Origin of the sequence: Mesorhizobium sp. M0664, from assembly GCF_040320565.1 — a bacterium.
In the GTDB taxonomy this organism is placed as follows: domain Bacteria; phylum Pseudomonadota; class Alphaproteobacteria; order Rhizobiales; family Rhizobiaceae; genus Mesorhizobium.
Window position 1 is genome coordinate 54,061 of the sequence record NZ_JAMYPW010000011.1, and the last position, 55,002, is coordinate 109,062.

General features: G+C 63.8%; 58 protein-coding genes (2 of these 58 cut by a window edge). 43 read left to right on the forward strand and 15 right to left on the reverse strand.

What is annotated here, in order from left to right; translation table 11 throughout:
• The 10 genes from sucC to lpdA all read left to right on the forward strand — a co-directional run.
• A protein-coding gene (sucC, locus tag NKI39_RS13830) for an ADP-forming succinate--CoA ligase subunit beta (protein ID WP_352832374.1) crosses the window boundary here: on the forward strand, positions 1-592 show its end. The gene continues 602 nt to the left of window position 1, outside the view; only the last 592 of its 1,194 coding nucleotides appear in the window; its start codon lies beyond the left edge, outside the window; its stop codon occupies positions 590-592.
• Between the two features lie 261 nt (positions 593-853).
• On the forward strand, positions 854-1,225 hold the full coding sequence (locus NKI39_RS13835; RefSeq protein WP_352540826.1) for a cupin domain-containing protein: 372 nt from the start codon (positions 854-856) through the stop codon (positions 1,223-1,225).
• Between the two features lie 2 nt (positions 1,226-1,227).
• Positions 1,228-1,725 carry a DUF1579 family protein gene (locus NKI39_RS13840; protein ID WP_352832376.1) on the forward strand — a complete coding sequence of 166 codons (498 nt, stop codon included), beginning with the start codon at positions 1,228-1,230 and terminating at the stop codon, positions 1,723-1,725.
• A gap of 12 nt (positions 1,726-1,737) precedes the next feature.
• Positions 1,738-2,640 (forward strand): succinate--CoA ligase subunit alpha, encoded by a 903-nt coding sequence (sucD, locus tag NKI39_RS13845; RefSeq protein ID WP_352832377.1) that lies wholly within the window; start codon positions 1,738-1,740, stop codon positions 2,638-2,640.
• Positions 2,641-2,765: 125 nt separating this feature from the next.
• Positions 2,766-5,753, forward strand: coding sequence for a 2-oxoglutarate dehydrogenase E1 component (locus tag NKI39_RS13850; RefSeq protein ID WP_352615459.1), 2,988 nt, complete (start codon positions 2,766-2,768; stop codon positions 5,751-5,753).
• Positions 5,754-5,782: 29 nt separating this feature from the next.
• Complete coding sequence (gene odhB, locus NKI39_RS13855; protein WP_352470805.1) at positions 5,783-7,084, forward strand: 2-oxoglutarate dehydrogenase complex dihydrolipoyllysine-residue succinyltransferase; 1,302 nt, start codon at positions 5,783-5,785, stop codon at positions 7,082-7,084.
• A 9-nt stretch (positions 7,085-7,093) separates the two neighbouring features.
• Positions 7,094-7,675: a hypothetical protein gene (locus NKI39_RS13860; RefSeq protein ID WP_352832380.1), complete on the forward strand. Its 582-nt coding sequence runs from the start codon at positions 7,094-7,096 to the stop codon at positions 7,673-7,675.
• Positions 7,676-7,740: 65 nt separating this feature from the next.
• Entirely contained in the window at positions 7,741-8,193 is a 453-nt protein-coding gene (locus NKI39_RS13865; RefSeq protein WP_352832430.1) for a hypothetical protein, read from the forward strand.
• Entirely contained in the window at positions 8,190-8,945 is a 756-nt protein-coding gene (locus NKI39_RS13870) for an SDR family oxidoreductase (RefSeq protein WP_352470803.1), read from the forward strand. Before NKI39_RS13865 ends, NKI39_RS13870 begins: the two co-directional genes overlap by 4 nt.
• Before the next feature lie 19 nt (positions 8,946-8,964).
• A complete protein-coding gene (gene lpdA, locus NKI39_RS13875; RefSeq protein ID WP_352832383.1) occupies positions 8,965-10,371 on the forward strand; it encodes a dihydrolipoyl dehydrogenase in 1,407 nt (468 codons plus the stop codon).
• Between the two features lie 915 nt (positions 10,372-11,286).
• On the opposite strand, the gene NKI39_RS13880 is transcribed toward lpdA, so the two are convergent.
• Entirely contained in the window at positions 11,287-12,354 is a 1,068-nt protein-coding gene (locus tag NKI39_RS13880) for a TraB/GumN family protein (RefSeq protein WP_352832385.1), read from the reverse strand.
• Between the two features lie 85 nt (positions 12,355-12,439).
• On the reverse strand, positions 12,440-13,378 hold the full coding sequence (locus tag NKI39_RS13885; RefSeq protein ID WP_352540833.1) for a tyrosine recombinase XerC: 939 nt from the start codon (positions 13,376-13,378) through the stop codon (positions 12,440-12,442).
• Between the two features lie 115 nt (positions 13,379-13,493).
• Between NKI39_RS13885 and rimM the strand changes: the two genes are divergently transcribed.
• Both rimM and trmD read left to right on the forward strand, forming a co-directional pair.
• Positions 13,494-14,093, forward strand: a complete 600-nt coding sequence (gene rimM / locus NKI39_RS13890) for a ribosome maturation factor RimM (protein ID WP_352540834.1) — start codon at positions 13,494-13,496, stop codon at positions 14,091-14,093.
• Positions 14,090-14,788 (forward strand): tRNA (guanosine(37)-N1)-methyltransferase TrmD, encoded by a 699-nt coding sequence (gene trmD, locus NKI39_RS13895; RefSeq protein WP_352540835.1) that lies wholly within the window; start codon positions 14,090-14,092, stop codon positions 14,786-14,788. Before rimM ends, trmD begins: the two co-directional genes overlap by 4 nt.
• On the opposite strand, the gene NKI39_RS13900 is transcribed toward trmD, so the two are convergent.
• Positions 14,770-15,522, reverse strand: coding sequence for a sulfite exporter TauE/SafE family protein (locus NKI39_RS13900; RefSeq protein ID WP_023679781.1), 753 nt, complete (start codon positions 15,520-15,522; stop codon positions 14,770-14,772). The genes trmD and NKI39_RS13900 overlap by 19 nt on opposite strands.
• A 366-nt stretch (positions 15,523-15,888) precedes the next feature.
• On the opposite strand from NKI39_RS13900, the gene rplS reads away from it, so the two are divergent.
• From rplS to leuC, 5 genes are all read left to right on the forward strand, one after another.
• Positions 15,889-16,428 carry a 50S ribosomal protein L19 gene (rplS, locus tag NKI39_RS13905; protein WP_254817835.1) on the forward strand — a complete coding sequence of 180 codons (540 nt, stop codon included), beginning with the start codon at positions 15,889-15,891 and terminating at the stop codon, positions 16,426-16,428.
• Positions 16,429-16,690: 262 nt separating this feature from the next.
• Positions 16,691-17,488, forward strand: a complete 798-nt coding sequence (locus tag NKI39_RS13910; protein WP_031212709.1) for a transporter substrate-binding domain-containing protein — start codon at positions 16,691-16,693, stop codon at positions 17,486-17,488.
• A 266-nt stretch (positions 17,489-17,754) separates the two neighbouring features.
• Positions 17,755-18,570 (forward strand): amino acid ABC transporter permease, encoded by an 816-nt coding sequence (locus NKI39_RS13915; protein WP_352540836.1) that lies wholly within the window; start codon positions 17,755-17,757, stop codon positions 18,568-18,570.
• A 52-nt stretch (positions 18,571-18,622) separates the two neighbouring features.
• Positions 18,623-19,258, forward strand: a complete 636-nt coding sequence (locus NKI39_RS13920) for a class I SAM-dependent DNA methyltransferase (protein WP_352817296.1) — start codon at positions 18,623-18,625, stop codon at positions 19,256-19,258.
• A gap of 249 nt (positions 19,259-19,507) precedes the next feature.
• On the forward strand, positions 19,508-20,917 hold the full coding sequence (gene leuC / locus NKI39_RS13925; protein WP_352470795.1) for a 3-isopropylmalate dehydratase large subunit: 1,410 nt from the start codon (positions 19,508-19,510) through the stop codon (positions 20,915-20,917).
• A gap of 58 nt (positions 20,918-20,975) precedes the next feature.
• Here leuC and NKI39_RS13930 read toward each other — a convergent pair whose 3' ends face one another.
• Positions 20,976-21,287, reverse strand: coding sequence for a hypothetical protein (locus NKI39_RS13930; protein ID WP_023679773.1), 312 nt, complete (start codon positions 21,285-21,287; stop codon positions 20,976-20,978).
• Positions 21,288-21,448: 161 nt separating this feature from the next.
• Between NKI39_RS13930 and NKI39_RS13935 the strand changes: the two genes are divergently transcribed.
• On the forward strand, positions 21,449-22,645 hold the full coding sequence (locus NKI39_RS13935) for a GGDEF domain-containing protein (protein WP_352832390.1): 1,197 nt from the start codon (positions 21,449-21,451) through the stop codon (positions 22,643-22,645).
• 75 nt (positions 22,646-22,720) lie between these two features.
• Positions 22,721-23,941 (forward strand): GGDEF domain-containing protein, encoded by a 1,221-nt coding sequence (locus tag NKI39_RS13940; protein WP_352832393.1) that lies wholly within the window; start codon positions 22,721-22,723, stop codon positions 23,939-23,941.
• Here the strand turns inward: NKI39_RS13940 and NKI39_RS13945 are convergent.
• Positions 23,925-24,284: a hypothetical protein gene (locus NKI39_RS13945; protein ID WP_352450158.1), complete on the reverse strand. Its 360-nt coding sequence runs from the start codon at positions 24,282-24,284 to the stop codon at positions 23,925-23,927. The two genes, NKI39_RS13940 and NKI39_RS13945, sit on opposite strands and share 17 nt — an antisense overlap.
• Positions 24,285-24,540: 256 nt before the next feature.
• Here NKI39_RS13945 and NKI39_RS13950 point away from each other — a divergent pair, with 256 nt between their 5' ends.
• From NKI39_RS13950 to NKI39_RS13980, 7 genes are all read left to right on the forward strand, one after another.
• The gene (locus tag NKI39_RS13950; protein ID WP_352470792.1) at positions 24,541-24,921 is read left to right on the forward strand and encodes a hypothetical protein; all 381 of its coding nucleotides are present in this window, start codon (positions 24,541-24,543) and stop codon (positions 24,919-24,921) included.
• A 242-nt stretch (positions 24,922-25,163) separates the two neighbouring features.
• A complete protein-coding gene (sdhC, locus tag NKI39_RS13955; RefSeq protein WP_292663224.1) occupies positions 25,164-25,583 on the forward strand; it encodes a succinate dehydrogenase, cytochrome b556 subunit in 420 nt (139 codons plus the stop codon).
• Between the two features lies 1 nt (position 25,584).
• A complete protein-coding gene (gene sdhD / locus NKI39_RS13960; protein WP_292663226.1) occupies positions 25,585-25,980 on the forward strand; it encodes a succinate dehydrogenase, hydrophobic membrane anchor protein in 396 nt (131 codons plus the stop codon).
• A gap of 4 nt (positions 25,981-25,984) precedes the next feature.
• A complete protein-coding gene (gene sdhA / locus NKI39_RS13965) occupies positions 25,985-27,823 on the forward strand; it encodes a succinate dehydrogenase flavoprotein subunit (protein ID WP_352832396.1) in 1,839 nt (612 codons plus the stop codon).
• Position 27,824: 1 nt separating this feature from the next.
• Positions 27,825-28,265 (forward strand): DUF3052 family protein, encoded by a 441-nt coding sequence (locus NKI39_RS13970; protein ID WP_352470790.1) that lies wholly within the window; start codon positions 27,825-27,827, stop codon positions 28,263-28,265.
• A complete protein-coding gene (locus tag NKI39_RS13975) occupies positions 28,265-29,044 on the forward strand; it encodes a succinate dehydrogenase iron-sulfur subunit (protein WP_292663232.1) in 780 nt (259 codons plus the stop codon). Before NKI39_RS13970 ends, NKI39_RS13975 begins: the two co-directional genes overlap by 1 nt.
• Positions 29,045-29,295: 251 nt before the next feature.
• A complete protein-coding gene (locus NKI39_RS13980) occupies positions 29,296-29,937 on the forward strand; it encodes a YceH family protein (protein ID WP_352470789.1) in 642 nt (213 codons plus the stop codon).
• Between the two features lie 47 nt (positions 29,938-29,984).
• Here NKI39_RS13980 and NKI39_RS13985 read toward each other — a convergent pair whose 3' ends face one another.
• Positions 29,985-30,410 (reverse strand): OsmC family protein, encoded by a 426-nt coding sequence (locus NKI39_RS13985; protein ID WP_352470788.1) that lies wholly within the window; start codon positions 30,408-30,410, stop codon positions 29,985-29,987.
• A gap of 102 nt (positions 30,411-30,512) precedes the next feature.
• Between NKI39_RS13985 and NKI39_RS13990 the strand changes: the two genes are divergently transcribed.
• From NKI39_RS13990 to NKI39_RS14000, 3 genes are all read left to right on the forward strand, one after another.
• Complete coding sequence (locus NKI39_RS13990; RefSeq protein ID WP_352832399.1) at positions 30,513-30,872, forward strand: hypothetical protein; 360 nt, start codon at positions 30,513-30,515, stop codon at positions 30,870-30,872.
• 2 nt (positions 30,873-30,874) lie between these two features.
• A complete protein-coding gene (locus tag NKI39_RS13995) occupies positions 30,875-31,231 on the forward strand; it encodes a YciI family protein (RefSeq protein ID WP_352470787.1) in 357 nt (118 codons plus the stop codon).
• Between the two features lie 143 nt (positions 31,232-31,374).
• Positions 31,375-31,902: a hypothetical protein gene (locus tag NKI39_RS14000; protein WP_352818400.1), complete on the forward strand. Its 528-nt coding sequence runs from the start codon at positions 31,375-31,377 to the stop codon at positions 31,900-31,902.
• Positions 31,903-32,038: 136 nt separating this feature from the next.
• Here the strand turns inward: NKI39_RS14000 and NKI39_RS14005 are convergent, their stop codons facing one another.
• Complete coding sequence (locus tag NKI39_RS14005) at positions 32,039-33,283, reverse strand: ubiquinone biosynthesis hydroxylase (protein ID WP_352818429.1); 1,245 nt, start codon at positions 33,281-33,283, stop codon at positions 32,039-32,041.
• 100 nt (positions 33,284-33,383) lie between these two features.
• On the opposite strand from NKI39_RS14005, the gene tesB reads away from it, so the two are divergent.
• The 6 genes from tesB to NKI39_RS14035 all read left to right on the forward strand — a co-directional run bounded on the left by tesB (position 33,384) and on the right by NKI39_RS14035 (position 40,938).
• Positions 33,384-34,259 (forward strand): acyl-CoA thioesterase II, encoded by an 876-nt coding sequence (gene tesB, locus NKI39_RS14010; RefSeq protein WP_031212697.1) that lies wholly within the window; start codon positions 33,384-33,386, stop codon positions 34,257-34,259.
• Between the two features lie 219 nt (positions 34,260-34,478).
• Positions 34,479-34,817: a P-II family nitrogen regulator gene (locus NKI39_RS14015; RefSeq protein WP_023679755.1), complete on the forward strand. Its 339-nt coding sequence runs from the start codon at positions 34,479-34,481 to the stop codon at positions 34,815-34,817.
• A gap of 49 nt (positions 34,818-34,866) precedes the next feature.
• Complete coding sequence (locus tag NKI39_RS14020) at positions 34,867-36,180, forward strand: ammonium transporter (RefSeq protein ID WP_502898570.1); 1,314 nt, start codon at positions 34,867-34,869, stop codon at positions 36,178-36,180.
• A gap of 343 nt (positions 36,181-36,523) precedes the next feature.
• The gene (locus NKI39_RS14025; RefSeq protein ID WP_352540844.1) at positions 36,524-39,181 is read left to right on the forward strand and encodes an FtsK/SpoIIIE family DNA translocase; all 2,658 of its coding nucleotides are present in this window, start codon (positions 36,524-36,526) and stop codon (positions 39,179-39,181) included.
• A 132-nt stretch (positions 39,182-39,313) separates the two neighbouring features.
• On the forward strand, positions 39,314-39,997 hold the full coding sequence (locus tag NKI39_RS14030) for an outer membrane lipoprotein carrier protein LolA (protein WP_031213172.1): 684 nt from the start codon (positions 39,314-39,316) through the stop codon (positions 39,995-39,997).
• A gap of 134 nt (positions 39,998-40,131) precedes the next feature.
• Positions 40,132-40,938: an exodeoxyribonuclease III gene (locus NKI39_RS14035; RefSeq protein ID WP_352450145.1), complete on the forward strand. Its 807-nt coding sequence runs from the start codon at positions 40,132-40,134 to the stop codon at positions 40,936-40,938.
• Between the two features lie 12 nt (positions 40,939-40,950).
• Here the strand turns inward: NKI39_RS14035 and NKI39_RS14040 are convergent, their stop codons facing one another.
• From NKI39_RS14040 to NKI39_RS14050, 3 genes are read right to left on the reverse strand one after another with little or no spacing between them, the layout of a single operon-like run.
• Positions 40,951-41,802: a TIGR01459 family HAD-type hydrolase gene (locus NKI39_RS14040; protein ID WP_352540845.1), complete on the reverse strand. Its 852-nt coding sequence runs from the start codon at positions 41,800-41,802 to the stop codon at positions 40,951-40,953.
• Entirely contained in the window at positions 41,799-43,085 is a 1,287-nt protein-coding gene (locus NKI39_RS14045; RefSeq protein WP_352832405.1) for an FGGY-family carbohydrate kinase, read from the reverse strand. The genes NKI39_RS14040 and NKI39_RS14045 overlap by 4 nt, the downstream gene beginning before the upstream one ends.
• A gap of 1 nt (position 43,086) precedes the next feature.
• Positions 43,087-44,130, reverse strand: coding sequence for a class II aldolase/adducin family protein (locus NKI39_RS14050; RefSeq protein ID WP_352615432.1), 1,044 nt, complete (start codon positions 44,128-44,130; stop codon positions 43,087-43,089).
• Positions 44,131-44,358: 228 nt separating this feature from the next.
• On the opposite strand from NKI39_RS14050, the gene NKI39_RS14055 reads away from it, so the two are divergent.
• The 6 genes from NKI39_RS14055 (at position 44,359) to NKI39_RS14080 (ending at position 51,085) form a co-directional block, all read left to right on the forward strand.
• On the forward strand, positions 44,359-45,141 hold the full coding sequence (locus NKI39_RS14055) for a DeoR/GlpR family DNA-binding transcription regulator (RefSeq protein WP_023680486.1): 783 nt from the start codon (positions 44,359-44,361) through the stop codon (positions 45,139-45,141).
• Positions 45,138-46,517, forward strand: coding sequence for an FGGY-family carbohydrate kinase (locus NKI39_RS14060; protein ID WP_352832408.1), 1,380 nt, complete (start codon positions 45,138-45,140; stop codon positions 46,515-46,517). Before NKI39_RS14055 ends, NKI39_RS14060 begins: the two co-directional genes overlap by 4 nt.
• Positions 46,514-48,058 (forward strand): sugar ABC transporter ATP-binding protein, encoded by a 1,545-nt coding sequence (locus NKI39_RS14065; protein WP_352832411.1) that lies wholly within the window; start codon positions 46,514-46,516, stop codon positions 48,056-48,058. Before NKI39_RS14060 ends, NKI39_RS14065 begins: the two co-directional genes overlap by 4 nt.
• Before the next feature lie 20 nt (positions 48,059-48,078).
• Complete coding sequence (locus tag NKI39_RS14070; protein WP_502894527.1) at positions 48,079-49,056, forward strand: ABC transporter permease subunit; 978 nt, start codon at positions 48,079-48,081, stop codon at positions 49,054-49,056.
• A gap of 86 nt (positions 49,057-49,142) precedes the next feature.
• Positions 49,143-50,081, forward strand: a complete 939-nt coding sequence (locus NKI39_RS14075) for an ABC transporter substrate-binding protein (RefSeq protein WP_352470775.1) — start codon at positions 49,143-49,145, stop codon at positions 50,079-50,081.
• A 110-nt stretch (positions 50,082-50,191) separates the two neighbouring features.
• On the forward strand, positions 50,192-51,085 hold the full coding sequence (locus NKI39_RS14080) for a sugar phosphate isomerase/epimerase family protein (RefSeq protein ID WP_352540852.1): 894 nt from the start codon (positions 50,192-50,194) through the stop codon (positions 51,083-51,085).
• A 46-nt stretch (positions 51,086-51,131) separates the two neighbouring features.
• On the opposite strand, the gene NKI39_RS14085 is transcribed toward NKI39_RS14080, so the two are convergent.
• Together NKI39_RS14085 and NKI39_RS14090 are read right to left on the reverse strand one after the other, a co-directional pair.
• Positions 51,132-51,587: a Crp/Fnr family transcriptional regulator gene (locus tag NKI39_RS14085; protein WP_352470773.1), complete on the reverse strand. Its 456-nt coding sequence runs from the start codon at positions 51,585-51,587 to the stop codon at positions 51,132-51,134.
• 125 nt (positions 51,588-51,712) lie between these two features.
• Positions 51,713-52,396 carry a response regulator transcription factor gene (locus tag NKI39_RS14090; RefSeq protein WP_023680479.1) on the reverse strand — a complete coding sequence of 228 codons (684 nt, stop codon included), beginning with the start codon at positions 52,394-52,396 and terminating at the stop codon, positions 51,713-51,715.
• Positions 52,397-52,540: 144 nt separating this feature from the next.
• Between NKI39_RS14090 and NKI39_RS14095 the strand changes: the two genes are divergently transcribed.
• A complete protein-coding gene (locus NKI39_RS14095; RefSeq protein WP_245274862.1) occupies positions 52,541-53,077 on the forward strand; it encodes a L,D-transpeptidase family protein in 537 nt (178 codons plus the stop codon).
• Positions 53,078-53,177: 100 nt separating this feature from the next.
• Here the strand turns inward: NKI39_RS14095 and NKI39_RS14100 are convergent, their stop codons facing one another.
• Positions 53,178-53,423 (reverse strand): hypothetical protein, encoded by a 246-nt coding sequence (locus NKI39_RS14100; protein WP_352451326.1) that lies wholly within the window; start codon positions 53,421-53,423, stop codon positions 53,178-53,180.
• A 174-nt stretch (positions 53,424-53,597) separates the two neighbouring features.
• On the opposite strand from NKI39_RS14100, the gene gcvA reads away from it, so the two are divergent.
• Positions 53,598-54,518 carry a transcriptional regulator GcvA gene (gene gcvA, locus NKI39_RS14105; protein ID WP_352767415.1) on the forward strand — a complete coding sequence of 307 codons (921 nt, stop codon included), beginning with the start codon at positions 53,598-53,600 and terminating at the stop codon, positions 54,516-54,518.
• A 3-nt stretch (positions 54,519-54,521) separates the two neighbouring features.
• On the opposite strand, the gene NKI39_RS14110 is transcribed toward gcvA, so the two are convergent.
• Both NKI39_RS14110 and NKI39_RS14115 read right to left on the reverse strand, forming a co-directional pair.
• The gene (locus NKI39_RS14110) at positions 54,522-54,938 is read right to left on the reverse strand and encodes a DUF1761 domain-containing protein (protein ID WP_023680475.1); all 417 of its coding nucleotides are present in this window, start codon (positions 54,936-54,938) and stop codon (positions 54,522-54,524) included.
• Between the two features lie 48 nt (positions 54,939-54,986).
• Positions 54,987-55,002 carry the end of a class I SAM-dependent methyltransferase gene (locus tag NKI39_RS14115; protein ID WP_352832432.1) on the reverse strand. Its footprint extends 641 nt past the window's final position, so the window shows 16 of its 657 coding nt (coding positions 642-657); its start codon lies beyond the right edge, outside the window; the stop codon is at positions 54,987-54,989.

The window sequence follows — 55,002 nt, forward strand, 5'->3', positions numbered from 1 at the left end:
GGACATGAGCCTGCTCGAGGTCAACCCTTTGATCGTCATGAAGAACGGCCGGCTGCGCGTGCTCGACGCCAAAGTGTCGTTCGACAACAATGCGCTGTTCCGCCACCCCGACGTGCTCGAATTGCGCGACACCACCGAAGAGGACGAGAAGGAGATCGAGGCGTCGAAATACGACCTCGCCTATGTCGCGCTCGACGGCAATATCGGCTGCATGGTCAACGGCGCCGGCCTTGCCATGGCAACGATGGACATCATCAAGCTCTATGGCGCCGAGCCGGCCAACTTCCTCGATGTCGGCGGCGGCGCGTCGAAAGAAAAGGTGACGGCGGCGTTCAAGATCATCACCAAGGATCCGGCGGTCAAAGGCATCCTGATCAACATCTTCGGCGGCATCATGAAGTGCGACATCATCGCCGAGGGCGTCATCGCCGCGGTCAAGGAGGTCGGCCTGCAAGTGCCGCTGGTGGTGCGGCTGGAAGGCACCAATGCCGAGCTCGGCAAGAAGATCATCAACGACAGCGGGCTGAACGTGGTGTCGGCCGATGACCTCGATGACGCAGCCAAGAAGATTGTCGCGGCGGTGAAGGGCTGAGCATTTGGAAAACGCTCCGTTTGCCCATCCAATATGGTCAATATTTATGATTGCCATGGGTATCGGCGGACTGTGGGCCTTTCCCGAGCGGAGAAAGATGTCGGAAAAGATGCGCCGCCACACCTCGTTCAGAATTGTTCTTCCAAGATCGCTTGACCTTGGGGTGCATCTTGGCGTGAGCGTCATGCTCTTCTTGGTGGGCCTCCTGTTGCTGTTTCGGATTATCCAGTGAGAACAGAGCGAGTCAGAGGTCGATAGGCGATGCCTCCGCACAAGATAAACCTCGTCGAGGCGGCGGATCAGAAGATCAAGAAGGTCTTCGATCCGCATATCGCCGGCGACGTGAACGACAGCCAGGTCAAGATCGCCAAGTTCGGCGATGTCTTCGACTGGCACGCGCATGACAATGAAGACGAAGCATTCCTGGTGCTGCGCGGCCGCATCGCCATCGATTTCCGCGACGGCACGGTTGAGCTTGGCAGCGGCGAGTTCATCGTTGTGCCGCGCGCCGTCGAGCACCGTCCGCGCTCACTGAGCGAGGAGCCTGTCGTGCTGATGTTCGAGCCGGCGACGACGCTCAACACCGGCAACGCTAAGAGCGACCTCACCGTCGCCGATCTCAAGCGGCTCTGACCATGAACGCTGCGCCCTTCTCCTCACTCTCGGCCGATCACCAGCGCCTGCGGGCGCTGGTCGGAGCGTGGCGCGGCGAGGAAGAGGTGTCGGCCACGAAATGGGCCGATGGCGGAACAGCGAGTTCGGAAATACTGGCAGAGGCACAGTTCGGCGGCCTGTTCGTAGTGCAGCGCTATCGCCAGCGCCGCGACGGCACGGTTTCGTTCGGCGCGTACAGCGTGTTCGGCTTCGACCAGCAAAACAAAATCGTCACCATGCACCAGTTCGATTCGATGGGTTTCGTGCCGATGTCGCCGGCCAAAGGCAGCTGGAACGGCACGGAGCTGGCTCTGGAGCGGTCGTCGCAGCGCGGCTCCGCGCGTGTGACTTATATTTTCGACAATGCCGATGCCTTCCGCATGCGACTGCATTTCAAACCTGCCGGCGGCGATGGCTGGCAAGACATGGTGAGCGGCGTCTATCGGCGCGTCTCGCCTTCCTCGATCAACGGTTTTTAGAAAAGGGCTCCGATGTCCATTCTCGTCGACAAGAACACCAAGGTGCTGGTGCAGGGCCTGACCGGCAAGACCGGCACGTTCCATACCGAACAGGCGCTCGCCTATCACGGCACAAAGATGGTCGGCGGCATCCACCCCAAGAAGGGCGGCGAAACCTGGACCGGCGCCAAAGGCGAGGCGCTTCCGATCTTCGCCACCGTAGCCGAAGGCAAGGCCAGGACCGGCGCCAACGCTTCGGTCGTCTACGTGCCGCCGGCGGGTGCTGCCGAAGCGATCCTGGAAGCGATCGAGGCCGAGATCCCGCTGATCGTCTGCATCACCGAGGGCATACCGGTGATGGACATGATCAAGGTCAAGGCGAGGCTCGACCGTTCGACGTCGCGGCTGATCGGGCCGAACTGCCCCGGCGTGCTGACCCCCGACGAATGCAAGATAGGCATCATGCCCGGCAGCATCTTCCGCAAGGGCTCGGTCGGCGTTGTTTCCCGCTCGGGAACGCTTACCTATGAGGCGGTGTTCCAGACCACGAATGTCGGCCTCGGCCAGACCACCGCTGTCGGCATCGGCGGCGACCCGGTCAAAGGCACGGAGTTCATCGATGTGCTGGAGATGTTCCTCGCCGACGACGAGACCAAGTCGATCATCATGATCGGTGAAATCGGCGGTTCGGCCGAGGAAGACGCCGCGCAATTCCTCAAGGACGAGGCAAAGCGCGGCCGCAGCAAGCCGATGGCCGGCTTCATCGCCGGGCGCACCGCACCGGCGGGCCGCACTATGGGCCATGCGGGCGCGGTCATCTCCGGCGGCAAGGGCGGCGCGGAAGACAAGATCGCGGCGATGGAATCGGCCGGCATCAAGGTTTCGCCATCGCCGGCCCGGCTCGGCACGACGCTGGTCGAGGCGATCAAGGGTTAGGGGAGTAAGGGAGTACGGGAATAGGGGAGTAGGGAACAAGACGAGGGCATTGCCCTACTCCCTTACTCCCCTATTCCCTTACTCCCCTCCAACAAAGGAGACGAAGCAAAGGCTTCGACAGTGACATGGCAAGACAAGATCAGGCCAACGACCAGTTTTCGCTTACCTCTTTCCTCTATGGCGGCAATGCCGATTATATCGACGCGCTCTATGCCGCCTATGAGGACGATCCCGCGTCGGTCGATCCCGAATGGCAGGACTTCTTCGCGGCGCTGAAGGATGACGCCGGCGACGTGCGCAGGAACGCCAAGGGCGCCTCTTGGGCCAAGCCCTCCTGGCCGATGCAGGCCAATGGCGAGCTGGTCTCGGCGCTGGACGGCAATTGGGGCCTGGTCGAAAAGCACATCGAAAAGAAGGTCAAGGACAGGGCGGTCGGCAACGGCGCAGCGCTTTCCGACGCCGACGTGCATCAGGCGACGCGCGATTCCGTCCGCGCCATCATGATGATCCGCGCCTTCCGCATGCGCGGCCATTTGCACGCCAATCTCGATCCGCTGGGCATTGCCAAGCCGCTCGAGGATTATAACGAGCTGTCGCCGGAGAATTACGGCTTCACCGAAGCCGATTACGACCGGCCGATCTTCCTCGACAATGTGCTCGGGCTGGAATTCGGCACCATCCGGCAGATGCTCGATATCCTGACCCGGACCTATTGCTCGACGCTCGGCGTCGAATTCATGCATATTTCCGATCCCGAGGAGAAGGCCTGGATCCAGGCGCGCATCGAGGGCACCGACAAGGAGATCTCCTTCACCGCCGCCGGCAAGAAGGCGATCCTGCAGAAGCTTGTCGAGGCGGAAGGCTTCGAGCAATTCATCGATGTCAAGTACAAGGGCACCAAGCGCTTCGGCCTCGATGGCGGCGAGTCGCTGATCCCGGCGCTGGAGCAGATCATCAAGCGCGGCGGCCAGCTCGGCATGAAGGAGATCGTGCTCGGCATGGCGCATCGCGGCCGGCTGAACGTGCTGTCGCAGGTGATGGCCAAGCCGCACCGCGCCATTTTCCATGAGTTCAAGGGCGGCTCGGCTGCGCCCGACGAGGTCGAGGGCTCGGGCGATGTGAAGTACCATCTCGGTGCCTCGTCGGATCGCGAGTTCGACGGCAACAAGGTGCATCTGTCGCTGACCGCCAATCCCTCGCATCTGGAAATCGTCGACCCGGTGGTGATGGGCAAGGCGCGCGCCAAGCAGGACTATCTGTTCGGCCGCAGCCGCGAGGAGATCGTGCCGCTGGAAGAGCGCGCCAAGGTGCTGCCGCTGCTGTTGCATGGCGACGCCGCCTTTGCCGGTCAGGGCGTGATTGCCGAAATCCTCGGCCTGTCGGGCCTGCGCGGCCACCGCGTCGCCGGCACGCTGCATTTCATCATCAACAACCAGATCGGCTTCACCACCAACCCGCGCTTCTCGCGCTCGTCGCCCTATCCGTCCGACGTGGCCAAGATGATCGAGGCGCCGATCTTCCACGTCAATGGCGACGATCCGGAAGCCGTGGTCCATGCCACCAAGGTGGCGATCGAATTCCGCATGAAGTTCCACAAGCCTGTCGTGGTGGACATGTTCTGCTACCGCCGCTTCGGCCACAATGAGGGCGACGAGCCCGCCTTCACCCAACCGATCATGTATCGCAAGATCCGCAACCAGAAGACGACGGTGCAGATCTATGCCGACCGGCTGATTTCCGAAGGCCACATCACCCAGGCCGAGTTCGAAAAGATGAAGGCCGATTGGCGGGCGCATCTCGAGCAGGAATTCGAGGTGGGCCAGCATTACAAGCCGAACAAGGCGGACTGGCTGGACGGCGCGTGGTCCGGCCTGCGCTCGGCCGACAACCAGGACGAACAGCGGCGCGGCAAGACCGCCGTGCCGGTCAAGATGCTGAAGGAGATCGGCAAGAAACTGACCGAGGTGCCGAAGGATTTCGAGGCGCACAGGACGATCATCCGCTTCCTCGACAACCGCCGCCAGGCGATCGAGTCCGGCGAAGGCATCGACTGGTCGACGGCCGAGGCGCTGGCCTTCGGCGCCATCCTGCTCGACGGCAATCCGATCCGGCTGTCCGGACAGGATTCGGAGCGCGGCACCTTCTCGCAGCGCCATTCCGTGCTCTACGACCAGCGCGACGAGACACGCTACATTCCGCTCAACAATCTGTCGGCGGCGCAGGCCGGCTTCGAGGTCATCAACTCGATGCTGTCGGAAGAGGCCGTGCTCGGCTTTGAATATGGCTACTCGCTGGCCGAGCCGAAGGCGCTGACGCTGTGGGAAGCGCAGTTCGGCGACTTCGCCAACGGCGCCCAGGTGGTGTTCGACCAGTTCATCTCGTCGGGCGAGCGCAAATGGCTCAGAATGTCGGGCCTCGTCTGCCTGCTGCCGCATGGCTATGAAGGCCAGGGGCCGGAGCACTCGTCGGCCCGGCTCGAGCGCTTCCTGCAGCTTTGCGCCGAAGACAATATGCAGGTCGCCAACGTCACGACGCCGGCCAATTACTTCCACATCTTGCGCCGGCAATTGAAGCGGGACTTCCGTAAGCCGCTGATCCTGATGACGCCGAAGTCGCTGCTGCGCCACAAGCGGGCGGTATCGACGCTGCCGGAAATGTCGGGCGAAAGCGCCTTTCACCGGCTGTTGTGGGACGATGCCCAGCTGCTGTCAGGCCAGGCCATCAAGCTCACCAAGGATTCGAAAATCCGCCGTGTCGTGCTCTGTTCGGGCAAGGTCTATTACGACCTCTACGAAGAGCGCGAGAAGCGCGGCATCAACGACATCTATTTGCTGCGCGTCGAGCAGCTCTATCCGTTCCCGGCCAAGGCGCTGATCACCGAACTGTCGCGCTTTCGCAATGCCGAGATGGTGTGGTGCCAGGAGGAGCCCAAGAACATGGGCGCATGGTCGTTCATCGACCCGTATCTCGAATGGGTGCTGGCGCATATCGACGCCAAGCATCAGCGGGTGCGCTATACAGGCCGGCCAGCCGCCGCCTCGCCGGCGACCGGATTGATGTCGAAGCATCTCGCCCAGCTTGCCGCCTTGCTCGACGACGCGCTTGGTGAATAGAACAGAACCGAAAGAAACGGACAGGCACAATGGCAACCGAAATCCGCGTCCCGACACTTGGTGAATCCGTCACCGAGGCGACCATCGGCAAATGGTTCAAGAAGGTCGGCGACGCGATCGCCGCCGATGAGCCGCTGGTTGAGCTCGAAACCGACAAGGTGACGGTGGAAGTGCCGGCCGCCGCCGCGGGCACGCTCGCCGAGATCGCCGTCAAGGAAGGCGAGACGGTCGGCGTCGGCGCACTGCTCGGCACGATTTCGGCGGGCGCCGGCGCGGCAGCCAATGCCGCCGCCGCTCCGGCGGACAAACAGGATGCGGTATCGCAGGCTTCGGCTCCCACCGCAGCCTCGAGCGTCAAGCAGGCCGCTGCCGAGACGGCCAAGATCGCCGGCGACGCCGGCGCGATCGAGACGCGCACAATGCCGCCGGCGCCGTCGGCGGCAAAGCTGCTGGCCGAGCACAATCTCGCGGTCGACCAGGTGTCGGGCTCGGGCAAGCGCGGCCAGGTGCTGAAAGGCGACGTGCTCGACCTTATCGCCAGGGGCGCGCCGTCGCAGCCGGCCGAAATGCCGAAGGCAGCGCCTGTACCGGCACCCGTTGCCGCGCGCGCGCCGTCCCCGGCCGACGATGCGTCGCGCGAGGAGCGCGTGCGCATGACCAAGCTGCGCCAGACGATCGCGCGCCGCCTCAAGGAAGCGCAATCGACCGCCGCCATGCTGACCACCTTCAACGAGGTCGACATGAGCGCGGTGATGGCGCTGAGGGGCAAATACAAGGACGTGTTCGAGAAGAAGCACGGCGTGAAGCTCGGCTTCATGGGCTTCTTCACCAAGGCCGTCACCCATGCGCTGAAGGAGATCCCGTCGGTCAATGCCGAGATCGACGGCACCGACATCATCTTCAAGAACTACGCTCATATCGGCGTTGCCGTCGGTACAGAGAAAGGCCTTGTCGTGCCGGTTGTGCGCAATGCCGACCAGATGTCCATCGCCGAAATCGAGAAGGACATCGGCAGGCTGGGGCTTGCGGCGCGCGACGGCAAGCTCTCCGTCGCCGATATGCAAGGCGGCACGTTCACGATTTCCAACGGTGGCGTTTACGGGTCGCTGATGTCGACGCCGATCCTCAATGCGCCGCAGTCGGGCATTTTGGGCATGCACAAGATCCAGGAGCGGCCGGTGGTGGTCGGCGGCCAGATCGTGATCCGGCCGATGATGTATCTGGCGCTGTCCTACGACCACCGCATCGTCGACGGCAAGGAAGCGGTGACTTTCCTGGTCCGGGTCAAGGAAAGCCTGGAGGATCCCGAGCGGCTGGTGCTCGACCTCTAGGGGGCTCCGGTGGCTGAGCCGATCGACCCGATAGATCTGTTCGAACTATTGTCGACAGGCCGTGCTGGCCCAATCGAGCTCGGCAAGAGCGACCGCGAGACGGTTCGCAGCTTGATAGATCCGGAGGATCTGCGGGCGGACAATCATTATCGCCACGGGGACGCCGGATCGGCGTGGTGCATCTATGGTGCCAATTGCGAGTTCTTCTTCAGTCCCGATTTTCGTCTGAGGTCGATTAGTGTCGAGCCTGTCTTCGGAAGACTGGAATCGGGTGGAACGATGGCGACTTGGTACGGCCATCTTAACGTCGATGTGGGCCGGCATCCCGTGACTTTTGCAGGCACAAAACCGATTGCCATACATACCTTGCCCAAGGCACTGCAGTTCCTGAACAAGAGCGAGTTCAAGTGGGCAATCGGCGGCGGTCGTGAGCGCGACGTCTATATTGAGCTGGCGGAGAGTTCTCGCATCTTGACCCTCAAATACGAGGTGAACGCGGTTCCGGTCGACAGGAATGAAAACGTAGCGTTTGAGATAGACTATTTTCTTTCGACGGTCTTCATCCTCGATCAAGCTGTTCAAGGCGGATAGCAGTGACGATCCGTTCTTTCTTGTCCGAAAGCCTGTCGACCGCATCGATAGCGGTCGGCGCGGCGATGATCCCGGCGGTCGCGCACGCCGCCTGCCCGCTCGAGCTCGCCGTCTATGGCGATCCTGAAAACGCCGCCGAGATCGATTTCAGGCCGACCGGCGAGTCGGCCGCCGTCACCAACAGCTTCAAGATGGTGCTCGACAAGGGCGTCGTGCTCGACGGCATCGTCATGTGGACCGAGAGCGCGGCGCGGCCGCATGGCTCGCTGATGTACAAATGCCCGGCCGGCGACGTCACCGGCGACGAGCTCGCCGCCTGCACCGTGTGGGAGGGCGTCATCTACACTGCCGACGACCAGGGCAATATCGCGTTGCTGCCGGGCGAAGGAAAGGATGCGCCGAAGAAGCTGATCCTGCCCGATCTGGGAGCGTCGTTGCAGATGTCGGCGGCCTACGGCGCCAACGGCTTTTCCAAGGTGCCCTGGGACGTCTTTGCCCTGAAAGGATGTCAGGAATGAGCGCGAGCGGAAAGATCCTGCTGGTGACCGGCGGCAGCCGCGGCATCGGCGCCGCTACATGCAGGCTTGCCGCCAGGGCCGGCTATCGTATTGCGGTCAATTACATGTCGAATGCAAAAGCCGCCGAAACGGTGGTCGCCGACATCGAGGCTGCTGGCGGAGAAGCCTTTGCGGTCAAGGGCGATGTCGGCAGCGAGACGGACGTGTTGGCCATGTTCGAGGCTGTCGATGCCCGTTTCGGTCGGCTCGACGCGCTCGTCAACAATGCCGGCGTGGTCGACCAGAGCGCGCGCGTCGACGAGCTGAGCGCTGCGAGGCTGGAGCGCATGATGCGCATCAATGTGATCGCGCCGATGCTTTGCGCCCGCGAGGCGGTGAAGCGGATGTCGACCAGGCATGGCGGCAAGGGCGGTGCCATCGCCAATGTTTCTTCGATCGCGGCAAGGCTTGGCGGGCCGGGTCAATATGTCGACTACGCCGCCTCCAAGGGCGCGGTCGATTCCTTCACCGTCGGGCTTGCCCGCGAAGTGGCCGGCGAAGGCATTCGTGTCAACGCGGTCAGCCCGGGCATCATCGACACCGAAATTCATGCCTCCGGCGGTCAGCCGGATCGGGCCGAGAGAATGCGCAAGGTGGTGCCTATGCAGCGCGTCGGCACCGCCGAGGAAGTCGCAGCCGCAATTCTCTGGCTGCTGTCGGACGAGGCGTCCTACACAACCGGCGCCAATCTGGAAATCGGCGGCGGCCGCTAAAGCAAAAGGGGACAGTATCATGGCCTATGACGTCGTTATCATCGGATCGGGACCAGGCGGCTATGTCTGCGCCGTCAAGGCGGCGCAGCTCGGTCTGAAGACGGCGGTGGTCGAAAAGAACCCGACCTTCGGCGGCACCTGCCTCAACATCGGCTGCATCCCGTCAAAGGCGCTGCTGCATGCGTCCGAGATGTTTGCCGAGGCCGGCCATTCCTTCGAGGCGCTCGGCGTCGAGATCGGCGCGCCCAAGCTCAACCTTGGGAAGATGATGGCACACAAGGATGCGACGGTGACGGCCAACGTCAATGGCGTCGCCTTCCTGTTCAAGAAGAACAAGATCGACAGTTTTCGTGGCACCGGCAAGGTGGTTGCGGCCGGCAAGGTGTCGGTGACCTCCGATGACGGCAAGGTCGAGGAGATCGAGACCAAGAACATCGTCATCGCCACCGGCTCCGACGTCGCCGGCATTCCCGGCGTCGAGGTCGATTTCGATGAGAAGGTGATCGTCTCGTCGACCGGCGCGCTGTCGCTGGACAAGGTGCCGGGCCATCTGGTGGTGGTCGGCGGTGGTGTCATCGGTCTGGAGCTCGGCTCGGTATGGGCGCGGCTCGGCGCCAAGGTCACCGTGGTCGAGTTCCTCGATACCATCCTGGGCGGCATGGATGGCGAGGTCTCCAAGCAGTTCCAGCGCCTGCTGTCGAAGCAGGGCTTTGAATTCAGGCTGGGCGCCAAGGTGACCGGCGTCGCCAAGGCCAAGAAGGGGGCGACGGTTACCTTCGAGCCGGTCAAGGGCGGTGCGGCCGAGACGATCGAGGCGGACGCGGTGCTGATTGCGACGGGACGACGGGCCTATTCGGACGCTCTCGGGCTGAAGGAGGCCGGCGTCGACGTCGACGAGCGCGGCCGGGTCAAGACCGACGGCCATCTCAGGACCAACGTGCCCGGCATCTACGCCATCGGCGATGTCATCGCCGGGCCGATGCTTGCCCACAAGGCCGAAGACGAGGGCGTGGCGGTGGCCGAGACCATCGCCGGCCAGGCCGGTCATGTGAACTATGACGTGATTCCGAGCGTCGTCTACACCACGCCGGAAATCGCCACGATCGGCAAGACCGAAGAAGAATTGAAGAAGGCCGGCATCGACTACAAGGCCGGAAAATTCCCGTTCAGCGCCAATGGCCGCGCGCGCGCCATGCTGCACACCGACGGCTTTGTGAAAATCCTGGCCGACAAGGCCAGCGACCGTGTACTCGGCGTCCACATCGTCGGCTTCGGCGCCGGCGAGATGATCCACGAGGCGGCCGTGCTGATGGAATTTGGCGGCTCGTCGGAAGACCTAGCCCGCACCTGTCACGCCCATCCGACAATGTCGGAAGCGGTAAAGGACGCGGCATTGGCGACGTTCTTCAAGCCGATCCATATCTGAGCGGTTGAATCGCAGGCGACGGTGGCGATTGGCGAAATAGCCAATCTCCCCCAAGTGGCCCCAAGTGGGGAGATGTCCGGCAGGACAGAGAGGGGCGCGAAGGATCACCACAGACGGCTTCCATTCTCAACCGCAGATGGATTCCAGGGTCTCCGCGATGTCGCTTCGCTCCTGCTCCGCGCTGGATGACGAAGATGAAGTTGGCCCATGGCTAATCGCAGCTCAGAGCATCGACGGCTGCTCCCCAAAAAAACGGCCCGCCTTTCAGCGGACCGTTCATATATTAAATCAGCAGTCTGATTACTGAGCCGGTGCCGGCGCTGGTGCTGGGGCTGGCGCAGGGGCCGGAGCCGGAGCCGGTGTTGCCGGGGCCGGAGCCGGAGCGGGTGTTGCCGGAGCTGGCGCAGGAGCCGGTTCGGCTGGTTTCATCGGCTCGGCCGGCGCTGGGGCCGGAGCTGGTGTGCTGGCTGCGGGCGGTTCGGCAGGCGCAGGTGCCTCGCTACGTCTTCCAAAAACATAATAGGCGACAATTGCCAGGATAACGACGACCAGGGCAATCAGCCAGCCGCTGCCGCCGCCGCTTGGCCGTGCGGAGCCCGGCGAGGTGAATGGGTCGTTCGGATTGGGTGTGTTCGCCATAAAAGTGTCCTCCGTGGATGAAAAACATCAAGTAATAGCCATCAACGTACAATCGTTGAATCGGTTTCACATTAGGCGTTGAAAACGCCGAAAACAGGGCAATTCTGATCCGGAATCGCTCGCAGGCATGCATTTCCACCGCAAAATGGGTTCGATCGAGCCAAACCGAACCTTTTTCGGTTTCTTGGTACGAAGCGCGGCTGGTCCGCCGTCGCGCCACGCGTAAGGGCTGGTCCCGCCTCGGCAATGATTCGGTGCGCAACTCCGCCGTGTCGTTCAGTTGACGGCGGTCACCGTATAGCCGGTCTTGCGGAAACCCTCGACCAAGCCTTGCGCTCCGGGAAGGTGCATGGCGCCGACCGCCATGAAGACATTGCCGTGGGCGAGGATCGGCGCTGCACGATCGACCATCACCTTGTTGCGGCTGGTGATCATGGTCTGCTCGAATTCGGCGTAACCCGATTGGTCGTCTACCTGTTCGGGGACGATAGCCCGAAACAGCGGTACATACATGCCAGTGTCGCCACGCCGGTAAAGCACGATCATGGTTTCGTTGACGTCGTTCACCTTGTCGCCAAGCTTCAGCGTATCGACCAGTCCCTTCAGGTGAAAGGCGATCGGCAGCGAAGCCATGGCGCGCAGCTGGTCGGCGATTGTCTCCAGCCCCTCGACCGATTTGCCCGAAGCCTCGGCGTCCTTGGCAAGCTTGACGTCGAGCACTGGCGCACCGCCAGCCTGGCGGGCGACTTCGCATGCAGGTAGCGCCACCATCGCCGACAGCAACCAAGGTTTCATCTTGGCGACGGTCGCTGGCGGGATGCCACGCGCATCGAGCGCCTTGTTGACCACCGCCGCATCCTCCGGCGACAGCAGCGACGAAAGCGTCGTCTTGTCGGTGAACATCATCAGATCCGGCTCTTTCAGCATTGCTGCCATCATCTTCTGCTTGTCGAGCACTTCGGTGGTCTCGATGATGACGGTGCCAGCCGCATCGAATGCCTTCTGTGCGGCGGGTGGCAGCGTGGTGACGCGCGGGTCGGTAACGTGCATGGTGCCGAACAGGAAGGACGGTTTTTCGCCCGATTTTTCGAGCTTCCACAGCAGGCCCTTGCCGTTCGGCGTCGCTGCCGCCTCCGCCTCGATCTTGCGGTAGGCAGCCGGGTCGTCCTTTTGCAGCGCGCTCAGCATATCGCTACCGGTGCAGGCCGAAGTCTCGGCGCGTGCCTTGCCCGCCGCGAGCAGCGCGACGATGAGGAAAGAGAGGAAAAACAGGGCGTTCAGCGCGACGAGCAGCTTCAGCGACACATGGGTCGCGCGGTCGGCGATGGCGATGAGGCGTTTCATGCTGCGGTTCTAGGCGCAAAAAGCGGCAAAACGGTTAACCGGCGCATCAAAATTGTTGCGAGATGGCCACCGACACATGCATCGATCACGCACGAGGATGAGCTGCTTCGTAAATCTCGAGCAGCCTGGCGGTGTCGACGCCGGTGTATATCTGGGTTGTCGACAGGCTGGCGTGGCCGAGCAACTCCTGGATGGTGCGCAGGTCGCCGCCGCGCCCTAGCAGATGCGTGGCGAAGGAATGGCGCAGCGCATGCGGCGTCGCCGTGTCGGGCAGGTTGAGCGCCGAGCGCAGCTTGGCCATGTCGCGCTGGACGATCGCCGGGTTGAGCGGGCCGCCGCGGGCACCGCGAAACAGCAGGCCCTTGGGATCGAGATACCAGGGGCAGAGGCGGCGGTATTCAGCAATCGCCCGCAGCGCCACCGGCAGAACCGGCACCAGCCGGGTCTTGCCACCCTTGCCGGTGACGCGCAGCACGGTATCACCAGGCGAGGACAGATCGGCGCTCGACAGGCCGAGCGCCTCGGAAATGCGCAGGCCCGAACCGTAAAGCAATGTCAGCACGGCAGCGTTGCGGGCGGCAATCCACGGCTCCTCCGCCACCTGGCCTTCCACCGAGACGACGTGTTTTGCATCGCTTGCCGTCAGCGGCTTGGGCAGTGATTTCGGCTGCCGCGGCGCCCGCAAGGCCGCCGCACCCGCCGCATTGGCGAGGCCGCGCCGTTCCAGGAAACGCAGCAGCGAGCGGATGCCGGCCAGCCCCCGCCCGAGCGTACGCGGGCCGGCGCCTCCGGCACGGCGAGCAGCGAGAAAGCCGCGCAGATCGGCGGGGCGCAGATCGGCGATGTCGGAAATGCCGGGCGAGCCGCCGCAATGGCCGGTGAGGAAATGCAGGAACTGGCGCGTGTCGCGCTCATAGGCCTCGACGGTTTCGGGCGACAGCCGGCGTTCTCGCGCCAGCATCTTCAGCCAGGCCTCGCGCGCCGCCTGAAGGTCGGGTTTTGCCGGGATGAGGAATTCCTGCATTGCGCTCTTCCAATTCCCTACCATCTTCCGGCACTCGGGTTAGGAAGCGGTGAAGAGCGGCGTCATTGAAATGACGACGGGCTGGGGTTAGAGCAAGGCAAAGGATTTTCCGCAGATGAGCAAGCCGCAAAACCCCGTCCAGATGGCCGTGATCGGTGCCGCGCATGGCATCAAGGGCGAGTTGCGCGTCAAGAGCTTTACCGGCGATCCGCTGGCGCTGGCCGATTACGGTCCGCTCTATGCCAGGGACGGCCGCGCCTTCCAGATCGTCGACATCAGGCCCGCCAACACCGTGGTGGTGGTGCGCTTCAAAGGCATCAGCGATCGTAATGCCGCCGAGGCGCTCGCCGGCACCGAATTGTTCGTCGACCGTTCGGTGTTGCCGGACGAGGGCGAAGAGAACGAATTCTATCATGCCGACCTCGTCGGGCTGGAGGTCAGGGATGACACGGGTGCCGCCATCGGCGAGGTCGTCGCCGTGCACAATTTCGGCGGCGGCGACATTCTCGACGTGACGCTGGCGGGGCGCAAAGGCGTGCTTATTCCGTTTACGCAGGCCGCCGTTCCGGAAGTGTCGATCGCCAGTGGCTTTGTCCGCGTCGATCCGGCCGCGGCAGGGCTGGTCGAGGACGACGACGGAGCGTCTGCCGACCGCGACAGCTTCGACCCCAAGGGCAGGCCGCGCGGGCCGAAGGACGCCGGAGGCAACCGGTGAGCTTTTCCGCTTCGGTGCTGACGCTCTATCCCGAGATGTTTCCCGGCGTGCTTGGGCTGTCGCTGGCCGGACGCGCGCTGGAGACCGGCATCTGGTCGCTCGAAGCAATCCAGATCCGCGACTTCGCCAGCGATCGCCATCGTACCGTCGACGACACGCCGGCCGGCGGCGGCGCCGGCATGGTGATGCGGGCGGACGTGCTGGCCAGCGCCATCGACCATGCCTCGCCGCCGGGCGATCGGCGTCCAAAACTGCTAATGAGTCCGCGTGGAAAACCGCTGACACAGGCGCGAGTGCGCGAGCTCGCCGCTGGGCCGGGTGCGGTGATCGTCTGCGGTCGCTTCGAAGGCGTCGACCAGCGGGTCATCGAAGCGCGGGGGCTCGAAGAAGTGTCGATCGGCGACTTCATCCTGTCCGGCGGCGAGCCGGCAGCACTTGTGCTGCTCGATGCGGTGGTGCGGCTGTTGCCCGGCGTCATGGGCAATGCGGAATCGGGCGAGGAAGAGAGCTTTGAAAACGGCCTGCTCGAACATCCGCATTACACACGGCCGCAGGAATTCGAGGGGCGGCCGATCCCCGAAGTGCTGATTTCGGGCAATCACAGGAAGATCGCGGCGTGGCGGCGGGCCGAAGCGGAGAGGCTGACGAAGGAGCGACGCCCGGATCTGTCAGCCGCTCAGCCCTTATCGAAATAGTAGAAAGCCAGGAACAGGCCGACGGCGATGACGAAGCCGCGCACCGCGTTCTGCGGCACGCGCCTGGCGATCCAGACGCCGGCATAGCCACCCAGCGCGCCACCCGGGATCATGATGATCGCCTGCAGCCAGGCAATGACGCCGCCCGAGACGAAGACGAGGATGGCAACCGCAGCAATGACCACGGCCAGCATGTTCTTCAATGCGTTCAGCCGGTGATAGTCGCCGGACTGGGTGAGACCGAGCGTCGCCAGCATCATGACGCCCATGCCGGCGCCGAAGAAGCCGCCATAGACGGCGGTGGCGAACTGCGCCAGCGACCCGACCAGCGAACCTACCGCGGCCTCATGCTCCGGCTTGGGCGCCGGCTTCAGCCATGGCCCGGCAGCGAACAATGCGGTTGCCGCCAGCAGCAGCCACGGCACCAAGGCGCGGAACGACGGGTTGTCGAGCCCTAGAAGGATGAGCGCGCCAGACAGCGCACCCAGAGCCGAAATGAGGCTGAGCAGCAGTGCGCCACGCCAGAAATGCTTGATGTCGTGCCAATAGGCGAGCGTCGAGGTGATGTAGCCAGGAAATTGCGTCACCGACGATGTCGCATTGGCGACGATCGGCGGCAGGCCGGCCAGGGTCATGGCGCCAAAGGTTATGAACGTGCCGCCGCCGGCAACGGCATTGACCGCGCCTGATAGAAAGCCGGCGAGAAAGAGCAGGACCGCGTCCAAGATTGGCATGAGGGTGTCGTCGCTGGAGGAAAATGCTTATCTTCCGGCTTAGGAAGCTTGACGCGCGGGCGCAACCCCCTGGACCACAAGCGATCACGGGATTGCCACAGCGGCCTCAGCCAAAAAGAAACAGCGCCAAAAAAGAAACAGCGAAGGCGTGACAAAGCGCCGAAATAGCTGTATGTGCGCGCCGAACCGGAAGAAAATATGCCAAGAGCGATCTTCTGGCCCGTCAACAATGACGGTGTAGTCGCCCCTGCCCGATGTTCTCGAACAGAAGTTCTCGAACGAAGGGCATAGCCGAGCGGTCGATGCGACTGCAAGGCGAGTGTCGGACGCTCTGACTGTCGGAAGAACAAGAAGTGGATTATTGAGATGGACATCCTCCGTCAGCTCGAGGCCGAGCAGGCCGCCAAGATCGAAGCCAAGCGCAAGCTCCCCGAATTCCAGCCCGGCGATACCGTGCGCGTCCAGGTCCGTGTGACCGAAGGCACCCGCACCCGCGTCCAGGCCTATGAGGGCGTCGTCATCGCCCGCGCCGGCGCCGGCTTCCAGGAAAACTTCACCGTCCGCAAGATCTCCTACGGCGAAGGCGTGGAGCGGGTGTTCCCGGTCTATTCACCGATGGTCGAAGGCGTCGAGATCGTGCGCCGCGGCAAGGTGCGTCGCGCCAAGCTGTACTATTTGCGTGACCGTCGCGGCAAATCGGCCCGCATTTCGGAAAACACCGGCGTGCGCGCCCGCAAGCTGAACGACGAAGAGCGCGATGCGCTGAACGCCGAGAAGGCGCGCATCGAGGCCGAGAAAGTGGCCGCCGCCCAGGCGCTGGCCGCCGAGAAGGCCGCGCAGGACGCCGCCGAGAAGAAGGCCGCCGACGAGGCCGCCAAGGCCGCGGAAGCAGCTGCCGCCGAATAAGGCTCTTCAAGAACGTATTTTCGGAAAGGCGGCTTCGGCCGCCTTTTTGTTTCGCGAGGCGGATTCTATTTTGCCGGGCTGCATCGGCCGCAATCGATACGGATCGTTCCGTAATGCCGCCGATGAAAGCATTGAAATCCATTTTCGTGCCGAACGCCGCATCGGAGCGGCTTGCAAGGCGCCGGCGGAAAGCTAAAGTCGGCGCCGGATTTCCTGCATGCCTCGGCCGATCGAGGCGGTTCAGTTCCTGGGGAGCATCGTCATGATCAATTCGAAACTGCTGCTGGCCGGCCTGCTGGCTTGCCTTCTCGTGCCTGTCGCGGCTCTGGCGCAGGCGCTGCCCGACCTCGGCGGCAAGAAAGTGGTGGTGGTGACCGAAAACGCCTATCCGCCGCTGCAGTTCATCGATGCCAAGACCGGCAAGCAGATCGGTTGGGAATATGACGCGATGAACGAGATCGCCAAACGGCTGAATTTCAAGGTCGAATACCAGAATACCTCCTGGGACGCGATGATCCAGGCGGTTTCCGACAATCAGTACAACATCGGCATGACCGGCATCACCATCAAGGACGACCGCAAGCAGAAGGTCGATTTCTCCGATCCGTATATGCGCTCGGAACAGTTCATGCTGGTGCGCGGCGACGAGAAGCGCTTCACCGATGCAAAGACGTTCGCCGCCTTCAAGGACGGGCTGATCGGCGCGCAGGCCGGCACCACGCCCTTCTACACCGCCGTCTACAGCGTGCTCGACGGCAACGAGCAGAACCCGCGCATCAAGCTGTTCGAGACATTCGGCGCGACGGTGCAGGCGCTGAAGGCCGGCGACGTCGACGTCGTGCTCACCGACGGCACTGCCGGCAAGGGCTATGTCGATGCGTCCAATGGCGGCCTTAAGCTGATCGGCGGCCCACTCGGCACCGAGGATTTCGGCTTCATCTTCCCCAAGGGCTCCGACCTGGTGAAGCCGGTCAACGCGGCAATCGCTGCGCTCAAGGCCGACGGTACGCTCGACGCGCTCAACAAGAAGTGGTTCCTTGATTACAAGATGGGGCAGTAGGCCCGCTTGTTGCGCGCATTTCATGACGATTGTGCGCGGGAACTCGCGCTGACTCTGCGCTCGTACACCCCCCTCTGTCCTGCCGGACATCTCCCCCTCAAGGGGGGAGATCGGCTTTCGCATCGGCTTTCGCCAATTTTCAGTGTTGCAGAACGGGCCGCGAGGTCAAAGCTGCCGATCTCCCCCCTTGAGGGGGAGATGGCCGGCAGGCCAGAGGGGGGTGTGACAGAACGCTGCCTTCGTGACTCTGTTATCGGTACCGCTTGATGCCGTCGGCGCCTCTCGCCTCAGCCAAATCCGACTTCCCGTGGTGGCTTGCCGTGGCCGTGGCGATCGCCTTGGCCGCCGCCATCTTCATCGCTGCCAGCGACGTCTATGCCCAGGTCTTCGCAACCGTCGCCAAGGGCATCGGCGTCACCATCTTCGTCACGGTGGTCGCCTTCGCGCTGGCTTGCGCGATCGGCCTCGGCGTCGCGCTGATGGGCCTGTCGGGCTCACGCTGGCTCAGCCAGATCGCCCGCTTGTACGTCGAGATCATCCGCGGCGTGCCGATGCTGGTGCTGTTGTTCTGGATCGCCTTTGCCGGCGCGCCGGCCTTCGTCGCGGCATGGAACGCGCTGACGGCGCCGCTGCAAAGCGCCGGCCTCTTCGGTGAGCTGCTGGTACGCGACGTGTCGTTGCTTTGGCGCGCCGTCATGGCGCTGACCATCGGCTATTCCGCCTTCATTTCGGAGGTGTTCCGCGCCGGCATCCAGGCGGTCGAGAAGGGGCAGATCGAGGCGGCCAAGGCGCTCGGGCTGACGCGCACCCAGCGCTTCCGGCTGGTCATCTTTCCGCAGGCGATCCGCACCATCCTGCCGCCGCTCGGCAATGATTTCGTCGCCATGGTCAAGGATTCCTCGCTGGTCTCGGTGCTCGGCGTCGCCGACATCACCCAGATGGGCAAGATCTACGCCGCCGGCTCGTTCCGCTTCTTCGAAACCTATTCGATCGTCGCCTATATCTATCTCATCCTGACCGTCGGCCTGTCGTTGGCCTTGCGGGCGCTGGAGAAGCGGCTGCGCCACCAGCATGGGGAATAGAAGGCAGGCGAAAACGGCGCTACCATCGAGCGGACGCGACCGGGAAGGACCCATGATCATCGACAAGGCCAATGCGGCGCTGGAAGCGGTCTATACGGCCGACACGCCTGAGACGCTCGCCAAGGCCTATGCGCAATGGGCCGCGACCTATGACGGCGAAACCGCGGCGCTCGGCTATCTCCTGCCGTTCCTGATCACCGCCTGGGTGGCGCGCCATGTGCCGCCGGGCGAAGGGCCGCTGCTCGACGCCGGTTGCGGCACCGGCCTGTCGGGGCCGTCGCTCAAGGCACTCGGCTACCACGATATTGCCGGGCTCGACCTGTCGCAGGACATGCTGAAAATCGCCGGCAGCCGGCAGGCCTACAGCGAGCTGAAACAGGCGATGCTCGGCGGGCCATTGCCTTGGGCGGACGGGTATTTCCGCGCCTTTTTCTCGACCGGCGTGTTCACCATCAGCCACGCACCGGCGTCGGGCCTGCATGAACTGGTACGCATCACCAGGACGGGCGGCCACGCCATCTTCACGGTCCGCGACCAGGTTTTTGAAAGCGGCGGGTTTCAAGCCGTGTTTGGCGAACTGGAGCAGGCGAAAAAATGGCGGCCGGTCGAGGAGAGCCCGTGGTTCCGCTGCTACGCAATCGCCGAGCCCGACGCGCTGGTGAAGACGTTTGTGTTCGAGGTGCTGTGAAGCGCCTGCGAAGGCCGCCACGATTGCTGAAAAGCCAAAACATTGATATGAGCAGCGCCATGGAAGAGCTTTTTGGCGATCCGGCCTATAAGGGTTTCGTGCTGCAGGACAGAAAACGCCTGCCGTCGCGATTTTCCGCGCGCGTCTGCGGGGCGCTGACCAGCCGACTTAGCTAGGGCAGACTCGCCAGGCTGTTTCGCCGGTCCGACCGGCGTCGTTTTCCCTTTTTAAATCGACGGATTTAAGCAAATGAGCGCACCGCGCACCCTCTACGACAAGATTTTCGACGACCATGTCGTCGACCGCCAGGACGACGGCACCTGCCTGCTCTATATCGACCGCCATCTGGTCCACGAAGTCACCAGCCCGCAGGCTTTCGAAGGCCTGCGCATGACCGGCCGCAAGGTTCGGCATCCGGAAAAGACGCTGGCCGTGGTCGACCACAATGTGTCGACCTCGCCCGAGCGCAAGTTCGGCATCAAGAACGAGGAAAGCCGCATCCAGGTCGAGGCGCTGGCCAAGAACGCCAAGGATTTCGGTATCGAATATTATTCCGAGAAGGATATCCGCCAGGGCATCGTCCACATCATCGGTCCCGAGCAAGGCTTTACGCTGCCCGGCATGACCATCGTCTGCGGCGACAGTCACACCTCGACGCATGGCGCGTTCGGGGCGCTGGCGCATGGCATCGGCACCTCGGAAGTCGAGCATGTGCTGGCGACGCAGACGCTGATCCAGCGCAAGGCCAAGAACATGCTGGTGCGCGTCGACGGCGCACTGCCGGAAGGCGTCACCGCCAAGGACATCATCCTCGCCATCATCGGCGAGATCGGCACGGCCGGCGGCACCGGCTATGTCATCGAATATGCGGGCGAGGCAATCCGTGCGCTGTCGATGGAAGGCCGCATGACGATCTGCAACATGTCGATCGAAGCCGGCGCGCGCGCCGGCCTGATCGCGCCCGACGAGACCACCTTCGCCTATGTCAAGGACAAGCCGCGCGCCCCCAAGGGCGAAGCCTGGGACGCCGCGCTCGCCTACTGGAAGACGCTGCAGTCCGACGAAGGCGCGCATTTCAACAAGGTGGTCGTGCTCGACGCGGCAAAGCTGCCGCCGATCGTCTCCTGGGGCTCCTCGCCCGAGGACGTGGTCTCGGTGCAAGGCATCGTGCCGAACCCGGACGACATCACTGATGAGAACAAGCGCACCTCCAAGCAGCGCGCACTCGACTATATGGGCCTGAAGCCGGGCACCAAGATCACCGATATCGAACTCGATCGCGTCTTCATCGGCTCCTGCACCAATGGCCGCATCGAGGATCTGCGCGCCGCCGCCAAGGTGATCGAGGGCAGACAAGTCAATCCGCGGGTCAGTGCGATGATCGTGCCGGGCTCCGGCCTGGTCAAGGAACAGGCAGAGGCCGAAGGCCTCGACAAGATCTTTGTCGCCGCCGGCTTTGACTGGCGTGAGCCGGGCTGCTCGATGTGCCTTGCCATGAACGACGACCGGCTGAAGCCGCATGAGCGCTGCGCCTCGACCTCGAACCGCAATTTCGAAGGGCGCCAAGGCTTCAAGGGCCGGACGCATCTGGTGTCGCCGGCAATGGCCGCGGCGGCGGCGATCGCCGGCCATTTCGTCGACATCCGCGAGTGGAAATAGGGCAGGCGCGCGCAGTCGGATATGAGGAGCCCGAGCCGCAATGCGGTTCGGGCATTCTTCAGTCGGGCCGCCTGACGAATTCGTGGAATCCCTCACGACGGCCGGGTTGGTCCTTTGCGACGACCAGCGCCAGTTGGCGCTCGTCGAAGAGTTTGAACCATTCATCCCATTCGACCAGTTCGTAGCCGCCGGCATTGACCGGACGTTCGGCCTCATCCTGGTCCTGATAGGCATGCTGGCCGAAGACCAGCCTCAGCATGGGCTGCGTTCCGGCTTCGGGCGACACGTCGACGATCGCCGGAAAGCCGGCGCGTGCCGCGGCCCATGAGCGAATTGCATCGTGATCGGTCAGCATGATCGTGTCGGCCATCGGAGCGTCTCCTGGTTGCCGTCGTGAAACGCCGCTCGCCGTTCGCGGTTCCGCCCAGCGGCTTTGTCGACGCACCTGTCGTATATTCGCTTTCGCTTAACCGCTTGTTTGGGCTTCCGCTCTAAGGTCCTCCAAGGGGAAGCGAGGGGAAATTACAGCGCTTGGACACCGGCCTGCTCATAGCGCTGCTCAATCCAGGCATCGCCCTCACACTCGGCGCGGCATTTCTCGTGCTGTGGTTCTATCAGCGCCACCGTCCCTATCTGGCTGTGCTGGCGGCGGGCTACTCGGCCTCGGCCGCAGGCTTCCTGCTCCAGTATTTCACGCTGCCGGTCGGCATGGCGCCGACCAAGCTCATCTCGATCCTGTGCTTCACCTTCGCCACCTGCTGTCTCGCCGGCGCGGTCATTGCGCGCTATGGGCGGCGCGTGCCTTACCCGGCGGTCGGCATTCTGGCCTGCGGCGGCCTGGCCGCGTTCTCGTGGTTTCTTTTTGCCCGGCCGGATCTCACCTGGCGCATCCTTGCCATCAATTTCAGCTTCGGCGGCATCAGCCTGGCTGTCGCCGCCGAGTTGCGCGTGGTGCGCAACAACGGCCCGACGGAAATGATCCTGTTCGTGCTGTCGCTGCTTTCCGGCCTGAACTTCCTGGGGCGGACGCTTGCCGTCGTCATCGCGCATGGGCCGTTCACCAGCTATGAAGGGCTTTACTCCTCGTCCTACTGGACGACGGCTCTGCTGTCGCATGCATTGCTGTCGCTGCTTATTGCGCTTTGCCTGTTCGGCGCCGCCGCGCTCGATGTGATGAAGGCCCTGAAGACCGAAACCCTGACAGACCCGCTGTCGGGCCTGCTCAACCGCCGCGGCTTCGAGGAGCGCGCCATGCTTGTCCTGCAGCACTGTGCCACGGCGCAATTGCCGGTTGCTCTGGTGCTTGCCGATCTCGATCATTTCAAGGCGCTCAACGATCAACATGGCCACGCGGCCGGCGATCGCGTCATCGCCGACTTCGCTGCCAAGCTTCTGTCGGCTGCAGGTACGCGCGGCGTTGCCGGCCGCATCGGCGGCGAAGAGTTCGCCGTGCTTTTGCCGCTCAGCGACCTTGGCGCGGCAAGACTGTTTGCCGAAACCATTCGCACGCTCTATTCGGCGGACAGAATCGACGGGCTTCCGCCCGAGACAAGAGTGACCGCCAGCTTCGGCGTGGCCGCCCGCGCCAGCGACGAAGGGCTGGACCCGCTGATGCGCCGCGCCGACGAAGCGCTCTACAGAGCCAAAAGGAGTGGCCGCGACAGCGTATGCCTGTCCTATCAGCGGCCTGAGACGGTCGTCCTTCCCAATAGGACCAGTGCTGGCTGAGCGTCAGCGACGGCTTCGAATTAACGTCTTTTTCGCGCGTTGGTGATTTGCTGTTCGGGGGAGTGCCAAAACGCCATGGGCAGCGCTAATTTCATCCTGCTGATCAACCTGTTCGTTGCCGGGCTGCTGGCGGCGGCCTTCATGACGATCGCGGTCTATGACGCCGGCCGGGTGTCGGCACGCTGGCTGGCGTTCGGCTATGTGCTCGGCACGGCTTATTTCGCGATCGAGTTCAGCATTCCTGCCTTCGACAATGCGCGCCCCGTGGTTGTCGCCGCCTTTGCCGCCTTCCTTGGCGCTACCGTCGCCTTCAATGGCGGGCTTGCCCATAAATACCGCGTTTCGCCGCCTTGGCCGCCGATGCTGTTCTTCCTGGTCTTCGCCACCCTCGCGGTCTACTTCGTGCAGGACCTGCCACGCCAATCGTTCGTGCGAATGGCGGCCTACCAGCTTCCCTATGCGGCCATGCAGTTCACCGGGCTGGCGATCGTCTTGTCGTCCAGGCAAAGACGCGAGCGGCTCGACTATATGCTGATGGCTGTCCTTGCGGCCAGCACCTTGCAGTTCGCCAGCAAACCCTTCATCGCCCATGCGCTTGGTGGCTGGGGCGCCAACCCGCAATCTTATGCGCAGACCAGCTATGCGTTGGTGTCGCAGTCGGTCGGCACCGTGTTCGGCCTGGCGCTTGCGCTGGTGACATTGGCTATCCTGGTCCGCGACGTGCTCGCCGAGGCGACGTCGAAATCGGAAACCGACACGCTTTCGCGGCTGCTCAACCGTGGGGGCTTCGAGCGCCATGCCGAGATCGCACTGCATGACGCCATGCGGCGCGCCGTTCCAGCCGCACTGGTCATTGCCGATCTCGACCATTTCAAGCGCATCAACGATACTTACGGCCACGCGTCGGGCGATCGGGTCATCGAGACCTTTGCCGGTTTTCTCCGCGATGCCGCGGCCGACCATCATGTCGCCGGCCGCATCGGCGGCGAGGAATTCGCGATTTTCCTGCCGGGGACCAATCTAGCCGCCGCCCGGCTCTTTGCCGAGGGCACGCGGAGCGCCTTCGGTGCCACGCCGATCGACTGCCTGCCCGCGGATCACCGCTGCAGCGCCAGCTTCGGCGTTGCCGAGCTTGGTCCGGGCGAAAGCTTTTCCGACCTGTTGCGGCGCGCCGACAAAGCGCTCTATCAGGCGAAGGGCAGCGGTCGCGATTGCGTGCGTGTCTCGCTGGGGCCGGCTGTTGCCCTGCCGGCGCCGTCAACCAAGGGCGGCGTGGCCGTCAGCGGCAGGGGCTGAGCTCCGGCATTTCGCCGTCGGAGAGGCCGTACATATAGCTGCGGCCCTTGACGAAAACCGGCGGCCTATAGCAGTCGCCGCCGCGGACATCGTCCGATTCGTTTTCGTAGATCACGTCGGGCTGGCCGGCGCTGGTGTAGTCGGACAATTCCTTGGCCAGCTTGCCCTCGCCAACGAGGATACGCTTGTAGCCGGCGGCGCTGTCGATGACGAGATTGCCGAAGGAATCGGCATAGACGCGGTCATGATGGCGCGTCCCGGCGAATGCCGGTGCGACGACGCCGACGGCGAGCGCCGCCAATAGGAACCAGGGAAGGCGCGATCCTGCTGAATTCGAATGCATGGCGTGCTGCTCCAGTTGCTGAGAGGCAAGCCTCCTCGAATCAGAAATTAACCTTTTATTAACCTTTGTTAAGAGGGCAACCGCAGCACGGGCGAGGTCTCGGAAAATATGGTTAATACCCGATCGCCCACCGGCCATCATTCGGCCACGCCTTGTTCCCACCATTCCCAGCATCGGGCGCGACTCAAAAAGCATGAAATCCGGTGGCTTGCCGGAGCATCGCGGCGGGCTCGATACGCGGTGGGGAAGGCAGCAAATGAGATTACGCCGCACGTTTCGGATGGCGCTGGCCATTCCGCCGCTGCTGGCTGCAGCCGCCTGCGCGCCGCAGACCAGCGCGCCCAAGCTCGGCAACACGGCCGCCGCTTCCGTGTCGCTTGCTCCGGCTGCTAGCGAACCGACGGCACCGCAGCCGCGCACAGCTACTTACAACTGCGCCGACGGCAGCGTGATGACCATCGAGAATCTCGGCACGTCGGTGCGCGTCCTCGGCCAGAACGGCGCCAGCGCCGAGCTGCCGGCCTCACCGGCCAATCAGACCAGCCGTTACGGCGAGGCGCATGACGCAATCGTGATCGATGGGCGTGAGGCGCTGGTGATGAAGGGCGGTGCACCACCGCTGGCCTGCAAGCGCTGAACCGCCCCTTGCGCCAGCCATATTTTGCAGTGCGACGACATTGTGCCGGCGCAAGGCGACAGCCCTAATCGATTGAAGCTGAAAGCCTCGCTTTCATCAGACTAAATTACGTTTTCGAAACGGTTTTCCGGCTTTGACGCGGTGCAAAAAGAGCATTAGAAACCGGCTGTCCGAAGTCGCAACCGGAAGCGGTAATGCCGCATTCCCACCTGAGGCTCCAGAGACGCCGAACTGGGGGAGCCATGAGCAAATCACCAGCCACCCGCGAATTTGCCAGGCGTGAACGGCCGCTTTCGCCGCATCTGACCGTCTATCGGCCGCCGATCACCATGACGATGTCGATCGTCCACCGCATCACCGGCGGGGCGCTCTATTTCGGCACGCTGCTGGTCGCGCTGTGGCTGATGGCGGCGGCGAGCTCGGAGGCGACCTTCAACGCCGTAAACTGGGCCTTCGGCTCGTGGCTGGGACGGCTGGTGCTGTTCGGCTACAGCTGGGCGCTGATGCACCACATGCTGGGCGGTGTGCGCCATCTTATCTGGGACACTGGGGCAGGGCTGGAAAAGCATACGGCATCGAGGATCGCCTGGGCGACGCTTGCCGGCTCGGTCACGCTGACGCTGCTGATCTGGATCGCCGGCTACATGGCGCGGGGAGCCTGACATGAACGGCAAGAACACCGACATGCGCACGCCGCTGGCCAAGGTCCGCGGCCTCGGTTCCGCCCGCGAGGGCACCGGCCATTTCTGGCGCCAGCGGCTGACGGCGATCTCCAACATCCCGCTGGTCCTGTTCTTCGTCGGCTTCCTGATCGCACTCAACGGCGCCAGCTATCTCGAGGTGCGCGCCGCACTTGCCAATCCGTTCGTTGCACTGGTGCTGGCGCTGGTGCTGTTGTCGGTGCTCTACCACATGCGGCTCGGCATGCAGGCGATCATCGAAGACTATGTGCATGGCGAAGGCACCAGGCTGGCGCTGCTTGCCCTCAACACATTCTTTCCCGTAGTCGTCGGCGTCGCTTCGGTCTTCGCCCTGCTTAAACTGGCATTTGGAGGCTGATTTTTTGGCCAAGGACGCGAAGAACGCCAACACGGCTTCCGCCTATAGCTATGTCGATCACAAATTCGACGTCGTGGTCGTCGGCGCCGGCGGCGCCGGCCTGCGCGCCGCGCTCGGCATGGCCGAGCAAGGCCTGCGCACCGCCTGCATCACCAAAGTGTTCCCGACGCGCTCGCATACGGTTGCGGCGCAGGGCGGCATCGCCGCCTCGCTCGCCAATATGGGGCCCGACAACTGGCAGTGGCATCTCTTCGACACCGTCAAAGGCTCAGATTGGCTGGGCGACACCGACGCTCAAGAATACATGGTGCGCGAAGCGCCGGCGGCGGTCTACGAGCTCGAGCACTACGGCGTTCCCTTCAGCCGCACCGAGGACGGGAAAATCTACCAGCGGCCGTTCGGCGGCATGATGATGAATTTCGGCGAGGGGCCGCCGGTGCAGCGCACCTGTGCGGCCGCCGACCGCACCGGCCACGCCATGCTGCACACGCTCTACGGCCAGTCGCTGAAGCACAATGCGCAGTTCTTCATCGAGTATTTCGCGCTCGACCTGATCACGGAGCCGGACGGCACCTGCACCGGCGTGGTCGCCTGGAACCTCGACGACGGCACCATCCACCGCTTTTCGGCCAAGATGGTGGTGTTGGCGACCGGCGGCTATGGCCGCGCCTATTTCTCGGCCACCTCGGCGCATACCTGCACCGGCGATGGCGGCGGCATGGCCGCACGCGCAAGCCTGCCGCTGCAGGATATGGAGTTCGTGCAGTTCCACCCGACCGGCATATACGGCGCCGGCTGCCTGATCACCGAGGGCGCGCGCGGCGAGGGCGGCTATCTCGTCAATTCCGAGGGCGAGCGCTTCATGGAGCGCTACGCGCCGTCAGCCAAGGATCTGGCTTCGCGCGACGTGGTCTCGCGCTGCATGACGCTGGAAATCCGCGAGGGCCGCGGCGTCGGCCCGAAGAAGGATCACATTTTCCTGCATCTCGACCATCTCGACCCGGCCGTTCTGCACGAGAGGCTTCCGGGTATTTCGGAATCGGCAAAGATCTTTGCCGGCGTCGACCTGACCAAGGAGCCGATCCCGGTGCTGCCGACGGTCCACTACAATATGGGCGGCGTGCCGACCAATTACTGGGGCGAGGTGCTGAACCCGACGGCGTCGAATCCGGACCAGGTGTCGCCCGGGCTGATGGCGGTCGGCGAAGCCGGCTGCGCCTCGGTGCACGGTGCTAACCGGCTGGGCTCCAACTCGCTGATCGACCTGGTGGTGTTCGGCCGTGCGGCGGCAATCCGGGCCGGCCAGGTGATCGACCGCACATCGGCGATCCCTTCGCCCAACGAGGCCGCCGTCGAAAAGATCATGGACCGCTTCGACCGGCTGCGTCACGCCAACGGCTCGACGCCGACCGCGGTGTTGCGCGAAAAGATGCAGAAGGCGATGCAGGAGGACGCGGCGGTGTTCCGCACCCAGGACTCGCTGGAAAGCGGCTGCAGGCGCATTTCCCAGATCTGGGGCGAGCTCAAGGACGTAAAAGTGTTCGACCGCTCGATGATCTGGAACTCCGATCTGGTCGAGACGCTGGAGCTGGAAAACCTGATGGCCAACGCCATTACCACCGTCTACGGCGCCGAGGCGCGCAAGGAAAGCCGCGGCGCGCACGCGCGGGAGGACTTTTCGGCCCGCGACGACGCCAACTGGCGCAAGCATACGCTGGCCCGGCTCAACGAGGCCGGCGAGGTGGCGCTCACCTACCGGCCGGTGCACACCGAAACGCTGCTCAAGGAAGCAGACGGCGGCATCAACCCGGCCAAGATCGCGCCGAAGGCCAGGGTGTATTGAGATGAGGCTGCTGGCGGTTGCGGGATATTCCGGCACGCCCCTTCCGGCCAAGCTCGGCCTGAAGGACGGGATGATTGCCGCTTTCGTCGCCTTGCCGGCCGAACTCGAGGATTTGGCCGAAGCCGTGGATTTTGCCGAGCTCGATCGGCTGGCCAACTGGTCGGCGATTTCGGGCGTTCATGAGAAATACGATGCCGTACATGCTTTCACCCGGCAGCGTGTCGAGATCGAGGACCGTCTTGGCGACGTCGAAGCGGCAATCAAGCGGGACGGCATGGTCTGGGTGTCATGGCCGAAGAAGGCATCGAAAGTGCCGACCGACGTCACCGAGGACGTTATCCGCACAGAGGCGCTGAAGCTCGACCTTGTCGACGTCAAGGTCGCCGCCGTGAACGAGATCTGGTCCGGGCTGAAGCTCGTCATCCGAAAGGACCTGAGGTAATGGTCGAACTCACGCTTCCGAAAAACTCGAAGATCATGGCCGGAAAAACTTGGCCGAAGCCGGAGGGCGCGACCAACCTGCGCGAATATCGCATCTACCGCTGGTCGCCGGACGATGACGAGAACCCGCGCATGGATACGTATTTCGTCGACATGGACGATTGCGGGCCGATGGTGCTCGACGCGCTGCTCTGGATCAAGAACAAGATCGATCCGACGCTGACGCTGCGCCGCTCCTGCCGCGAAGGCATTTGCGGCTCGTGCGCCATGAACATCGACGGGTCGAACACGCTGGCCTGCACCAAGGGCTGCGACGACATTTCCGGCGCGATCAAGGTCTATCCGCTACCGCACATGGCCGTGGTCAAGGACCTGGTGCCCGACCTCACCAATTTCTACGCCCAGCACGCCTCGATCGAGCCGTGGCTGAAGACGGTGTCGCCCGAGCCGGCCAAGGAATGGCTGCAGAGCCATGAGGACCGCGAAAAGCTCGACGGGCTCTACGAGTGCATATTGTGCGCCTGCTGCTCGACCTCCTGCCCGAGCTACTGGTGGAACGGCGAGCGCTATCTCGGCCCGGCGACGCTGCTGCAGGCCTATCGCTGGCTGATCGATTCCAGGGACGAGGCGACGGGCGAGCGGCTCGACAATCTCGAAGACCCGTTCCGGCTCTATCGCTGCCACACCATCATGAACTGCGCCCAGACTTGCCCCAAGGGGCTCAACCCGGCCAAGGCGATCGCCGAGATCAAGAAGATGATGGTGGAGCGACGGGTTTAGGCGGCGGGCGGGTTGCAGCCGAGATCGTCTCGTCCGCAGCGATCCTTCGCGCCCCCCTCTGTCCTGCCGGACATCTCCCCCCTTGAGGCCCCTTGAGGGGGGAGATTAGCAGCTTGGAGGACAGCGCCCTTTCTGCAGCCTTGAAAAGTGGCGAAGCGGTGATGACAGCCAATCTCCCCACTAGAGGGGGAGATTGGCCGGCAGGACAGAGGGGGGCGCTGTCCCGCCGAGTTCGAAAGGATAGCAAACTTATGACCGATTCCGACCTTCCCATCCTCTCTCCCATCGAAGCCCGCGTGCTCGGCTGCCTGATCGAGAAGAAGGAGCTGACGCCGGACGTCTATCCGCTGACGCTCAATGCGGCACATGCGGCGGCCAACCAGAAGACGGCGCGCGAGCCGGTAATGTCGGTCGAGCTTGCCGAGGTCAGGCGGGCGCTTGGCCAGCTGGAGCAGAAGGGCCTCGTCAGGCAAGTGTTCGCGTCGCGCGTCGAGCGCTACGAGCATATCGTGGCGCAGCGCTTTTCCCTGACCTCGGCGCAGATCGCGCTGCTCGGCCTGTTGCTGCTGCGCGGCCCGCAGACGGCCTATGAATTGCTGGCGCGAAGCGAGCGCATGGCGCGGCTGCCGTCGATCGACGAGCTTCGCGGCAATCTCGATCTGCTGATCGGCCGCCGGCCACCGCTGGTGCAGCAGATCGATCGCGGCCCAGGCCAGCGCGAGGATCGCTACGTCCATCTGCTCAGCGGGCCGCCGCAGCTGTCGGCTGCCGCAGCACCCCTGCAGTCGTCCTCGCCGGCGTCGGATATGGAAATGCGCGTGCGGGCCCTCGAGGAGGAGGTCGCGGCATTGCGCGCCCGCCTCGACGCGCTCGTTGGCGAAAAAAGCCAATAATCATTCGAGAGGGGGCGCGAAGGATCGCCCGCTTCGCAGACCAGCTCTCACCCGAGCCTGGCGTCGAGCGATACTTTGATGGCGCCGAGCGCTTTCGAGACCGGGCATTCGGCCTTGGCCTTCTCGGCCAATTCCTTGAACTTGGCGGCATCAATGCCCGGTACCTTGCCGACCAGCGTGATCGCGCTGCCGGTGATGCCGGTGCCGGGGACCAGCGTTACCACGGCCTTGGCGTCGAGCTCGGCAGCCGGAGTGCCGTTCTCGGCGAGAAAATGCGAAAGCTGCATGGCGTAGCAGCCGGCATGGGCGGCGGCGATCAGCTCTTCCGGGTTTGTGCCGGATTTGCCGCTTTCATCCTCGAAACGCGTCTTGGCCGAATAGGGTGTGCCCTTCAGCACCCCGCTCTGGGTTTCGAGTGTGCCCTTGCCTTCCTTGAAACTGCCTTTCCAAACGGCGTTGGCGGTGCGGTCCATCAATTCCTCCTTGATTGTCGTGGCTGAGCCCGTGATCGGCATCCAGTCGACTATAGCGCGCGCGGGAGCGAAGGCCACCCACGCTTTCGTATCGGCGGCGGCGTGACCCATCATGTCGAGCGAAAAAAATTCGAAAAAAATATGCGTGCAAAAATGTCGACTTCCATCTGTCCCGGCCGTCCTGCGGGCGGCCATGGACTTGGTGGCCGGATGGAGGACCACATGAACAATCTGTTTTCTGCTCACTGGACAAGCACCGGCCACAGGGCCGGTGAACAACAAGCCGACTGGTCGCGCCTGCAGCCTTCCGGCTTCGGCCGACTGCTTGCGGCGATTGCCATCATTGGGATTGCGGTATCTCTTCTCGACTATGCTGCGGCCGGTCTCGATTCTGCGGCAGGCAAGGGCTCCGCGGAGATTTCCGTAGCCTCGTCTTCGGCTTCAAGCCAGGAATGGAGATAAAAATGAAGTATGTTTGCCTAGTCTATGGTGAAGAAAAAGATCTCTACGCAATGACCCCCGAGAGGCTGGCCAAGCTCGACGCCGATTCGATGGCCCATGACCGGTCATTGGACCAACGCGGGATGCTGATCATCGCGCAGGCGCTGCAATCGGTGAAAACGTCGAAAACCGTTCGCAGGCGCAAGGGCAAGCGGCTGGTCACCGACGGCCCCTTCGCCGAAACCAAGGAGCAGTTGCTCGGTTTCGTCATGATCGAGGCCGAGAGCCTCGACGAGGCGCTGGGGATCGCGGGCGAGATTCCGCTCGCCGAAATCGGCACGATCGAGGTGCGGGCGATCTACAAGGTGCCCGGGTCATAGAGATGTCTCGATAAGTTCCTCCGCGGAGCGGTGGCGACCAACGACTGGCGCAGGCTGTCGTTTTCTTCAATCGGCGCAACTTTTGCGTGTTGAAGCGAAGCAATACTTCTCCTATCGTCGCCCGAGATTGGGGGATCTTGGGCATGCATATATTGATTGCTGCAATCGGCCTGCTTGGGGCGGCGGCGTTCTGGTGGTACCGGCTGAAGATCATGAACGACGCGGCGCGTGAGGTTGCCGACGTGGTTGGCCGCGTCCAGGGCAACGTCCGCCGCAAGAAACTGCGCAAGCAGGCGGCGCTCTCGCCGCTGACAGCGATCGACGATCCGGTCGTCGCCGCCGCGACGCTGATCACCGCCATCGTTTCCGAACATGGTCCTGCGCTGCCGCAACGCGAAGCTGCCATTCGATCGGTGATCTCGGAGATTGCCGACAAAAAACAGACCGATGAAGCGGTGATCTACGCCAAATGGGCGGCATCGCAAATCGACGACGCCACGGTCGTCATCGACAAGCTGGCACCGTTCCTGCGCGAACGGCTCGACGCGGTCGAAAGGAGCGATCTGCTGCGGATGGTCAGCCGTGCGGCGGAAGCCGGCGGACAAAACCTGCAGATTCCCGACCAGCGCATGCTGCGGCTGCGCCAGAAGCTGGGCTTCGAGGTCAACTAAGTCCCCTGATACGAAATTCGGCAGACCGCATGGCGATTAAGCCGAGACGCCTGATCGCTTCGTCATCCTGGGTCTTCTCTCCGCTTCGCGTCGCTACGCCCAGGGATGACGAAGTTGGGGAAGCTTCAGGGCCTGTTTAGATCGCCTCGCCCTTCAACAATTTCGGCGTGTCGCCGGACAGACCCGACGCCTGGCGGATGAAAAACCCCTTCAGCCGGGGCATGCGCTCGACGAGGCCGAGGCCGATGTCGCGCAAAGTGCGCAGCGGGCCGAAATCGTTGGAAAACATCCGGTTCAGCACATCGGTGGTGATGCCCATCTGCACCGTGTCGAAACGCCGCCATTGCTGGTAGCGCTCGAGCACGTCGAGCGCGCCGATGTCCTGGCCGAGCCGGTCGGCCTCGACCACCACTTCGGCCAGCGCCGCCACGTCCTTGAAGCCGAGATTGAGACCCTGGCCGGCGATCGGGTGGATGCCGTGGGCGGCGTCGCCGGCCAAGGCGATGCGCGGCGCGACGAAGGCGCGCGCAATGATCAGCCCGAGCGGCCAGGCACGCGGCTTGTCGGCGAGATGGATTTCGCCGAGTTTCAGGCCAAAGCGCTGCTCGAGCTCATATTCCAGGACCAGCGTGTCGCCACTGACCAGTTTCTCGGCATCCTGCGACCGTTCGACCCAGACGATCGACGAGCGGTTGGTGCCGTCCTTGCCCGGCTTGAGTGGCAGCGTGGCAAACGGGCCTGCGGGGAGGAAATGCTCTTCGGCGCGGCCGTTGTGCGGCCGCTCGTGCGCCACCGTGCAGACGATGCCGGACTGGCCATACTCCCATTTCACCGTCTTGATGCCGGCCATGTCGCGCAGCTTCGAATTGACGCCGTCGGCGGCAACCAGCAGCCGCGCCTTCAGCGTCGCGCCGTCGGCAAGATGCACGGTGATGCCGGCGCCGTTGATGTCGAAGGCGCTGACGGCGACGCCTTCGATGATGCCGATGCCGAGTTGTTCGGCGCGCCGGCGCAAGGCGCCGTTCAAATCCTTGTTGGCGACCATATGCGCAAAGGGTTCGCCGGGCGCGACCTCGCCGTCGAAGGTGAGGAACACCGGGCGGACCGGATCGGATGTGCGCGAATCGGTGACGATCATTTCGGTGATCGCCTGCGCCCCCGGCGCGATCTCGTTCCAGACGCCGAGCTGGTCGAGCATGCGGCACGCGGCGGCGGCAATCGCCGAGGCGCGGCCGTCCTTCTGCCAGACCCTGGCGGGTGCTGCATCGACGACGGCGACGGCGAGGCTCGGCCGCGCCTGCTTCAGCGACACGGCGGCGGCCAGGCCGACATAACCGGCGCCGGCGACCAGAACGTCGAGCGAATTCTTGCTGTCGAGCATGGCAATTCCTTTCGCAGCCTGACTGTCGCCGGGCATTCCGCCCTTGACTGCCCGCTGTTCCTGTCGGAAACCGCCATGGTAATTTTGCGGCGAGGTCAAGATGACGGCAGCCATGGACGAGCTTCTCGGCATTCTCGACCTCGAGCAGCTGGAACACAACCTGTATCGTGGTCGCAGCCCCAAGCTCGATTGGCAGCGCATCTTCGGCGGCCAGACCATCGCCCAGGCGCTGGTCGCCGCGCAGCGAACGGTCGAGCCCGAGCGCCACGTGCATTCGCTGCATGGCTATTTCATGCGGCCGGGCGACACCAAGGTGCCTATCATCTACGAGGTCGACCGCATCCGTGACGGCGGCTCCTTCACCACGCGCCGCGTCGTGGCGATCCAGCACGGCCAGGCGATCTTTTCGCTGGAAGCCTCGTTCCAGCAGGATGAGGTCGGCCTGGAACATCAGGTGCCGATGCCGCAGGACGTGCCGGCGCCCGACACGTTGCTGTCGCAGCGCGAATTGCTGGGCAAGTTCGGCGAAGCCGTGCCCGACGGCATCAAGCGCTATTGGGAGCGCGACCGGCCGATCGAGATGAAGCCGGTGATGCTGAAGCATTATACCAGCCGGGAAAAACTCGAGCCGAAGCAGAACATCTGGATCCGCACCACCGGCCCGGTGCCGGCCGACCGCGCCACGCAGGCGGCCGTGCTCGCTTACCTCTCGGATATGACGCTGCTCGACACCTCGACCTTTGCTCATGGCCGCGCCATTTTCGATCGTGATATCCAGGCAGCCAGCCTCGACCACGCCATGTGGTTCCACCGCAGCCATCCGCTCGACGACTGGATGCTGTACACGCAAGACAGTCCGTCGACGCAAGGATCGCGTGGCTTTACCCGCGGCTCGCTGTTTGCCCGCGACGGCACCTTGATCGCCTCGGTTGCCCAAGAAGGACTCATCCGGCTGAAGCGGCCGCCTGCGGAGTAGGCATTTTTCGAAATTTGCCTATTTTTTAAGCATATGCACTGCCGCGCCTGTGAACAGGCAGCTGCCAGACCTTCTCGATTTCGTTGTTTAACAACAGCTTAACACCCTGCTTCGGCAATTGGCACGGAGCTTGAATCCTAGCGGGCACTCTCCGGCTCTCATGGGGATCGGCGAAGTCGTGCAAACGCGGGGACCCGCAACAGCAAAGGGTGAAACCTTATGAAGATCGTGATGGCAATCATAAAGCCGTTCAAGCTCGACGAGGTGCGCGAGGCGCTCACCGCAGTCGGCATCCAGGGCCTGACCGTCACCGAAGTAAAAGGCTACGGACGTCAGAAGGGTCACACGGAAATCTATCGCGGGGCGGAATACGCGGTCAGCTTCCTGCCGAAGATCAAGATCGAAGTCGCGGTCGCTGTCGACATGGTCGACAAGGCCGTCGAAGCCATCACCGCGGCGGCCAAGACCGGCCAGATCGGCGACGGCAAGATCTTCGTTTTCGGCATCGACCAGGCGGTGCGCATTCGCACCGGCGAAACAGACACCGACGCGCTTTGAGCTGCGGATACGTATTCCAATGGAGAGTTCAATGAATATTCCTTCTACCTTGAAGATAACGGGACGCGCGGCCGTTTTAAGTTCGCTCGCTCTCGCTGCACTGGGCACGGTTGCTGCGTTCGCGCAGGAAGCGGCACCGGCAGCCCCTGCGCCCGCGCTCGACACCGGCAACACAGCCTGGATGCTGACCTCGACGGCGCTGGTGCTGATGATGACCGTACCGGGCCTGGCGCTGTTTTATGGCGGCATGGTGCGCAAAAAGAACGTGCTCGCCACCATCATGCAGAGCTTTGCCATCACCTGCCTGGTGACGGTGCTGTGGTTCATGTTCGGCTACTCGCTGGCCTTCTCGGATGGCGGCGGCATGAATGCCTATCTCGGCGGCTTCTCGAAGTTCTTCCACAACGGCATCACCACCTCCTCGCTGTGGCTGCCGGGCGTGGCGAACATTCCTGAGTTCGTCTTCTCGATGTTCCAGATGACCTTCGCCATCATTACGCCGGCGCTGATTGCCGGCGCCTTCGCCGAACGCATGAAGTTCTCGGCGCTGCTCATCTTCATGGGCGCGTGGCTGCTGGTGGTCTACGCCCCGATCGCGCACTGGGTGTGGGGCGGCGGCTTCCTCGGCACAGCCGGCGTTCTCGATTTCGCCGGCGGCACGGTCGTTCACATCAACGCCGGCGTTGCCGGCCTGGTCTGCGCGCTGGTTCTCGGCAAACGTGAAGGCTACGGCACCACCAACATGGCGCCGCACAACCTCGTCTACTCCGTCATCGGCGCTTCGCTGCTGTGGGTCGGCTGGTTCGGCTTCAACGCCGGCTCGGAACTGGCCGCCGACGGCCTTGCCGGTGCCGCGATGCTGAACACCCAGGTTGCCGCTGCCGCTGCGGCGCTCGCCTGGATGTTCGCCGAATGGATCGTCGCCAAGAAGCCGAGCGTGCTTGGCATCATCTCGGGCGCCGTCGCCGGCCTGGTCGCGGTGACGCCGGCTTCCGGTTTCGTCAATCCGACCGGCGCCTTCATCGTCGGCATCGTCGCCGGCGTGCTCTGCTACGTCTCGGCCGTCAAGCTCAAGCACGCGTTCGGCTATGACGACTCGCTCGATGCATTCGGCGTGCACGGCATCGGCGGCATCATCGGTGCATTGCTGACCGGCGTGCTCGCCGATCCGGCGATCAACAGCCTTGGCTCGGGTGCCTCTGTCGGCAAGCAGCTCTACGGTATCGTCTTCACCATCCTGTGGACGGCGATCGCGAGCTTCGTGATCCTCTATATCGTCAAGGCGCTGGTCGGCCTGCGTCCTTCCACCCAGGAAGAGGTCGAAGGCCTCGACATCAGCCAGCACGGCGAAGTGGTGCCGTGAGGTTTATCGGCTGGCACCGGCGTTTTGCCGGTGCCGGGAAGATCCCGTCGTGATGCTCCCGAAAGGGCTCACGCCTTGAGGCCCGGAAACCTTCCGGGCCTCTTTTTTGTGTGCAGGCGGCCGTTATGGCTCGATCATACAATCGCTTGATCAAGGTGGCTCGATCCGCCGGCGGCGTGAAACAGCGGCCGCAACGCTCCGAACTGTGGTGGCGGTCGCCCGTTCCGGTGACGCAGAATGCCCATGGTTAATGCGCCCTTAACCTTCCCGCCGCTAGTCTGACAGCCGAATCTGCCGTGTTGCGCGTCCGCGCCCGGCCGGGCAACGACAGACGAGGAAAAGCATGCGTTCAGGGGCTTCAGCACCGCTTGCGCTGGCCGATACGGAGCACGGCATCCGGTCGTTCGCGAGGCGCCAGGTCGGGCGGCTGGTCGGTGCCGGGCTGTTTGCTCTGGTTGGTTTCGGCGTCGCCGCCCTTGCCACCTGGAACGTCGCCGATCCGAGCTTTTCGCACGCCACCGACAATATCGTCACCAATGCAATGGGTTATGCCGGCGCCGTCTTTTCCGACATTGCCATGCAGTTCTTCGGACTTGCCGCCGTTGCGGCGCTGGTGCCGGCGGTGATCTGGGGATTTCTGCTGTTTACCGCGCGCGGCGTCGACCGGCTGCCGAAACGGGCACTGGCCTGGTTCGGGTTTTCGCTGCTTGGCGCGGCAATTGCCGGCTGCGTGGTGCCGCCCAAGACCTGGCCGCTGCCGACCGGCCTCGGCGGCGTCTTCGGCGACATGGTGCTCAATATCCCGGGCCTGGTCATCGGCGGCTATCCGACCGGCCTCGTCGCCAGCGTGCTCGCCGTGCTCCTGGCAGCGCCGGCGCTGTGGGTATTCTTGTATGGCTCGGCGCTGATTTCGCGCAAGAACGGCTTTGCCGTCCTCGAACAGCCCGCAGTGCCCGATCCGCAGGACGACCTGCTTTTCGACAATGAAGAGGACGAGGGCGACGAAGGTATATTGGCGCTTGGCGCCATCACCCACTGGTGGCTGTCGCTGCGGGCCTATCTGCGCCGCCGCGCCGCGCGCCGGCGCGAGCGCGACGATTTCGAGCCGGAGATGGAACCGCGCCCCAGCGCCTGGCGGCGGGCGGCCGAACGGGTCGAATCGGCCGAGTTCGCCGAGGCGCGGATGAGCCCGGGCGGGCGCGCCCGCGTCGAGCCGGAATTCTTCGCCGCCATGGTCAACGACCGCAGTGCCTCGATCGACCCTGACGATGCCGACGTCTTCGATAACGACGACAATGACGACGACATGGATTTCGCGCCCGAGCCGGCCGGCCAGCGCCGCGCCGCGCCAACGGCCAGGGTGCAGAACTTCCGTTCCGACGCGGCGACACGCGTCGAGGCGCCGGCGCCGCGGCCGGCCCCCGGCGCCCGCGTCCAGCGCGAGGCGCAGACTTCGCTGATCGGCTCGGAAAAATTCGAGATGCCGTCGCTGCACTTCCTGTCGGAACCAAAGAACGTGGTGCGCGACGCCAGCCTGTCCAAGGATGCGCTGGAGCAGAACGCCCGCCTGCTTGAGGGCGTGCTGGAGGATTTCGGCGTCAAGGGCGAAATCATCCATGTGCGTCCGGGTCCGGTCGTCACGCTCTACGAGCTGGAACCGGCGCCCGGCATCAAATCGTCGCGGGTCATCGGCCTGTCCGACGACATCGCCCGCTCGATGAGCGCCATCGCCTGCCGTGTCGCCGTGGTGCCCGGCCGCAACGCGATCGGCATCGAATTGCCGAACGCCAGGCGCGAGACGGTCTATTTGCGCGAGATCATGGCCAGCCGCGATTTCGAAACCACCAAGGCCAAGCTGGCGCTGGCGCTGGGCAAGACCATCAATGGCGAGGCGGTGATCGTCGACATCGCCAAGATGCCGCACGTGCTGGTCGCCGGCACCACCGGCTCGGGCAAGTCCGTCGCCATCAACACCATGATCCTGTCGCTGCTCTACCGGCTGACGCCGCAGGACTGCCGGCTGATCATGATCGATCCAAAGATGCTGGAGCTCTCGGTCTATGACGGCATTCCGCATCTTCTGACGCCGGTCGTCACCGATCCGAAGAAGGCGGTGGTGGCGCTGAAATGGACCGTGCGGGAGATGGAGGACCGCTACCGCAAGATGTCCAAGGTCGGCGTCCGCAACATCGACGGCTTCAACGCGCGCGTGCAGCAGGCTGAGAAAAAGGGCGAAAGGATCTCGCGCACCGTGCAGACCGGCTTCGACCGCCAAACCGGCGAGGCGATCTACGAGACGGAGAACCTCGACCTCGAGCCGATGCCCTACATCGTCGTCATCATCGACGAGATGGCCGATCTGATGATGGTCGCCGGCAAGGACATCGAAGGCGCGGTGCAGCGCCTGGCGCAGATGGCGCGCGCCGCCGGCATCCATGTCATCATGGCGACGCAGCGGCCATCGGTCGACGTCATCACCGGCACCATCAAGGCGAATTTCCCGACCCGCATCTCCTTCCAGGTGACATCGAAGATCGACAGCCGCACCATCCTGGGCGAACAGGGCGCCGAACAGCTGCTCGGCATGGGCGACATGCTCTACATGGCCGGCGGCGGCCGCATCCAGCGCGTGCACGGTCCCTTCGTCTCCGACGACGAGGTGGAGAAGATTGTCGCGCATCTGAAATTGCAGGGCGTGCCGGAATATCTCGACGCCATCACCGAGGACGACGACAAGGATGACGATGAGCCGACGGGCAAAGGCAGTGGCGGCGGCGACGGCGGTAATTTCGAGGATTCCGACGATCCCTACGACCAGGCGGTCGCGGTGGTGCTGCGCGACGGCAAGGCCTCTACCAGCTACATCCAGCGCCGGCTCGGCATCGGCTACAATCGCGCCGCCTCGATCATCGAGAAGATGGAGAAGGAAGGCATTGTCGGCCCGGCCAACCATGCCGGAAAACGCGAAATCCTGGTGCCGACGGAGGACGACAAGTTCTAGAGCGCGTCCGCGCCGGCAACTTTGAACCTTTTGGCGCGTTGCAACGACGGGCGCCGTGCGGCCGCCAAACTTAAGCCCAACTGGGGGGCCAGACCAATATAACGAGCAAGCAATCAGATGATGGTGACCGGCATGAAAAACGCAACTCTCGCCCCAAGCAGGGATTTCGCCCCAACCCGCCGGCAGGTGCTCGGCCTCGGCCTGGTCCTGGCCGGTGCGGCGGCCGCCAACCTCGTGCCCGGCTTCCAGCTGCTGGCGTCGGCGCAAGCAGCGGTTCCGGCGACGGCGCAGAAGATCGCCGATCATTTCTCCTCGGTCAAATCGATGAGCGGCGAGTTCGTGCAGTTCGGACCCAAGGGCGAGCAGACCGGCGGCAAGTTCTTTCTGGAACGGCCGGGCAAGATCCGCTTCAATTATGACGGCGCCTCGAATTTCAGGGTGATTTCCGACGGCAAGTCGGTGGTCATCCTCAACAAGAAGCTGCGGACGTCCGACCTCTATCCGCTGTCGAAGACGCCGCTGAAGCTGCTGCTCGACGACAAGATCGATCTGTCGGGCGGGCGCGTCAGAAGCGTCAAGGAAGAGGACGATCTCACCACCATCCAGCTTGCCGACAAATCGGTGTTCGGCAATTCGAAGATCACCATGATGTTCGATCCGAAATCTTATGAATTGCGGCAGTGGACCATCACCGATGCGCAAGGCAAGGACACGACGGTGATGATCTTCAACACCAAGGAGGGCGTCAGCTTCGCCCCCGACACCTTCGCCATCGACTATACGGCGAACCGCGAGCTGAACACCAAGACGCGGTAACTTCCTACTGCTGCGGGATGGTTTTTCCGCGTTGGTGCGGGCGGCTTGTTTTTGCGGTGCGCGGCTGGCAGTAGTTTCCGCGATTGACTTCCGTCGGAGCCATCCGGCGGATCTTGCGTTGTCCGGAACCCCACATGCCGTTTTCCGTCGCTACCTGGAACATCAACTCCGTCCGGCTGCGCATGCCGATCGTCGAGCGCCTGCTGGTCGAGCAGGCGCCGGACGTGCTCTGCCTGCAGGAAACCAAGGTTCCGGACGAATTGTTTCCGGAGAAGGCGTTCCGCAAGCTCGGCTACGAGCACATCGCCTTCCATGGCCAGAAGGGCTATCACGGCGTTGCCACCATAGCGCGGCGGCCGATCGAGGTGGTCGAAAAGCGCCGCTTCTGCGAGATCGACGACAGCCGGCATCTGTCGGTCACCGTCAACGCCGGCGGCAAAACGATCCTGCTGCACAATTTCTACGTTCCGGCCGGCGGCGACGAGCCCGACCCGGCCGTCAACCGCAAGTTCAAGCACAAGCTCGATTTCGTTGCCGAGATGAACGCCGTGCGGGCCGAGCATGACGAGCACTCCGGCTCGATCCTGGTCGGCGACCTCAACATCGCGCCGCTCGAGCACGATGTCTGGTCGCACAAGCAGCTCCTCAATGTCGTCAGCCATACGCCGGTCGAGACAGAAAACTTCGAGGCAATGCGGCTCGCCGGCGACTGGATCGACCTGATGCGGCTCAATGTGCCTTACGAGGAGAAACTCTACACCTGGTGGAGCTATCGCGCCCAGGATTGGCAGGCCTCAAATCGCGGCCGCCGCCTCGACCATGTCTGGTCGTCGCCAAACCTGGTGCCGCATTTTGCCGGCTATGAAATCCTGCGGCCGGCGCGCGGCTGGGAACGGCCCTCGGACCATGTGCCGGTGATCGGGCGTTTCAACCTGGATTAGCTTTGTCTCGCCTCAGCGAAACCTGAAGCTATCCGCGATGTAGTCGGGACGGGCATTCAGCGTGGCGAAAACGTCCTCCAGGTCAGGCGCCCCCGCCAATATGCCCGACAGGACCAGCGTCGTCGCGACACCGACGCCGTTGCCGCCGGCGATGTCGTGCTCGACGCTGTCGCCGACGCAGACCACGCTGTCGCGCTCCGGGTGGCCCGCCAGTGCCAGCGCTGCCTCGAATATCTGCGGATTGGGCTTGCCAATGCGCGACACGCTGCCGCCGAGGCTCTCATAGAGATCGGCGAGCCGGCCGGCGCCGAAGCGAGGGCCGACGGCAGTCAGCATGATCTTGTCGGGATTGGTGCAGAAGCATGGCACCCGCCGCGCCGCCGCCGGACCAAGAAGCCGGCGATAATGGTCGAGGTCGTAGCGATCGCCCTCGCTGGCGGAAATCAGCACCAGTTCGGCATCGTCGCCGTCCTTGGCCAGGACGAAGGGCAGGCCGTCGACAGCCGAACGGTCATTGTCGCGGCGGATCAGCAGGCATTTTGTCTGCGGGCGCAGGGCTCCGGATGCTGCCATTTGGTGGAAAGAGCGCCATGCCACCTCGCCGGAGGAGACAAAGTGGTCCCAGCTTCCCGGTTCGAAGCCGAGCTTCAGCAGGCGGTGCTCATTGGGTTGCGCCCGCTTGCCGGAATTCGAGATCAGTACGATGGTCTTGCCGGCGCGCTTGAGTGCCGACAACGCTTCGACAGCACCTGGATAGGCGCTGGTGCCGTCGTGCAGCACACCAAATTGGTCGAGCAGGAACACCTGATAGCGGTCGGTCAGCGCGGCGATGCCGTCGAGGTGTTGAATTGCCTTGGCCGTCATAAAAGCCCCGCTGCGCTTGCGCCCATCAGCGCCAGCCGCGCCGTGCCGGCAGCGGCCTCCTCCGAAAGAGCCGGCACGAGAGCGACGCCAAGCTTGCGCTGCCGGATCGCTGTCCAGGCCGGATTGGCCGCACCGCCGCCGACGCTCCTGACCGATGTCAGTCGGGGGGCGCCGAGTTCGGCAAGCCGGCGATAGCCGAGCGCTTCGATCGCCGCAATACCCTCGAACATCGCTTTCAGATAGTCGGCGTCGTCGGCGGGCCGCGGCTCGAGGCGCGGCGGCAGCGCCGGATCGGCTATGGGGAAGCGTTCGCCCGGCGCCGGCAGCGGGTAATAATCGAGGCCGGTCTTCGTCGCCGGGTCGATTTTTTTGCTGAGTTCGACAATGCGGGCGACGGGGAAATGCTGGGCCAGCACCTTGCCGCCGGAGTTCGAGGCGCCGCCCGCCAGGTAGGTGTCACCCAGCCGATGGCTGTAGATGCCGAATTGCGGCGCCGAGATCGGCCGGTCGAAGAGGATCTTGATGGTCAGCGACGAGCCGAGCACAGTGACGCCGTCGCCCGCCGCCGTCGCGCCGGTTGCCAGGAACGACGCACAGCCATCGGTCGTGCCGGCGACCACGACCACGTCGCGCGGCAGGCCGAACATTTTCGCGGCGCTGGCGGTGAGCGTGTCCGTGACATCGCCCGGCCGCACGACGCGGGGCAGGAATTCCATGCGCACGCCGGTCGCCGCGATCCAGTCCGGCCAGCGCCGGGCCTCGACGTCGTAGCCGGTCTTCAGGGCGTTGTTCTCGTCGCTGACATCGAAATGGCCGGAAAACTGTCCGGCGATCCAGTCTGCCTGGTGCAGCACAGTGGCGACGCCGGGCAGGTGCTGGAAAGACAGCGCCTTGGCGAGACCGGAGGTTGCCCCGAGTGCAGCGCTCGTTGCCGGTGCCGCGCCGGCTATTGCTGTCAGAATAGTGTCGTCAGCGACCTTGTCGTTGTACATCAGCGGTTCGGCCAGCGGCCGCCCGGCGCCGTCGACCGGCAGCAGCGTGCCCGACGTACCGTCGACGGCGATCGAGCGCACTGCCGCGCGATCGATACATTTGAGCAGTTCCGCCAAAGTCGCGCCGACCGCCTCCCACCATATTGCGGGGTCACGGCCGTTCGGCCCAAATCGCTCGAGGGCAATAGCGGAATGCGCGGCAACGGAAAAGTCCGGACGCATGGCGACGGCGCGCGCGCCGGATGTGCCGATGTCGATGCCGATGGCAAGCGGGCCAGACGAACGCGACATGTCAGCTGCCTCCGGCATTGAGTTTCTGGCGATATTTTTCGGCGTCCCAGTTGATCAGCTCGTCATTCTCCGCCGCTGTCAGATAATTCAGCTTCGCCGAGACATCGATCCGCGCCGTCACGTCGGAAAGGCAGCGCTGCATGGCGTCGGCACCGGCGCCGGCGTCGCCGCGCATCAACACGCCGAGTCCAGGAAACAGGATCGCCACGGGTGCGGCGCCGCAGCGCTCGATGACGCGCTTCACACCCTCGTCCGGTCTCGCCACGACCGAGCCTTCGCCGAGAAAGATGACGTGGTCGGGGTAGAGGCTGCCACCCAAAGCCATGCGGCAGCTTTCGGGGTCGATCGCCACCGCATGCGCCTCAACGTCCGCCGGCAATCTGTAGTCGCTGTCGCCGGCGCGCGCCGTCAATGCCGCGATGTCCGGTTCCGCCACCTGGCGCGGCGGCCGCGCCAACAGTCGTGTCACGCGCCGCAGCAGCATGTCGGCCGCGGCGACGGTCTCGGCTGCAACGACCAGGCCGTGATTGCCGAGGATCAGGATATCCACGCCTGGCCGAAGGCGCTCGGCGATACCCTGCGCGAGCGGCAGTCCCGGCCGGCGATAGGGAATATACGCCCATTGATGGCCGTTGAGCCGCCTGGCGGCCTCGGCCTCGCAGTCGGCCTGCACGGCCAGCGAAATGGTCTCGACGCAGTGAACATGCAGAACGATGCGCTGCGGCATCAGCGCATGCACGGTGGTCTCGATCGACGGGCGCAAGCCGCGCGCGCTGAGGGCGTCGACAGTGAAGGCCTGCGGCTGTTCGGCGGCCGGGTCGCGCCGTTCGATGGCGTCGAGCAATGGCGGGATGCCGACCGGCACCATGATGTCGGCGATGAGCGCGTCCTTCAGCCAGGTGCCGGAGGCCTTGATCCAGAGCGTGTCGCCGGCTTTCAGCGAGGTGTTGCCGCCGGCGGCCTGGGTCAGATGCGCGTCGCTGCCGATAGCGGCCGAAAGCGACCGCAGCGCTGCCAGTTCCTGCGCATCCGCACTGATCGTCATCGAAATTCCTCTACAATCCGGCCGCGTGGCCACGGCTTTGGACGTCCCGGTGCCGGGACGAAGACCCATGCTGGTATCGCAGATGCGAGCAAGTTACGTCAACAGTGATGTTATCGCGTCAAATCAGGCTTGCAATCCGAGGGCCGTTGAGTAAGTTGCACCAATTGCCATGCAAAACGGCAATGCCGTGCAAAATGCTTGGGAGGCAAGCGCATTGGGAGGTAAGGGTTGAGCGACTCCGGCCGCCAGCGTCAGATTGTCGAGCTTTTGCGGGACCGGCCTTTCGCATCGGTGCGCGAGCTGCAGGAGCGGCTTGGCGTATCGGCGGCGACGGTGCGGCGCGACATCGACAAGATCGACGAGGCCGGCGAAGCGCGCAAGGTCTATGGCGGCATCTCGGCGCTCGATGGCGCTTCGCAAGCCGGCGTCGCCTATGCCAGGCCCTATGACGAGAACCGCGACCTCGCCGTCGAGGCGAAGCGGCAGATCGCCGCTCTCGCCGCCACCATGGTGCGCGACGGTGACGCGGTCATCGTGCATGGCGGTTCGACCTGCTTCCATCTCGGCGTCAAGCTCGCCGACCGCAACATCCGGCTCTACACCAACTCGATGCCGCTCGCGGCCTATCTCAGCGACCACGGCCATTGCAGCCTCACCGTCGCCGGCGGCGAACTGCACCGCGAGCCGGGCATCATCCATTCGCTGACGCAGACGGTGCCGTTCTACGCCTCGAAGTTCTTTCTCGGCGCGCAAGGCATCGGCCAGGAAGGCCTTCTGGAATCGCACCCGCTGCTGGTCCGCTCGATCGTCGAGCTCAGCCTCTGCGCCGACCAGATCGTCGTGCTGGCCGACAGCCGAAAACTGTCTATCCACGCGCGCAATGTGGCACTGCCGCTGTCGCGGATCGGCACGCTGGTCACCGATGACGGCCTGTCCGAGACAGATGCCCGCATGCTCGAAGATGCCGGCGTCATGGTGCGGATCGCGGCTTCCTCGGGAGGCGCCCAGTGAACATCGCCGTCCTCGATTTCGGCAAGACCAATTCGAAGCTGTTCGTCTTCGGCCAGGACGGACAGATACTCGACGAGCGCCGCAGCCAGCCGAGCTGGATCCGAAAAGGCGGCTTCAGCGTGCTCGACGAGCCAGCGCTGCACGACTGGGCGGCTCGCGCCATCGATAATGCAGTCGACATGCATGGCGTGGAAGGGCTGATGGTATCCGGCCATGGCTGCACCTTCGCGTTGGTCGACGAAGCCGTGCTGACGCATCCGATCCTCGATTACGAGCAGGAACCGCCAGCTGAAATCGCCGCGCAGATCGACCGCCGCATTCCGGATTTTGCCGAGACCTTTTCGCCGCGCCTGCCGCTTGGCTTCAACTACGGCCGCCACATGTTGTGGCTGAAGGAGGTGGAGCCCGGTGCCTTCGCCGCAGCGAAATCGATCCTCGGCTATCCCCAATATTGGAGCTGGCGGTTTGGCGGCCGGCCGGTATCGGAAGTGTCGTATCTTGGCTGCCACTCGCATTTATGGGCGCCGCGCAAACGCGATTTCAGCTCGCTGGTCGATGCCGAGGGCTGGCGCGGCCAGATGCCCGCCTTCGAGCGCGCCGGCGCGGTGATCGGCGAGCAGCGCTTCGGCCAGGCCGCGAAGCCAGTCGCCATCCATAATGGCGTCCACGACAGCAATGCCGCGCTCCATGCCTACCGCCGGCAGCAGCTCGGGCCGGTGACCGTGGTCTCGACCGGCACCTGGGTGGTCGTGCTCAATCCCGACTGCCCGCTCGACGCACTCGACGGCGAGCGCGACATGCTGGTCAATGTCGATGTCGATGGCGGCCCGGTGCCAACCGTCCGCTTCATGGGTGGGCGCGAATTCGCCACGATCAGCGCTGGCTGGCAGGGCGCAATCGCGCCGTCATCGATACAACGGGTGATCGACGCCGGCATTATGGCGCTGCCGAGCTTCGCGCCCGGCGGCCCGATGCCGCACCGCCGCGGCGAACTGGTCGGGCGTACGCCCAATGCCGAGGAACGCGCGGCCATGGCGCTGCTCTATGTCGCGCTGATGGTCGATCTGTGCCTCGAGTTGATCCATTCGGACAACACAGTGATCGTCGACGGCGGCCTGAACAATGGCGGGCTGCTTGCCGCGTTGCTGGCGCAGTTGCGGCCCGGGCAGGCTTTCCTGCAGGGCGCAACGCTGGAGGGCAGCGCCACCGGTGCTGCCGCACTTGCCTTCGAAAGCGTCGGACGCGAGTTTGCCACCGAAGCGCCGGAGGCGGTGCATGCGGCAAGTTTCAGCGGCCTTGCCGGCTATCGCAACGACTGGCGCGGCCTTGCCGCCGACCGGGCTGTGGCCAGCGCAGCTGCAGGAGGTGCGCGATGAGCGCCGCCGCCCGGATCGAGACGGTGCGCCAGCCGGTGCTGGAGATGCGCCACATCTCCAAGACGTTCGCTGCGATCCGCGCCTTGCACGATGTGTCGCTGACCGTTCACGCCGGCGAGCTGCACGCGCTGATGGGCGAAAACGGTGCCGGCAAGTCGACGCTGATGAAGGTGCTGTCCGGCGCCTACCGGCCGGACCCCGGCGGCGAAATCCTGATCGACGGCGTGCCGGCCGCGACGGGCGACCCGATCAAGGCGCGCGCCGCCGGCATTGCGGTCATCTATCAGGAGCTGTCGCTGGCGCCTAATCTGTCGGTAGCGCAGAACATTTTTCTCGGCAACGAGCCGCGACGGTTCGGCGTTGTCGACCGCGAGCAGTGCAATCGGCGCGCCAGCGAGATCATCGCGCGGCTCGGCGTGACCTTCTCGGCGCGCACTCCGGTCGCAAGCCTGTCGCTCGGCGAGCGACAGCTGGTGGAAATCGCCCGCGCGCTGTCGACCAATGCGCGCATCATCGTCATGGACGAGCCGACCACGTCGCTGACCTCGCGTGAGACCGACCGGCTGTTCGAGGTGATTGCGACGCTGAAGTCGCAAGGCATCGCCATCATCTACATCAGCCACCGCATGGAAGAGGTCTACCAGCTCGCCGACCGCGTCAGCGTGCTACGCGACAGCGGCTATGTCGGCACGCTCGACCGCGCCGACCTGAACGCCTCGCGCCTGGTATCGATGATGGTCGGGCGCGATCTGTCGACGTTCTACAAGAAGGATCACCGTCCGCCGGACAGCAAGCGCGCCATCGCGCTGTCGGTGCGCGGCATGTCGGGCGGCAATCTCATAAACAATTGTTCCTTCGACCTCCACAAGGGCGAGGTGCTGGCACTGGCCGGCCTGGTCGGCTCGGGCCGCACCGAACTGGCACGGCTGATCTTCGGCGCCGACAGGCACACATCAGGCACGCTGGAGCTCGGCGGCAAACCGATATCCATCGGTTCGCCGAGCGAGGCGCTCGATGCCGGCATTGCCTACCTGACCGAGGACCGCAAGCAACTTGGCCTGTTTCTCGACATGTCGATCTCCGACAATATCAGCATGGGCGTGCTGGCAAAGGACGCGAAGGCCGGCGGTTTGCGCGACTTCACGGCTGCCGAAAAGCGCGCCGCCAAGGCGGTGTCAGACCTCTCCATCCGCACCAACTCGGTGCAGGCCAATGCCGGCTCGCTGTCGGGCGGCAACCAGCAGAAGGTGCTGCTCGCCCGCCTGCTGGAAACCGAGCCGCAGGTCGTCATCCTCGATGAGCCGACCCGCGGCGTCGATGTCGGGGCCAAGTCGGAAATCTATCGGCTGATCGACAACCTGGCCAAGAAAGGCATCGCCATCCTGATGATCTCCAGCGAACTGCCGGAGGTGATCGGCATCGCCGACCGCGTGCTGGTGATGCGCGACGGCACCATTGCCGGCGAGGTGACGGCGTCGGAGGGCGAGCCGCTGCGGCAGGAAGCGATCATGGAACTTGCAACGGGAGCGGCTCAGCGATGACCGACAAGGTGGCCGACACGATGAAAGCGGACGACCGGGCGGTCGGCAGGAGTACGAGGTGGCGTACCGCCATTGCCGCACTCGGCATGCTGCCGATCCTGATCCTGCTGGCGGTCGGCTTCCAGTTCATCAATCCGCGCTTTTTCACCCAGACCAATCTGCTGATCGTCATGCAGCAATCGTCGATCAACATCGTGCTGGCCGCCGGCATGACCTTCGTCATCCTGACCGGCGGCATCGACCTGTCCGTCGGCTCGATCCTTGCCGCCTCGGCGATGGTGGCAGTGATGGTGTCGCTGGTGCCCGATTGGGGACTGCTGGGGGTGCCCGCGGCCATTCTCGTCGGGCTCGGTTTCGGCGTCATCAACGGGCTGCTGATCGCCTATATCAAGCTGCCGCCCTTCATCGTCACGCTGGGATCGCTGACCGCCGTGCGCGGCGTCGCCCGCCTGCTCGGCCAGGACACGACGGTGTTCAACGCGGACCTGCCGTTCGACTTCATCGGCAACGGTTCGCTGTTCGGCATTCCGTGGCTGGTAATCATCGCGCTGGCGGTCGTCGTCCTGTCCTGGCTGGTGCTCAAGCGCACCGTGCTCGGCACCTGGATCTACGCCGTCGGCGGCAACGCCGAGGCCGCCAGGCTGACCGGCATCAAGGTGCCGCTGGTGCTGCTCTTCGTCTACGGCGTTTCCGGCCTTCTGGCCGGCCTTGGCGGCGCCATGTCGGCGGCCCGGCTCTATGCCGCCAACGGGCTTCAGCTCGGCCAGTCCTACGAACTCGACGCCATTGCCGCAGTCATCCTCGGCGGCACCAGTTTCGTCGGCGGTGTCGGCTCGATCTGGGGCACGCTGATCGGCGGCCTGATCATCGCCGTGCTGTCCAACGGGCTCATCCTCGCCGGTGTTTCGGACATCTGGCAGTACATCATCAAGGGATTGGTCATCATCGTGGCGGTCGCCCTCGACCGTTACCGGCTCCAGGCAGGAGCAAGAACGTGATGGCCCTTAGTCGCCGGCATCCAACGAGCCGGTTTCATGTGTAACGCACCGTGAGAGGCGCGGGGCATCAGGAGGAAAATAAAACAATGAAGACCATCGCTAAACTGCTCTGCGGCGTCGCCCTTGCGGCCGCCGTCATCGCGCCGGCATCGGCAAAGGATCTGAACAAAGTCGGCATCTCGGTCGGACTGCTCGGCAACCCGTTCTTCGTCGCCACCATCAAGGGCATCGAGGACGCGGCCAAGAAGATCAACCCGAATGTGCAGGTGACCTCGGTATCGGCCGACTACGATCTCAACAAGCAGGTATCGCAGGTCGATTCCTTCATCGCTGCCGGTGTCGACGTCATCATGCTCAACGCAGTCGATGCCAAGGCGATCGCGCCGGCGGTGAAGAAGGCGCAGGCGGCCGGCATTGTCGTTGCCGCTTTCGACGTTTCGGCGCCCGGCGCCGACGTCACCGTGATGACCAACAACGTCAAGGCCGGCGAAGAGGCCTGCCAGTATCTGGTCGATAATACCGGCGGCAAGGGCGACTATGTCATCCTCAATGGCCCGGCCTCGTCGTCGATCCTGGAGCGGGTCAAGGGCTGCAAGGACGTGCTGGCAAAGCACCCCGACATCAAGATCCTTTCCGACGACCAGAACGCCGAAGGCTCGCGTGACGGCGGCCTGAAAGTGTTCCAGTCGCTGCTGACGCGTTTCGACAAGATCGACGCGGTCTTCGCGATCAACGATCCGACGGCGATCGGCGCCCAGCTTGCGGCCAAGCAGCTCAACCGCTCGGAGTTCATCTTCACCGCGGTCGACGGTGCACCCGATATCGAGAAGGAACTCGCCTCCGGCACGTCGATGATCAAGGCCTCGGCCTCGCAGGATCCCTATGTGATGGCCGGCCAGTCGCTGACGATGGCGGCTGACCTGCTTGCCGGCAAGAAGCCGGCCGAGCCGACGGTGCTGCTCGACCCGAAGCTGATCACGGCCGACAATTTGAAGGATTACAAGGGCTGGACCGCGGCTCGCTAAGCCTCCAACGCGGGGGGCGGCGGGTTTGACCGGCCGCACCTTTTTGTCCGAGCATCGGATTGCCAAAACCGCTTTGGACTTGGGTCAGCTGGAAATAACCGGAGACGATCATGTCGCGCATCGGAATCCACTCATTCGTCTGGTCGGCGAGCTCGGCGCAGGGCGACCTCGAGCGGACGCTGGCCAACACCAGGGAAGCCGGCTTCGACCTGATCGAATTCTCCTATCTCGACCCCGCCAATGTCGACATTGACGGCCTGGCCAAGCGGATCGCCGATCTCGGCCTCGGCGTTGCGATCAGCATTGGACTGCCGGCCGACGGCGATATTTCGAGCGCCGACAAAACGATTGCCGCGCACGGCGTCGAAATCCTGGAACGCACGATCGCGCTGACCCGCGATCTCGGCGGCCAGAAGGTTGCCGGCATCCTCAGCACCAGCCACGGCTTGCAGAGCGAGGCGCCGACGCGTGACCAGTGGAACCGCAGCGCCGGCACGCTGGCCGAGGTGGCGGACACGGCAAAATCAGCCGGCGTCACCCTCAACCTCGAAATCGTCAACCGCTTCGAAAGCAATCTGCTCAACACCGCCGCGCAAGGCATGGCCTTCATCGCGGACAGCGGCTCCGACAATATCTTCCTGCATCTCGACAGCTTCCACATGAACATCGAGGAGGCCGATGTCGGCTTGGCCATTCGCAATGCGGTCGGGAAGATCGGCTATGTCCATATCGGCGAGAGCCATCGCGGTTTCCTCGGCACCGGCAATATCGATTTTGCCGCGATATTCGATGCGCTGACCGCCATCGGTTACAGCGACGACCTCAGCTTCGAATCCTTCTCCTCGGAAATCGTCGACGCGAACCTGTCGCGGAAAACCGCGATCTGGCGCAATCTGTGGACCGACAACATCGAGCTGGCCAAACATGCGCGCCGCTTCATTGCGCTCGGACTGGAGACGGCACGGCGCAAGGCCGAGCTTGTTTCCGCAACGCACCGGCCCTGAGCCCTCGCAGTTCCGAAGTCGATCTGGTTAGGCCAGAGGCGCTATATTAGCCGGCAAAACGCGGCCCAAGTTCCTCGATGCGGCGAATCATCGCCTGGAAATCCTCCAAAATGCGCTGGTGCAGGTGAACCGCCAGTTCCGGGTATTCCTCGAGGATGCGGCGGAACATCTTGCGGCTGAGCCGCAGCACTTCCGAATCGATTTCGGCGGAGGCGCTGGTCAGCCGGTTGGTGTCGGCGATCAGCGCCAGTTCGCTGAGCATGGTGCCGGGGCCGACGGTGCCGATCGGGATGCGCTCGCCGTCGTGCTCGCGGTAGAGGACGATGCGGCCGCTGACCACGATGTAGGCCGAATCAGCCTCGTCGTCCTCGCGGTAAAGCTTGTGGTCGGCTTTCAACATGGTGGTTTCGGCGCCGAAGGCGAGCAGACGCAGCTGTTCCTGCGTAAAGCCCTCGAAGAGCCTCACGGTGGACAGGATGCGGATGTCGTCATCCAGCGCCATCTAGCTATGTCCCCGAACCGTCAGTCCGACTCCTCCCCTACGAGGCCGATCCAAAACCACCTCCAGCCTCAGGACCGTACCCGAAAAGCGCCCCGCCCGGATCGCTTATTTGAATAATGAAATGTTTAAGGAACCAGCTTGTAGCCGCCGCTTTCTGTCACGAGAATTTCCGCGTTGGAAGGATCGCGCTCGATCTTCTGGCGCAGCCGGTAGACGTGAGTTTCGAGCGTATGCGTGGTGACGCCGGAATTGTAGCCCCAGACTTCCTCCAGCAGCACGTCGCGGGTCACCACCTTCTGGTCGGCACGGTAGAGATATTTGATGATCGAGGCTTCCTTTTCGGTCAATCGCACCTTGGCGCCGCGCGGGTCGATCAGAAGCTTCTGGCTGGGCTTGAACGTGTAGGGGCCGACCGAGAAAGTGGCGTCCTCGCTCTGTTCGTGCTGGCGCAACTGCGCGCGGATGCGGGCCAGCAGCACGGCAAAACGGAACGGCTTCGTCACATAGTCGTTGGCGCCGGCCTCGAGGCCAAGGATGGTGTCGGAATCGGTATCATGGCCGGTCAGCATGATGATCGGCGCCTTGTAGCCGCCCTTGCGCAATATCTTTACCGCCTCGCGGCCATCCATGTCGGGCAGGCCGACATCCATGATGAGCAGGTCGATGAGCCCGCCACGCGCCGTGGCGACGCCTTTGGCGGCGGTCGCTTCCTGCAGGACATCGAATTCCTCATAAAGCGACAATTGCTCGACAAGGGTGCCGCGCAGGTCGTCATCGTCGTCGACGATCAGAATGGTGCGTGAAGTCATGGATCAATCCGTTGTTTTGAAAAGAGATTTCAGTTGACCGCTGCCTGTTTATGCGGAAGCTGACCGGCACAACAGCCGTTCACAGTGATTTGTTCCGTGGCACGATCATACAAGAAAAAACACGATCGCAATGCAGTCGGTGCAATTTTGCCGAAAGGGCTCACCGTGCTCACCGTGCGCGCGCGCCCCGGCCAACCCAGCCAGGGCTTTCTGCAGGCCGGCAAACTGGTGTTTCCATGTGCGCTGGGGCATGGCGGCATCTCGGCCGGCAAGCGCGAGGGCGACGGCGCCACGCCGCTTGCCTCGATGCGGATATTGTCGGGATATTTTCGCGGCGACCGTTTTGCCGGCGGCCGCCGGACGCGGCTGGCGATGACGCCGATCGGCCGCGACCTCGGCTGGTGCGAAGTGCCTGGGGACCGCAACTACAACCGCCCGGTCAAAATCCCCTATGGCGCCAGCCATGAGCGGATGCTGCGCACCGACGATCTCTATGACGCCTGCCTGGTGCTGGACTGGAACATTGTGCCGCGCCGGCGCGGGCGCGGCAGCGCCATCTTCTTCCACCTGGCGCGCCCCGGCTTCACGCCGACGCAAGGCTGCGTCGCGGTAACCGCCCGCACCATGGCGCGGCTGCTGCCGCTGCTGTCAGAGCGGACGGTGGTAAGGGTGGTGAGGTGAGGGAATAGGGGAATAGGGGAGTAGGGCAGTAAGAGTAGAGACAGGGGCGGGCGCGCCGCTTAGCTTTCCTACTCCCCTACTCCCCTACTCCCCTACTCCCCTACTCCCCTACTCCCCTACTCCTTTGCCACCCGATGTCGAGAAGGCCGAGCCGGCCGAGTTCGCGGTCCATGGCGCGTGCGATGTCCTTGCGTTCGCCGCCGATGTCGCGAAGCTGGCGATCGGAGAGATCCTCGACATTTTGGTAGGGAAGATTGACCGCGATTTTTGCGTGCCGAAGCCAGTCAAGCACGGCGCGCAGCCAGGCCGGGCGGAGGGTTACCGAGCGCAAGGCGATGTCAGACATGGTGCAATCCGCTTCTCCGGACATCAAATCCGGTTTGATGTTTCTTCGATGCTCAGATCATGGCGGATTGAAATTCAAACGGGAAACGAGTAGTTTTTTCTGCATCTTCAAGTTCTGTTTGATGATTGGAATGCTCGACCGAACCCTCGACCGAACCCTCCTCGTCTGGCACTGATGGCGCGCCTGCTGCCTGGAACCCGTGCGCTGCGGACGCTGGAGGCAGCGGCGCGGCACCTCAATTTCACCCGCGCCGCCGACGAGCTCGGCCTGACGCCGGCAGCGGTCAGCCATCAGATCAAGGAAATCGAGGATCAGCTCGGCATCGTGCTGTTCACACGCACCAGCCGCACGATCCGGCTGACCGAGGCGGGCGCGGTGCTGTTCGAAGCTTCGACCGATGCGCTCGACCTGCTTGGCCGGGCCGTCTCACGGGCGCAGAAGACGGCGCGCGGATCGGCGCTGCTGAAGGTCACCCTCGATGCGCAATTCGCGACGAAGTGGCTGATGCGGCGCGTCGACGATTTTCGCAAGCAGCATCCGGCAATCGAGCTGCGTTTCGACATCAGTTACGAGGTGCGCGACTTCGATCGCGACGACGTCGATCTCGGCATCCGTTTCGGCACCGGCAAATATCCGGGGCTTCGCTCGCACCGGCTGTTCGAAAACGTCATCATCCCCGTCTGCAGCCCGGCCTTGCTGCGGTCAGGGCCGCCGCTCAAGGAGCCGCGCGACCTGTTCCATCATACGCTGGCCCATATCGAGTGGTCACGCCAGGGCGTCACCTGGCCGAATTGGAGCATGTGGATGGCGGCGGCGGGCGTCGACGATTTCGACGACAGCCGGACCATCGTGTTCGGCAATTCGACGGATGCCGTCCAGGCCGCGCTCGACGGCAACGCGGTCGCGCTCGCCGATTTCGCCATGGTGGCAAACGACCTTTCGGAAGGTAGGCTGATCCGGCCGTTCGAACTCGGCATCAAGGTCGCGCCCGAATTCGCCTATTTCCTGGTCTATCCGGAGACCGCGGCGAATGATCCGCGCATCGTCGCCTTTCGCGATTGGCTTCTCGAGGAAATCGCCAGGACCCCGAGCTGACGGTCAGCCCGCCGCCGCGCCGAACCAGCCGATCACCGCGCCGATGAGAAGCAGCACGCCGAGCCAGTGACCAACATCGATGAGCGTCAGATCCCAGCCGAAACCTTCGTAACGATGGTTGACCGAAAGCGTGGTGGCGACGAACCCCAGCCAGAGAACGAAGCCGAAGATCACCCCGGCAAGCAGGCTCGGCTCGCCGCCGGTTACGGCGCCGATGATCAGCGACATGACCAGCGCCATGACGAGCTCCGCGATGAAGGAGACGACGAAGGGCAGCATCGATTTGCTCATCGTCGCCGGATCAAGCTTGGCGGCCTTCAGCCACGGCTTGCTCAAGCCCATGTACCAGGCCGCGCCGAACAACCACGCCACGACGGCGGCGACGATTACCGCCAGCCAATTGATTGCTGAAAAATCCATGGTTCCCTCCGGTCGATTGCGCGATGGAACGCCTGTTCGGCGATGCCGTCAAGCAAGGCGCCAG

What these genes read in the sequence shown, in the direction of transcription:
- NKI39_RS13835 (WP_352540826.1), top strand. Translation starts at nt 854, where the DNA reads ATGCCTCCGCACAAGATAAACCTCGTCGAGGCGGCGGATCAGAAGATC.
- NKI39_RS13840 (WP_352832376.1), top strand. Translation starts at nt 1,228, where the DNA reads ATGAACGCTGCGCCCTTCTCCTCACTCTCGGCCGATCACCAGCGCCTG.
- sucD (WP_352832377.1), top strand. Translation starts at nt 1,738, where the DNA reads ATGTCCATTCTCGTCGACAAGAACACCAAGGTGCTGGTGCAGGGCCTG.
- NKI39_RS13850 (WP_352615459.1), top strand. Translation starts at nt 2,766, where the DNA reads ATGGCAAGACAAGATCAGGCCAACGACCAGTTTTCGCTTACCTCTTTC.
- odhB (WP_352470805.1), top strand. Translation starts at nt 5,783, where the DNA reads ATGGCAACCGAAATCCGCGTCCCGACACTTGGTGAATCCGTCACCGAG.
- NKI39_RS13865 (WP_352832430.1), top strand. Translation starts at nt 7,741, where the DNA reads ATGATCCCGGCGGTCGCGCACGCCGCCTGCCCGCTCGAGCTCGCCGTC.
- NKI39_RS13870 (WP_352470803.1), top strand. Translation starts at nt 8,190, where the DNA reads ATGAGCGCGAGCGGAAAGATCCTGCTGGTGACCGGCGGCAGCCGCGGC.
- lpdA (WP_352832383.1), top strand. Translation starts at nt 8,965, where the DNA reads ATGGCCTATGACGTCGTTATCATCGGATCGGGACCAGGCGGCTATGTC.
- NKI39_RS13880 (WP_352832385.1), bottom strand. Translation starts at nt 12,354, where the DNA reads ATGAAACGCCTCATCGCCATCGCCGACCGCGCGACCCATGTGTCGCTG.
- NKI39_RS13885 (WP_352540833.1), bottom strand. Translation starts at nt 13,378, where the DNA reads ATGCAGGAATTCCTCATCCCGGCAAAACCCGACCTTCAGGCGGCGCGC.
- rimM (WP_352540834.1), top strand. Translation starts at nt 13,494, where the DNA reads ATGAGCAAGCCGCAAAACCCCGTCCAGATGGCCGTGATCGGTGCCGCG.
- NKI39_RS13900 (WP_023679781.1), bottom strand. Translation starts at nt 15,522, where the DNA reads ATGCCAATCTTGGACGCGGTCCTGCTCTTTCTCGCCGGCTTTCTATCA.
- rplS (WP_254817835.1), top strand. Translation starts at nt 15,889, where the DNA reads ATGGACATCCTCCGTCAGCTCGAGGCCGAGCAGGCCGCCAAGATCGAA.
- NKI39_RS13910 (WP_031212709.1), top strand. Translation starts at nt 16,691, where the DNA reads ATGATCAATTCGAAACTGCTGCTGGCCGGCCTGCTGGCTTGCCTTCTC.
- NKI39_RS13915 (WP_352540836.1), top strand. Translation starts at nt 17,755, where the DNA reads ATGCCGTCGGCGCCTCTCGCCTCAGCCAAATCCGACTTCCCGTGGTGG.
- NKI39_RS13920 (WP_352817296.1), top strand. Translation starts at nt 18,623, where the DNA reads ATGATCATCGACAAGGCCAATGCGGCGCTGGAAGCGGTCTATACGGCC.
- leuC (WP_352470795.1), top strand. Translation starts at nt 19,508, where the DNA reads ATGAGCGCACCGCGCACCCTCTACGACAAGATTTTCGACGACCATGTC.
- NKI39_RS13930 (WP_023679773.1), bottom strand. Translation starts at nt 21,287, where the DNA reads ATGGCCGACACGATCATGCTGACCGATCACGATGCAATTCGCTCATGG.
- NKI39_RS13940 (WP_352832393.1), top strand. Translation starts at nt 22,721, where the DNA reads ATGGGCAGCGCTAATTTCATCCTGCTGATCAACCTGTTCGTTGCCGGG.
- NKI39_RS13945 (WP_352450158.1), bottom strand. Translation starts at nt 24,284, where the DNA reads ATGCATTCGAATTCAGCAGGATCGCGCCTTCCCTGGTTCCTATTGGCG.
- NKI39_RS13950 (WP_352470792.1), top strand. Translation starts at nt 24,541, where the DNA reads ATGAGATTACGCCGCACGTTTCGGATGGCGCTGGCCATTCCGCCGCTG.
- sdhC (WP_292663224.1), top strand. Translation starts at nt 25,164, where the DNA reads ATGAGCAAATCACCAGCCACCCGCGAATTTGCCAGGCGTGAACGGCCG.
- sdhD (WP_292663226.1), top strand. Translation starts at nt 25,585, where the DNA reads ATGAACGGCAAGAACACCGACATGCGCACGCCGCTGGCCAAGGTCCGC.
- NKI39_RS13970 (WP_352470790.1), top strand. Translation starts at nt 27,825, where the DNA reads ATGAGGCTGCTGGCGGTTGCGGGATATTCCGGCACGCCCCTTCCGGCC.
- NKI39_RS13975 (WP_292663232.1), top strand. Translation starts at nt 28,265, where the DNA reads ATGGTCGAACTCACGCTTCCGAAAAACTCGAAGATCATGGCCGGAAAA.
- NKI39_RS13980 (WP_352470789.1), top strand. Translation starts at nt 29,296, where the DNA reads ATGACCGATTCCGACCTTCCCATCCTCTCTCCCATCGAAGCCCGCGTG.
- NKI39_RS13985 (WP_352470788.1), bottom strand. Translation starts at nt 30,410, where the DNA reads ATGGACCGCACCGCCAACGCCGTTTGGAAAGGCAGTTTCAAGGAAGGC.
- NKI39_RS13995 (WP_352470787.1), top strand. Translation starts at nt 30,875, where the DNA reads ATGAAGTATGTTTGCCTAGTCTATGGTGAAGAAAAAGATCTCTACGCA.
- NKI39_RS14000 (WP_352818400.1), top strand. Translation starts at nt 31,375, where the DNA reads ATGCATATATTGATTGCTGCAATCGGCCTGCTTGGGGCGGCGGCGTTC.
- NKI39_RS14005 (WP_352818429.1), bottom strand. Translation starts at nt 33,283, where the DNA reads ATGCTCGACAGCAAGAATTCGCTCGACGTTCTGGTCGCCGGCGCCGGT.
- tesB (WP_031212697.1), top strand. Translation starts at nt 33,384, where the DNA reads ATGACGGCAGCCATGGACGAGCTTCTCGGCATTCTCGACCTCGAGCAG.
- NKI39_RS14015 (WP_023679755.1), top strand. Translation starts at nt 34,479, where the DNA reads ATGAAGATCGTGATGGCAATCATAAAGCCGTTCAAGCTCGACGAGGTG.
- NKI39_RS14025 (WP_352540844.1), top strand. Translation starts at nt 36,524, where the DNA reads ATGCGTTCAGGGGCTTCAGCACCGCTTGCGCTGGCCGATACGGAGCAC.
- NKI39_RS14030 (WP_031213172.1), top strand. Translation starts at nt 39,314, where the DNA reads ATGAAAAACGCAACTCTCGCCCCAAGCAGGGATTTCGCCCCAACCCGC.
- NKI39_RS14035 (WP_352450145.1), top strand. Translation starts at nt 40,132, where the DNA reads ATGCCGTTTTCCGTCGCTACCTGGAACATCAACTCCGTCCGGCTGCGC.
- NKI39_RS14040 (WP_352540845.1), bottom strand. Translation starts at nt 41,802, where the DNA reads ATGACGGCCAAGGCAATTCAACACCTCGACGGCATCGCCGCGCTGACC.
- NKI39_RS14045 (WP_352832405.1), bottom strand. Translation starts at nt 43,085, where the DNA reads ATGTCGCGTTCGTCTGGCCCGCTTGCCATCGGCATCGACATCGGCACA.
- NKI39_RS14050 (WP_352615432.1), bottom strand. Translation starts at nt 44,130, where the DNA reads ATGACGATCAGTGCGGATGCGCAGGAACTGGCAGCGCTGCGGTCGCTT.
- NKI39_RS14065 (WP_352832411.1), top strand. Translation starts at nt 46,514, where the DNA reads ATGAGCGCCGCCGCCCGGATCGAGACGGTGCGCCAGCCGGTGCTGGAG.
- NKI39_RS14070 (WP_502894527.1), top strand. Translation starts at nt 48,079, where the DNA reads ATGAAAGCGGACGACCGGGCGGTCGGCAGGAGTACGAGGTGGCGTACC.
- NKI39_RS14075 (WP_352470775.1), top strand. Translation starts at nt 49,143, where the DNA reads ATGAAGACCATCGCTAAACTGCTCTGCGGCGTCGCCCTTGCGGCCGCC.
- NKI39_RS14080 (WP_352540852.1), top strand. Translation starts at nt 50,192, where the DNA reads ATGTCGCGCATCGGAATCCACTCATTCGTCTGGTCGGCGAGCTCGGCG.
- NKI39_RS14085 (WP_352470773.1), bottom strand. Translation starts at nt 51,587, where the DNA reads ATGGCGCTGGATGACGACATCCGCATCCTGTCCACCGTGAGGCTCTTC.
- NKI39_RS14090 (WP_023680479.1), bottom strand. Translation starts at nt 52,396, where the DNA reads ATGACTTCACGCACCATTCTGATCGTCGACGACGATGACGACCTGCGC.
- NKI39_RS14100 (WP_352451326.1), bottom strand. Translation starts at nt 53,423, where the DNA reads ATGTCTGACATCGCCTTGCGCTCGGTAACCCTCCGCCCGGCCTGGCTG.
- gcvA (WP_352767415.1), top strand. Translation starts at nt 53,598, where the DNA reads ATGGCGCGCCTGCTGCCTGGAACCCGTGCGCTGCGGACGCTGGAGGCA.
- NKI39_RS14110 (WP_023680475.1), bottom strand. Translation starts at nt 54,938, where the DNA reads ATGGATTTTTCAGCAATCAATTGGCTGGCGGTAATCGTCGCCGCCGTC.